Annotated in this window: 50 protein-coding genes and 1 pseudogene (1 of these 51 cut by a window edge); 36 read left to right on the top strand and 15 right to left on the bottom strand. The window is 71.1% G+C overall.

The genetic code is table 11. The features are described 5' to 3' along the window. Positions 1–188, bottom strand: partial view of a peptidylprolyl isomerase gene (locus tag MFF30_RS02620; protein ID WP_238276275.1) — the 5' portion only. It extends 727 nt beyond the left edge of the window; only the first 188 of its 915 coding nucleotides appear in the window; its start codon is at positions 186–188; its stop codon lies beyond the left edge, outside the window. Between the two features lie 276 nt (positions 189–464). On the opposite strand from MFF30_RS02620, the gene MFF30_RS02615 reads away from it, so the two are divergent. The 5 genes from MFF30_RS02615 (at position 465) to MFF30_RS02595 (ending at position 5,715) form a co-directional block, all read left to right on the top strand. Next, a complete protein-coding gene (locus MFF30_RS02615) occupies positions 465–779 on the top strand; it encodes a hypothetical protein (protein WP_238276188.1) in 315 nt (104 codons plus the stop codon). Positions 780–1,008: 229 nt separating this feature from the next. Then, complete coding sequence (gene secA, locus MFF30_RS02610; RefSeq protein ID WP_238276186.1) at positions 1,009–3,903, top strand: preprotein translocase subunit SecA; 2,895 nt, start codon at positions 1,009–1,011, stop codon at positions 3,901–3,903. A 2-nt stretch (positions 3,904–3,905) separates the two neighbouring features. Continuing rightward, positions 3,906–4,328, top strand: coding sequence for a GNAT family N-acetyltransferase (locus tag MFF30_RS02605; RefSeq protein WP_238276178.1), 423 nt, complete (start codon positions 3,906–3,908; stop codon positions 4,326–4,328). A 94-nt stretch (positions 4,329–4,422) separates the two neighbouring features. Then, a complete protein-coding gene (locus tag MFF30_RS02600) occupies positions 4,423–5,265 on the top strand; it encodes a cell wall hydrolase (RefSeq protein WP_238276176.1) in 843 nt (280 codons plus the stop codon). A 183-nt stretch (positions 5,266–5,448) separates the two neighbouring features. Beyond that, a complete protein-coding gene (locus MFF30_RS02595) occupies positions 5,449–5,715 on the top strand; it encodes a hypothetical protein (protein WP_238276167.1) in 267 nt (88 codons plus the stop codon). 79 nt (positions 5,716–5,794) lie between these two features. Here MFF30_RS02595 and MFF30_RS02590 read toward each other — a convergent pair whose 3' ends face one another. Together MFF30_RS02590 and ispG are read right to left on the bottom strand one after the other, a co-directional pair. After that, entirely contained in the window at positions 5,795–7,747 is a 1,953-nt protein-coding gene (locus MFF30_RS02590; protein ID WP_238276165.1) for a potassium transporter Kup, read from the bottom strand. 198 nt (positions 7,748–7,945) lie between these two features. Beyond that, positions 7,946–9,253, bottom strand: coding sequence for a flavodoxin-dependent (E)-4-hydroxy-3-methylbut-2-enyl-diphosphate synthase (ispG, locus tag MFF30_RS02585; RefSeq protein WP_238276156.1), 1,308 nt, complete (start codon positions 9,251–9,253; stop codon positions 7,946–7,948). A 353-nt stretch (positions 9,254–9,606) separates the two neighbouring features. On the opposite strand from ispG, the gene MFF30_RS02580 reads away from it, so the two are divergent. The 4 genes from MFF30_RS02580 to MFF30_RS02565 all read left to right on the top strand — a co-directional run bounded on the left by MFF30_RS02580 (position 9,607) and on the right by MFF30_RS02565 (position 13,387). Continuing rightward, positions 9,607–10,719: a patatin-like phospholipase family protein gene (locus MFF30_RS02580; protein WP_238276154.1), complete on the top strand. Its 1,113-nt coding sequence runs from the start codon at positions 9,607–9,609 to the stop codon at positions 10,717–10,719. Between the two features lie 125 nt (positions 10,720–10,844). Further along, positions 10,845–11,477, top strand: coding sequence for a sigma-70 family RNA polymerase sigma factor (locus MFF30_RS02575; RefSeq protein WP_238276152.1), 633 nt, complete (start codon positions 10,845–10,847; stop codon positions 11,475–11,477). Between the two features lie 112 nt (positions 11,478–11,589). Beyond that, complete coding sequence (locus MFF30_RS02570) at positions 11,590–12,381, top strand: anti-sigma factor family protein (RefSeq protein WP_238276150.1); 792 nt, start codon at positions 11,590–11,592, stop codon at positions 12,379–12,381. Between the two features lie 160 nt (positions 12,382–12,541). After that, positions 12,542–13,387 (top strand): acid phosphatase, encoded by an 846-nt coding sequence (locus tag MFF30_RS02565; RefSeq protein ID WP_238276148.1) that lies wholly within the window; start codon positions 12,542–12,544, stop codon positions 13,385–13,387. Positions 13,388–13,550: 163 nt separating this feature from the next. Here MFF30_RS02565 and MFF30_RS02560 read toward each other — a convergent pair whose 3' ends face one another. Both MFF30_RS02560 and MFF30_RS02555 read right to left on the bottom strand, forming a co-directional pair. After that, entirely contained in the window at positions 13,551–14,300 is a 750-nt protein-coding gene (locus MFF30_RS02560) for a TerC family protein (protein ID WP_238276146.1), read from the bottom strand. A gap of 120 nt (positions 14,301–14,420) precedes the next feature. Beyond that, positions 14,421–15,353, bottom strand: a complete 933-nt coding sequence (locus MFF30_RS02555; protein ID WP_238276144.1) for a lipid kinase — start codon at positions 15,351–15,353, stop codon at positions 14,421–14,423. 446 nt (positions 15,354–15,799) lie between these two features. On the opposite strand from MFF30_RS02555, the gene MFF30_RS02550 reads away from it, so the two are divergent. The 4 genes from MFF30_RS02550 (at position 15,800) to MFF30_RS02535 (ending at position 19,604) form a co-directional block, all read left to right on the top strand. Then, the gene (locus MFF30_RS02550) at positions 15,800–16,684 is read left to right on the top strand and encodes a hypothetical protein (protein WP_238276142.1); all 885 of its coding nucleotides are present in this window, start codon (positions 15,800–15,802) and stop codon (positions 16,682–16,684) included. A 116-nt stretch (positions 16,685–16,800) separates the two neighbouring features. Beyond that, a complete protein-coding gene (locus MFF30_RS02545; RefSeq protein ID WP_238276141.1) occupies positions 16,801–18,057 on the top strand; it encodes a thermonuclease family protein in 1,257 nt (418 codons plus the stop codon). A 135-nt stretch (positions 18,058–18,192) separates the two neighbouring features. Continuing rightward, positions 18,193–19,173, top strand: coding sequence for an SPFH domain-containing protein (locus MFF30_RS02540; protein WP_238276139.1), 981 nt, complete (start codon positions 18,193–18,195; stop codon positions 19,171–19,173). After that, complete coding sequence (locus MFF30_RS02535; protein ID WP_238276137.1) at positions 19,170–19,604, top strand: NfeD family protein; 435 nt, start codon at positions 19,170–19,172, stop codon at positions 19,602–19,604. Before MFF30_RS02540 ends, MFF30_RS02535 begins: the two co-directional genes overlap by 4 nt. Before the next feature lie 200 nt (positions 19,605–19,804). On the opposite strand, the gene MFF30_RS02530 is transcribed toward MFF30_RS02535, so the two are convergent. Beyond that, a complete protein-coding gene (locus tag MFF30_RS02530) occupies positions 19,805–20,032 on the bottom strand; it encodes a hypothetical protein (RefSeq protein WP_238276135.1) in 228 nt (75 codons plus the stop codon). Positions 20,033–20,200: 168 nt separating this feature from the next. Here MFF30_RS02530 and MFF30_RS02525 point away from each other — a divergent pair, with 168 nt between their 5' ends. After that, positions 20,201–21,646, top strand: coding sequence for a phosphohexomutase domain-containing protein (locus MFF30_RS02525; RefSeq protein WP_238276133.1), 1,446 nt, complete (start codon positions 20,201–20,203; stop codon positions 21,644–21,646). Positions 21,647–21,748: 102 nt separating this feature from the next. Here MFF30_RS02525 and MFF30_RS02520 read toward each other — a convergent pair whose 3' ends face one another. Beyond that, positions 21,749–24,649: a phosphoenolpyruvate carboxylase gene (locus tag MFF30_RS02520; RefSeq protein ID WP_238276273.1), complete on the bottom strand. Its 2,901-nt coding sequence runs from the start codon at positions 24,647–24,649 to the stop codon at positions 21,749–21,751. 292 nt (positions 24,650–24,941) lie between these two features. On the opposite strand from MFF30_RS02520, the gene MFF30_RS02515 reads away from it, so the two are divergent. The 3 genes from MFF30_RS02515 (at position 24,942) to MFF30_RS02505 (ending at position 26,570) form a co-directional block, all read left to right on the top strand. Beyond that, entirely contained in the window at positions 24,942–25,217 is a 276-nt protein-coding gene (locus tag MFF30_RS02515; RefSeq protein ID WP_238276131.1) for a hypothetical protein, read from the top strand. Next, entirely contained in the window at positions 25,217–26,035 is an 819-nt protein-coding gene (locus MFF30_RS02510; RefSeq protein ID WP_238276129.1) for a hypothetical protein, read from the top strand. The genes MFF30_RS02515 and MFF30_RS02510 overlap by 1 nt, the downstream gene beginning before the upstream one ends. Before the next feature lie 85 nt (positions 26,036–26,120). Continuing rightward, positions 26,121–26,570, top strand: coding sequence for a cupin domain-containing protein (locus MFF30_RS02505; protein ID WP_238276127.1), 450 nt, complete (start codon positions 26,121–26,123; stop codon positions 26,568–26,570). Positions 26,571–26,683: 113 nt separating this feature from the next. Here MFF30_RS02505 and yddG read toward each other — a convergent pair whose 3' ends face one another. Beyond that, positions 26,684–27,550 (bottom strand): aromatic amino acid exporter YddG, encoded by an 867-nt coding sequence (gene yddG, locus MFF30_RS02500; protein WP_238276125.1) that lies wholly within the window; start codon positions 27,548–27,550, stop codon positions 26,684–26,686. 153 nt (positions 27,551–27,703) lie between these two features. Between yddG and MFF30_RS02495 the strand changes: the two are divergent. Next, a pseudogene (locus MFF30_RS02495) lies at positions 27,704–28,959 on the top strand (glycerophosphodiester phosphodiesterase family protein). Positions 28,960–28,992: 33 nt separating this feature from the next. Here the strand turns inward: MFF30_RS02495 and phbB are convergent. Then, positions 28,993–29,724 (bottom strand): acetoacetyl-CoA reductase, encoded by a 732-nt coding sequence (gene phbB, locus MFF30_RS02490; RefSeq protein WP_238276123.1) that lies wholly within the window; start codon positions 29,722–29,724, stop codon positions 28,993–28,995. 133 nt (positions 29,725–29,857) lie between these two features. Then, positions 29,858–31,039, bottom strand: coding sequence for an acetyl-CoA C-acetyltransferase (locus tag MFF30_RS02485; RefSeq protein ID WP_238276121.1), 1,182 nt, complete (start codon positions 31,037–31,039; stop codon positions 29,858–29,860). 314 nt (positions 31,040–31,353) lie between these two features. Here MFF30_RS02485 and phaR point away from each other — a divergent pair, with 314 nt between their 5' ends. Together phaR and MFF30_RS02475 are read left to right on the top strand one after the other, a co-directional pair. Next, positions 31,354–31,977 carry a polyhydroxyalkanoate synthesis repressor PhaR gene (gene phaR / locus MFF30_RS02480; RefSeq protein WP_238276119.1) on the top strand — a complete coding sequence of 208 codons (624 nt, stop codon included), beginning with the start codon at positions 31,354–31,356 and terminating at the stop codon, positions 31,975–31,977. A 95-nt stretch (positions 31,978–32,072) separates the two neighbouring features. Beyond that, the gene (locus MFF30_RS02475; RefSeq protein ID WP_238276117.1) at positions 32,073–32,309 is read left to right on the top strand and encodes a hypothetical protein; all 237 of its coding nucleotides are present in this window, start codon (positions 32,073–32,075) and stop codon (positions 32,307–32,309) included. A 143-nt stretch (positions 32,310–32,452) separates the two neighbouring features. Here MFF30_RS02475 and rpmF read toward each other — a convergent pair whose 3' ends face one another. Continuing rightward, positions 32,453–32,641: a 50S ribosomal protein L32 gene (gene rpmF / locus MFF30_RS02470; RefSeq protein WP_056187853.1), complete on the bottom strand. Its 189-nt coding sequence runs from the start codon at positions 32,639–32,641 to the stop codon at positions 32,453–32,455. 381 nt (positions 32,642–33,022) lie between these two features. Between rpmF and MFF30_RS02465 the strand changes: the two genes are divergently transcribed. The 9 genes from MFF30_RS02465 to MFF30_RS02425 all read left to right on the top strand — a co-directional run bounded on the left by MFF30_RS02465 (position 33,023) and on the right by MFF30_RS02425 (position 40,400). Next, positions 33,023–33,394 (top strand): helix-hairpin-helix domain-containing protein, encoded by a 372-nt coding sequence (locus tag MFF30_RS02465; protein WP_238276115.1) that lies wholly within the window; start codon positions 33,023–33,025, stop codon positions 33,392–33,394. Between the two features lie 144 nt (positions 33,395–33,538). Further along, entirely contained in the window at positions 33,539–34,165 is a 627-nt protein-coding gene (locus MFF30_RS02460; RefSeq protein ID WP_238276105.1) for a ribonuclease D, read from the top strand. 239 nt (positions 34,166–34,404) lie between these two features. Beyond that, complete coding sequence (gene lptC / locus MFF30_RS02455; protein ID WP_238276103.1) at positions 34,405–35,172, top strand: LPS export ABC transporter periplasmic protein LptC; 768 nt, start codon at positions 34,405–34,407, stop codon at positions 35,170–35,172. Beyond that, positions 35,169–35,921: an LptA/OstA family protein gene (locus MFF30_RS02450; protein ID WP_238276101.1), complete on the top strand. Its 753-nt coding sequence runs from the start codon at positions 35,169–35,171 to the stop codon at positions 35,919–35,921. Before lptC ends, MFF30_RS02450 begins: the two co-directional genes overlap by 4 nt. A gap of 23 nt (positions 35,922–35,944) precedes the next feature. After that, entirely contained in the window at positions 35,945–36,790 is an 846-nt protein-coding gene (gene lptB, locus MFF30_RS02445) for an LPS export ABC transporter ATP-binding protein (protein WP_373320833.1), read from the top strand. Positions 36,791–37,159: 369 nt separating this feature from the next. Beyond that, the gene (gene rpoN / locus MFF30_RS02440) at positions 37,160–38,713 is read left to right on the top strand and encodes an RNA polymerase factor sigma-54 (RefSeq protein WP_238276099.1); all 1,554 of its coding nucleotides are present in this window, start codon (positions 37,160–37,162) and stop codon (positions 38,711–38,713) included. Between the two features lie 135 nt (positions 38,714–38,848). After that, positions 38,849–39,460, top strand: a complete 612-nt coding sequence (gene hpf / locus MFF30_RS02435; RefSeq protein ID WP_238276097.1) for a ribosome hibernation-promoting factor, HPF/YfiA family — start codon at positions 38,849–38,851, stop codon at positions 39,458–39,460. Between the two features lie 119 nt (positions 39,461–39,579). Next, on the top strand, positions 39,580–40,047 hold the full coding sequence (gene ptsN / locus MFF30_RS02430; RefSeq protein ID WP_238276095.1) for a PTS IIA-like nitrogen regulatory protein PtsN: 468 nt from the start codon (positions 39,580–39,582) through the stop codon (positions 40,045–40,047). 2 nt (positions 40,048–40,049) lie between these two features. Next, positions 40,050–40,400, top strand: coding sequence for a hypothetical protein (locus MFF30_RS02425; RefSeq protein ID WP_238276093.1), 351 nt, complete (start codon positions 40,050–40,052; stop codon positions 40,398–40,400). 82 nt (positions 40,401–40,482) lie between these two features. On the opposite strand, the gene MFF30_RS02420 is transcribed toward MFF30_RS02425, so the two are convergent. The 3 genes from MFF30_RS02420 to ftsE all read right to left on the bottom strand — a co-directional run bounded on the left by MFF30_RS02420 (position 40,483) and on the right by ftsE (position 43,227). Further along, positions 40,483–41,283, bottom strand: a complete 801-nt coding sequence (locus tag MFF30_RS02420; RefSeq protein ID WP_238276091.1) for a YdcF family protein — start codon at positions 41,281–41,283, stop codon at positions 40,483–40,485. A gap of 124 nt (positions 41,284–41,407) precedes the next feature. Continuing rightward, entirely contained in the window at positions 41,408–42,475 is a 1,068-nt protein-coding gene (locus tag MFF30_RS02415; RefSeq protein ID WP_373320832.1) for a cell division protein FtsX, read from the bottom strand. A 2-nt stretch (positions 42,476–42,477) separates the two neighbouring features. Next, positions 42,478–43,227: a cell division ATP-binding protein FtsE gene (gene ftsE, locus MFF30_RS02410; protein WP_373320831.1), complete on the bottom strand. Its 750-nt coding sequence runs from the start codon at positions 43,225–43,227 to the stop codon at positions 42,478–42,480. A gap of 167 nt (positions 43,228–43,394) precedes the next feature. Here ftsE and MFF30_RS02405 point away from each other — a divergent pair, with 167 nt between their 5' ends. From MFF30_RS02405 to MFF30_RS02385, 5 genes are all read left to right on the top strand, one after another. Continuing rightward, entirely contained in the window at positions 43,395–44,204 is an 810-nt protein-coding gene (locus MFF30_RS02405; protein WP_238276089.1) for a zinc-ribbon domain-containing protein, read from the top strand. A gap of 12 nt (positions 44,205–44,216) precedes the next feature. Next, positions 44,217–44,786 (top strand): hypoxanthine phosphoribosyltransferase, encoded by a 570-nt coding sequence (gene hpt, locus MFF30_RS02400; protein ID WP_238276087.1) that lies wholly within the window; start codon positions 44,217–44,219, stop codon positions 44,784–44,786. Positions 44,787–44,956: 170 nt separating this feature from the next. After that, a complete protein-coding gene (locus MFF30_RS02395; RefSeq protein WP_056476559.1) occupies positions 44,957–45,322 on the top strand; it encodes a response regulator in 366 nt (121 codons plus the stop codon). A 53-nt stretch (positions 45,323–45,375) separates the two neighbouring features. Then, on the top strand, positions 45,376–46,410 hold the full coding sequence (locus tag MFF30_RS02390; RefSeq protein ID WP_238276085.1) for a cysteine synthase A: 1,035 nt from the start codon (positions 45,376–45,378) through the stop codon (positions 46,408–46,410). A gap of 263 nt (positions 46,411–46,673) precedes the next feature. Beyond that, positions 46,674–46,829 carry a DUF3309 domain-containing protein gene (locus MFF30_RS02385; protein WP_238276083.1) on the top strand — a complete coding sequence of 52 codons (156 nt, stop codon included), beginning with the start codon at positions 46,674–46,676 and terminating at the stop codon, positions 46,827–46,829. 7 nt (positions 46,830–46,836) lie between these two features. Here the strand turns inward: MFF30_RS02385 and MFF30_RS02380 are convergent, their stop codons facing one another. After that, the gene (locus MFF30_RS02380) at positions 46,837–48,249 is read right to left on the bottom strand and encodes a serine protease (protein ID WP_238276081.1); all 1,413 of its coding nucleotides are present in this window, start codon (positions 48,247–48,249) and stop codon (positions 46,837–46,839) included. A 275-nt stretch (positions 48,250–48,524) separates the two neighbouring features. Here MFF30_RS02380 and MFF30_RS02375 point away from each other — a divergent pair, with 275 nt between their 5' ends. Both MFF30_RS02375 and pbpC read left to right on the top strand, forming a co-directional pair. Beyond that, complete coding sequence (locus tag MFF30_RS02375) at positions 48,525–53,858, top strand: alpha-2-macroglobulin family protein (protein WP_238276079.1); 5,334 nt, start codon at positions 48,525–48,527, stop codon at positions 53,856–53,858. A 4-nt stretch (positions 53,859–53,862) separates the two neighbouring features. Further along, positions 53,863–56,094 (top strand): penicillin-binding protein 1C, encoded by a 2,232-nt coding sequence (pbpC, locus tag MFF30_RS02370; RefSeq protein ID WP_373320830.1) that lies wholly within the window; start codon positions 53,863–53,865, stop codon positions 56,092–56,094. The last annotated feature ends 85 nt before the right edge of the window (positions 56,095–56,179 follow it).

Below are 56,179 nucleotides of genomic sequence, written 5' to 3'. Positions count from 1 at the left end.
ATGGCCGACCCGTTCACCTTCGCGACCACGGTCTCGGGTGCGACCGGTGCGGCGGCCGGCGCCGCCGGCGTCGCGGCCGGAGCCTGGGCTCGAGCGGAGGCCAGGGGCAGGCCCAGCGCCAGGGCCACGGCGCCCGTGCGCAGCAGACTGAAGCGCAGGCGACCCGAGCGTGTGGGGAAGTGGATCATCGTCATCGAGGCGTCCTTGGGAGCGCCGCCCGTCGGACCGGCCCTCGTCGGCCGGACTCTTGGCGGCCGGAGGTGTTCGCGTGGGGCGGTCGAGAGGGGAGCGCGGCCGGCAGCCGTCGCGATTCTGGCCGCGCTATCAGGTGGCGTGCGGGCACACCGAAGGCAAGCGCGGCCGTTGAACCGGATCTGCGATTTCGCGCAATTGCGATCAGTTCGCGGGAGGTGCCGTTAAGGTCCGCGCGCCTAAGCTCCGCCTTCTCTTCTCGGGAGATCACGATGCGGAGCGGTCAGGTCATCGGCGGCGCCCTGCTCGTCCTGGCGCTCGGCGCGGCGGACGATGCCGAGGCGCGGGGGCGGGGCGGACGCGTAGGATCGCGGGGCGGCCTCGTGCTGGCCTCCACGGGCAGTGCCGCCGCCGGCGTGGCGTCAGCCCGCGACGGTTCCGATCAGGCCACGCGCGAGCCCGGCCTGCGTCCCGTCCTGCCCGTGACGGCCCCCGCCCCGCTCCAGCGCGAGGTCCGGGCGGCCGAGCCCTGGTGTGCCAACCGGCGCGTGGTCGGCTCCGGCACCGGGTTCTGCGTCATCAACTGAGCGTGCGGGATCGAAACGCGGCGCTGCCGCGTTTGTCGAGTCGGATCAGGCTGCCGTCCCTTCGGGCGGCGGCCGTTTCGCCGTTCCGTGTCCGGATGGAGGCCCCGGTTCTCGCCCAGGGGCGAGGCGACGACAGGGGCCGGCTCTTTCGGATGCGCGGGGCCGTGTTTACCTCTATAAGCCCGGCCAACATTCGCCTTCAGACTTTTCGATCGACCGTAGGTTCACGATGCTCGGTGCCCTCGCCAAGAAAATTTTCGGCTCGTCCAACGACCGGCGCGTGAAGGGCTATCGTCCCCGTGTGGCCGAGATCAACGCCCTGGAGCCCGAGATCGCCGCGCTCTCGGACGACGACCTGCGCGCCCGCACCGACATGCTGAAGGCCGAGCTCGCTGCCGGCAAGAGCCTCGACGACATCCTCGTGCCGGCCTTCGCCACGGTCCGCGAGGCGGCCAAGCGCGTGCTCGGGCAGCGCCACTTCGACGTGCAGATGATCGGCGGCATGGTGCTCCACGAGAGCGGCATCGCCGAGATGCGCACCGGCGAGGGTAAGACCCTGGTGGCGACCCTGCCGGTCTACCTCAACGCGCTGTCGGGCCTCGGCGTCCACGTGGTCACGGTGAACGACTACCTCGCCGCCCGCGACGCCGAGTGGATGGGCCGGGTCTACCGTTTCCTCGGGCTCTCCGTCGGCACCATCGTGCACGGCCTCGACGATGGCCAGCGCAAGGAAGCCTACGCCTGCGACATCACCTACGGCACGAATAACGAGTTCGGGTTCGATTACCTGCGCGACAACATGAAGTACGAGCTGTCCCAGCTTTCGCAGCGGGGACACAACTACGCGATCGTCGACGAGGTCGACTCCATCCTGATCGACGAAGCGCGCACGCCGCTCATCATCTCGGGCCCGGTGGATGACCGCTCCGAGTTGTACGTCTCGGTCGACGCCCTGATGCCGCATCTGGAGCGCGAGCATTACGATCTCGACGAGAAGCAGCGCACGGTCTCGCTGACCGAGAGCGGCAACGAATTCGTGGAGGACCTCCTGCGCGGCGCGGACCTGCTGAAGGACGGCGACCTCTACGACGCGCACAACGTCTCCCTGGTCCACCACGTCAACCTGGCCTTGCGCGCCCACACCCTGTTCACCCTGGACAAGGACTACATCGTCAAGAACGACGAGGTGGTGATCATCGACGAGTTCACCGGCCGCATGATGCAGGGCCGGCGCTACTCGGAAGGGCTGCATCAGGCGCTGGAGGCCAAGGAGCGGGTCACGATCCAGCCCGAGAACCAGACGCTCGCCTCGATCACCTTCCAGAACTACTTCCGCCTCTATTCGAAGCTCGCCGGCATGACCGGCACCGCCTCGACGGAGGCCGACGAGTTCGCCGAGATCTACAAGCTCGAAGTGGTCGACATCCCGACCAACAAGGCGGTCGAGCGCGTCGACGAGGACGACGAAGTCTACCGGACGGTGGACGAGAAGTACGTCGGCATCATCGCCGAGATCGAGAAGGCGCATGCGCGTCACCAGCCGATCCTGGTCGGCACCGGCTCCATCGAGAAGTCGCAGCACTTGGCCGAGATGCTGCTGAAGTCCGGCTTCACCCAGCTCGACTACTCGGACCCGAACGCGCTGACGGACGTCTACGCCGCCGCCCGCGAGGGCCGGGTGACGAAGCGCTTCGCCGTGCTCAACGCACGCTTCCACGAGCAGGAGGCCTACATCGTCGCCGAGGCCGGCGTGCCCGGCGCCATTACCATCGCGACGAACATGGCCGGGCGCGGCACCGACATCAAACTCGGCGGCAACGTCGAGATGCGCGTCGAGAAGGAACTCGCGGGCGTGGCCGAGGGCCCTGAGCGCGCGGCCGCCATCGCGGCGATCAAGGCCGAGATCGACGAGAACCGCGCCAAGGTGCTGGCCTCGGGCGAGCCCGCCGACCCGGAGGCGGGTCGCAAGAAGGCGCTGCCGGGCGGCCTCTACATCATCGGCACCGAGCGCCACGAATCCCGCCGCATCGACAACCAGCTGCGCGGCCGCTCCGGCCGCCAGGGCGATCCCGGCCGCTCGAAGTTCTACCTGTCGCTCCAAGACGACCTGATGCGGATCTTCGGCTCCGACCGCATGGACGGCATGCTGACCCGCCTCGGCCTGGAGCAGGGCGAGGCGATCATCCATCCCTGGATCAACAAGGCGATCGAGAAAGCGCAGCAGAAGGTCGAGGCGCGCAACTTCGACATGCGCAAGAACGTGCTCAAGTACGACAACGTCATGAACGACCAGCGCAAGGTCGTGTTCGAGCAGCGGCGTGACTTCATGGGTCAGGAGAGCGTGCGCGAGACCGTGGACGAAATGCGCCACGGCGTGGTCGACGACCTCGTGGCCGTGCACGTGCCCGAGAACGCCTATGCCGAGCAGTGGGACATCGAGGGCCTGCGCGAGCGGGTCCAGACGGTGCTCAACCTCGACGTGCCGGTGGAGGACTGGGCCAAGGAGGAGGGCATCGCCGACGAGGAGATGCGCGACCGCCTGCGCCAGTCGGCGGACGAGGCCTACGGCGTGCGCGTCGAGAAGAACACGCCCGAGGTGATGACCTACGTCGAGAAGCAGGTGCTTCTGCAGACCCTCGACCACCTCTGGCGCGAGCACCTCGTCACCCTCGACCACCTGCGCCAGGTGGTGGGCTGGCGCGGCGTCGCCCAGCGCGACCCCCTCAACGAGTACAAGTCCGAGGCCTTCGACCTCTTCAACGGCCTCGTCTCCGCCCTGCGCGAGCAGGTGACGCAGCAGCTCTCGCGCATCGAGATCATGTACGACGAGGCGCCGGCCGACGGGACGGCCGATCCGTTCTCCCAGGCCACCCTGCCGCCGATGTTCGCCCAGCACCTCGACCCTGTCACCGGCGAGAACGAGATGAGCCGGATCGGCACGGGCAGCGACGGCGGGGCAGGCCCCGCCTACGGCTATGCCGCCCGCGAGATGGCGACCGACACCGCCGTTCTCGAGCGCGACCCGCAGGATGCCGGCACTTGGGGCCGGGTCGGCCGCAACGAGCCGTGCCCCTGCGGCTCCGGTAAGAAGTACAAGCACTGCCACGGCACCCTGACGGTCTGAGGATGGGCCAACCCGCCCAAATCCAGATCACCTACGGCATCGAGCCGGACCTCGACGTGGCGGAGTTCCGCCGCGTCCTCGTGGAATCGGGGCTCGCCGCCCGTCGCCCGGCCGACGATCTCGTGCGTCTCGGGCAGATGCTGGCACAGGCCGACCTCGTCGTCACCGCCCGCCGGGACGGCGTGCTGGTGGGCGTGGCGCGCACGCTCACGGATTTCAGCTTCTGCGCCTACCTCTCGGATCTGGCCGTGTGCCGCTCGGCGCAGGGGCTGAAGGTCGGCCAGGGCCTCATCGGTGCCACCCGCGCGGCAGTCGGGCGCGAGGCCTCGCTGCTGCTCACGGCCGCCCCCGACGCCGTCACCTTCTACGATCATATCGGCATGCCGCGCGTGGCCGACGCCTTCCGCTACGAGCGCGAGGCCTGAGCCCGGCGCCCGCAAAAAGCCGCGCTTGCCCGAAAACGAACCCATTTGGCCGGCAATCCATATGGATACGCTTGAGGGATTGAGGCGAGGCGGCATGCAGGACACCCGATCGGCGACGACGCTGCCTCTGCTGGGCCTTCTCCTGGTTGTTCCCGGTCTCGCCGGTTGCAACACCTATGCGGGGAATCCCAACGCCACGGGTTCGACGCTGGCCGCCAAGGCGATTGCTGCCACCGACGAGGAGCGGGACTGCCTCGGCCGGGCCATGTACTTCGAGTCGAACCGCAGCGACCCGGAAGGCCTCCTCGCCGTCGGAACGGTGGTGATGAACCGGCTCGAAGCGGCAGCCTTCCCGAATGGCGGGATCTGCGCCGTCGTGGGTCAGCCCCGGCAGTTCGCCCCCGGCGTGCTGACGCGGAAGATGGAAGGCAGGGAACTCCAGAAGGTCGCCGAGGTGGCGGACGCGGTGCTCGACGGCCAGCGCCATCCCAAGGTCGGCCGGGCCATGTACTTCCACACCGCCGGCCTGCGCTTCCCCTACAACAACATGCACTACGTCGCGGTGGCGGGCGGCAACGCCTTCTACGAGAAGCGCAAGCCCGGCGCGGTGGAGCAGGCCGCGCCCCCGGTTGCCCTGGCCTTCGCCTCCGCTGAACCCACCGCGATACCGATGATGCCCGTGGCGCCGGTGGTACCAGTGGCGGCTCCTGTCCCACCCAGAGTCGATCCCGCCCCGCCACAGGCCGCGCCCATCCAGGCGCCCCCGGCGGCTGTTCATCGTGCGGAGCCGGTTCGCACGGCGCGGGTCGCGGCCGAACCGAAGCCTGCCGCGGTGGCTCGGACGACGCCCCCGCGTAGCCGCGTTGCCATGACGCCCGCCGCCCTGGCGCCGCAGCCGATCATTCCGCCGACGGTTCTCAATCTGCCGAGGCCGTGAGCCGCCTTGCGGGTTCCGCGTCCGATCGCGGACGCCCCTGAGCCTCGGACCCGGTCGAACCGGCGCGGAGCGGATCGTTTCGCGAGGGTGGTTCCCCAGCACCGCGTGCCGCTTTCGGTCGCGGAGGCCGTGGCGGACGCTGCGCTATGTCAGGTCCTGCCCCTTCGAACACAGCAGGTCGCCATGAATGTCCTTCGCCCGGTCGCCCACCTGTCCGCAGCCGGCCTGCGCGCGGTCGTCCACGCGCTCACCGCCGGCTTCGACGCGCTGACGGGTCCGGTGGGACGCTTGAGCGATCGCCTCGAAGCCCATCTGCGCGAGCGCACCACGCTGCTCCGGGCCTATTACGCGCGCCCCTCGCATCGGCTGTCCGCACCGTTGCCGGTCCTCGACGCGCCCGTCGATCTGGCGCTGCGCGGTGGTCTCGAGACCCCGCGTCGCGTCGCCTGACGGCAAAGCCCCGGACGCTCAGGCGCGCCGATGGACCCGGGGCCGATCCGCGTGGCGGGTGTCGTCCCGGATCGGGTTCCTACACCGTCACCTGGGTTCCCACCTCCACCACGCGGCCGGTGGGGATCTGGAAGAAGTCCGTGGCGTCGTTGGCGTTCTTGGCGAGCGTGATGAAGATCCGGTCCTGCCACAGCGGCATGCCCGAATGGGCGGCCGGGCGGATCGAGCGGCGGGACAGGAAGAACGATGTCGCCATGATGTCGAACTTGAAGCCCTGCTTGCGCAGCAGCGTCAGGGTCCGGGGGATGTTCGGCGTCTCCATGTAGCCGAACTTCATCACGACCTTGTGGAAGTGCGGGCCGATCGGCTCGATGTGGATGCGGTCGGCCTCGGCGGCCCGGGGGGTGTCCACGGTCTCGACGGTGAGCACCACGTTCTTCTCGTGCAGCACCTTGTTGTGCTTGAGATTGTGCAGCAGGGCGGCCGGCGCGATGTAGGGGTCGCTCGTCAGGAACACGGCGGTGCCGCGCACGTGGTGCGGCGGGCTCTTCTCCAGCATGCCGACGAGTTCGATCAGCGGCACGTCAGTCTTGCGTGTCTTGTTGATGAGGATGCCGACGCCGCGCACCCAGGTCCACATCATGACGATCAGGGCGCCCGCGAAGAGCAGGGGCACGTAGCCGCCCTCGAACACCTTCAGCATGTTCGACAGCAGGAACAGGAACTCCACCGCCGCGAAGGGCAGGATCGCGAGGCCGGCGGCCCAGGGCGACCATTTCCAGGTCTTCCACAGCACCAGGAAGGCGAGGCTCGCGGTGATCAGCATCGTGCCCGTCACGGCGATGCCGTAGGCCGAGGCCAGGGCCGCCGAGGAGCGGAACAGCACGGCCAGGATCACGACGCCGATCATGAGCAGGGCGTTGATCTGCGGCAGGTAGATCTGGCCCGAATGCGATTCGGAGGTGTGGCGGATCTCCAGGCGCGGCAGCAGGCCGAGCTGGATCGCCTGGCGCGACAGCGAGAAGGCGCCGGTGATGACGGCCTGGCTCGCCGTGACGGTGGCGGCGGTGGCGAGCAGCACCATCGGCAGCAGGCCCCATTCGGGTACGAGCTGGAAGAACGGATCGGTGGTGTCGGGCTTCGAAAGAACGAGGGCCGCCTGGCCGAAATAATTCAGGACGAGGCAGGGGCCGACGAGGCCGAGCCAGGCGATCTGGATCGGCCGGCGCCCGAAATGCCCGAGATCGGCGAACAGCGCCTCGGCCCCCGTTACCGCCAGGAACACCGCCCCGAGCGCCACCAGGGCGCCGGTGCCGTGCCCGAGCAGGTAATGCACCGCGTAGTAGGGGTTCAGCGCCCAGAACACGTCGGTGTTGGTGATGATGTGGGGCAGGGCGGCCAGGGCCATGGCGGCGAACCACACCGCCATGACGGGCCCGAAGAACGACGCCACCTTGCTGGTGCCCCGCACCTGGATGAGGAACAGCGGCACGATGATCGCGATGGTGATCGGCAGCACGTAGGCTTCGAAGGCCGGGGTGACGAGCTTCAGGCCCTCCACCGCCGAGAGCACCGAGATCGCCGGCGTGATGATGGCGTCGCCGTAGAACAGCGAGGCCCCGAGCAGGCCGAACATGAACACCACCCGGGAGCCGCCGAGCGCCGTACGGGCGAGCGCCATCAGCGAGAGGATGCCGCCCTCGCCGTTGTTGTCCATCCGCATCAGGATGACGACGTACTTGATGGTGACGATGAGGACGAGCGCCCACAGGATCAGCGAGGCGACCCCGAGGACCTCCTCGCGCAGCAGGATGCCGTCGGCGCGGGCCGAGACCAGGGCTTCGCGGAAGGCGTAGAGCGGGCTCGTCCCGATATCGCCGTAGACGACGCCGATGGAGCCGAGGACGAGGGTCCAGAGGCTCGCCGGCGCGTGGGCGCGCGCGGTTTCGGCGGCCCCGTCGGCGATGGGGGGTGGGCTCCCGGCTCCCTCGGATTTGGCGGCGGGCGCGCTCGAAGGGGCGGTCTGCGTCATTCGGCTCGATCGAGGCTCGTTGCGAGCCCAACGTCTCGCGGCACGGCTTCAGGCCGCGCGCGGGAACGCCGGGGCCGGACCCGACGAAGTCGGCCGGCGGGGGACGGTTGCATTCACGCTATCATGCGGCGCAGCATGAGAGAACGGCAACCTGGATCGAGGCGGCCGTTCTGGCATGGCTGACGCTGCGCCCGAGGGCTACTCGGCCGCGGTACGGGTGCCGGAGCCGAAGCGGCGCTCGATGTAGTCGGTCACCACGGTCTCGAAGTCCTTGGCGAGGGTCGGCCCGCGCAGGGTCATGGCCTTCTTGCCGTCGATGAAGACCGGGGCGGTGGGGGTCTCGCCGGTGCCCGGCAGGGAGATGCCGATGTCGGCGTGCTTCGATTCGCCGGGGCCGTTCACGATGCAGCCCATCACAGCCACGTTGAGGCCCTCGACGCCCGGATAGGCCTTCTTCCATTCCGGCATCGAGGTGACGATCCAGTTCTGGATGTCGCGGGCGAGTTCCTGGAACGTCGTCGAGGTTGTCCGGCCGCAGCCGGGGCAGGCCGCCACGAGCGGCACGAACGTCCGGAAACCCATGGTCTGCAGGAGTTCCTGCGCGGCCTTGACCTCCACGGTCCGGTCGCCGCCCGGCTCCGGGGTGAGCGAGTAGCGGATCGTGTCGCCGATGCCTTCCTGCAGCAGCACACCGATGGCGGCCGATGCCGCGACGAGGCCCTTCGAGCCCATGCCGGCCTCGGTCAGTCCGAGATGGATTGCGAAGTCCGAGCGGCGCGCCACCTCGCGGTAGACCGCGATGAGGTCCTGCACCGCCGAGACCTTGGCCGAGAGGATGATCTTGTCCTGGGACAGGCCGAGTTCGACGGCGCGCTCGGCCGACGAGAGGGCCGACTGCACCATGGCCTCGCGCATCACCGCGCGGGCGTCGATCGGACGGGCCGAACGGGCGTTCTCGTCCATCAGGTGGGTGAGGAGCGCCTCGTCCAGGGAGCCCCAGTTCGCGCCGATGCGCACGGTCTTCCCGTAGCGGATCGCCTGCTCGATGATCGTCGAGAACTGCGTGTCCTTCTTCTCCTTGAAGCCGACATTGCCCGGGTTGATCCGGTACTTGGCCAGCGCCTCGGCGCAGGCCGGATGGTCGGAGAGGAGCTTGTGGCCGATGTAGTGGAAGTCTCCGATCAGCGGCACGTGCACGCCGATGCGGTCGAGACGCTCGCGGATCTTGGGCACGGCGGCGGCGGCCTCGTCGCGGTCGACGGTGATGCGCACGAGCTCCGAGCCGGCCCGTGCCAGCTGGGCCACCTGCGCCACGGTGCCGTCGATGTCGGCGGTATCGGTGTTGGTCATGGACTGGACGACGATCGGCGCGCCGCCACCCACCGTGACCGCACCCTCGCCGGACCCGATGGTGACGCCGACCGTGCGGTGCCGGGGGCTCGGGCCTGCGATCTCGGGGCCGGTGCCGCTGATCGGGTTGACGGGGGTCGCGTCCATGATGTCCATCGTTGACTGTGCGCTCCGAGGAACGTCCGTCGGCGACGGTGAGCCGCCGACCGGGCCGGTTCGGGCCGGGTGACGGCGTTCCGATGCCGCAAACAATACGCCCTCGATCGTTTAGCTGAGATGACGGCGGGCGGGCGTCAAGCCCGCTGCGTCACCGGACGGGCCGGAGGGCGCGAGCGAGCGCTGGATCGTACTCGGCTCTTCCCATGTCCCATCTGCGCGGCGATGTCGAGTTTTCGGGGCCGTCCGGGGGGCAGGGCTGCGCACGGGACAGGGAACCGCTGCATCTTCCGGTCTGTTTGTGGCCTTGCGGCATCATATATTGCGATGCAGCATAAACTTTGGAGATCAGCATGCTCGATCCGCAACAGGAACCGCCGGTCGATTCGCTCATCGACGTTCCGGTCGAACACGACCTGCCGATGCAGCCCTCCCCGGGCACACGCGTCATGGCGGGGCCGCGGGCGGAGAAGACGGTGGCGCTGGCGCTCCAGGGCGGCGGCGCGCACGGCGCCTTCACCTGGGGCGTCCTCGACGCGCTGATCGAGGACGGACGCCTGGGCTTCGAGGCGATCACGGGGGCGAGCGCGGGCGCCATGAACGCGGTCGTGATGGTCGACGGCTGGCTCGAGGACGGGCCCGAGGGCGCCCGCCGGGCCCTGGCGCGGTTCTGGCGCGAGGTCAGTCTCGACGGTGATCTCTGGCCGGCGCAGCGCAAGGCCTTCAGCGGCGTGTTCGAGTTCTGGTCGAACAACCCCGTGGTGGAGTTCTGGAGCCGGGCGTTCCGGACCAGCCCCTACACGTCGAATCCGCTGAACTACAATCCCCTGCGCAAGGTCCTGGCCGCGCAGGTAGATTTCGAGCGCCTGCGCGGGGCCGAGACGGCCGGCGTGTTCGTCTCGGCCACTAATGTCTGGACCGGCAAGCTCGCGGTGTTCGAGCGCGAGTCCCTCAACGTCGACCACCTCATGGCCTCCGCCTGCCTGCCCACCGTGTTCCAGGCGGTCGAGATCGACGGCGTGCCGTACTGGGATGGCGGTTACCTCGGCAACCCGCCGCTCTATCCCCTCTATCGCGGCGCCGAGACCCGCGACATCGTCCTGGTGCAGATCAACCCGGTGGAGCGTCGCGAGACCCCACGCACGCCCCAGGAGATCCAGGATCGGCTCAACGAGATCACCTTCAATGCCAACCTGATGCGCGAACTGCGCGCCATCGATTTCGTCGACCACCTGATCAAGGAGGGCGTGCTGGGCCGGGGCGAGTACAAGTCCCAGTACGTCCACCGGATCGACGGCACCGGCGCCCTCGACGAGTACCAGGCTTCCTCGCGCCTCGACGCCCGTTGGCGGGTGTTCGAGCGCCTGCGCGACAAGGGCCGCGGCGCAGCGCAGGCCTGGATCGCGGAGAACTACGAGCAGATCGGCCGTACCTGCACGCTCGACCTTGAGGCGACCTATCGCTGAACCGGAATCCGCGTCAAACTTCCGAGTCTCCTGCGCTCGAGATCTCGCGCGCCCAAGGTCTCGTGCGCGCGAGATCTCCCGCGCGCGAGGGGATTAAAGGACGGGGGCCGGACGTTGACCCAACTATGACGACCGAACCGAACCGGCCCGGTGCCGCCTCCATCGTCGACCTGCTCGTTCCGCTGCGGCGCTACGCGCGCGCCCTGACGCGGGACACCCTGCGGGCCGATGACCTCGTTCACGATGCCCTGGTGCGTGCCCTCGAATCGGGCCAGGCCTCGCGACCGAACACCAATCTGCGGACCTGGATGATGACGGTCCTGCACAACGTCTTCATCGACGAGCAGCGCCGCAAGCGCGTCGAGGCCCGCCACGCCGATGCCCTCGTGCAGATGAGCGAGGAGGTGACGCCGCCCTCCCAGGAGGCGCAGGTCCGCCTCGCACAGATCCGCCGCGCCTTCCTCACCCTGCCGGAGGAGCAGCGCGCCGCACTCCATCTCGTGACCCTCGAAGGCATGGCCTACGCGGATGCCGCCGCCGTGCTGGGGATTCCGATCGGAACCCTGATGTCCCGCCTCGGCCGGGGCCGCGCCGCGCTGAGGGCCTTCGAAGAGGGCGAGCGCAATCCGGATCGGCCGGCTGGCGGCGACGTCGCCGAGCGGCGCCTGCGCCTGTCCTCCGAGCGACCGCGCCTTCGCCTCGTATCGCCGGACGAGCCGGACGGTCCGTTGCTGCGCCGGGCCATCGGCGACATCTGAATCGCATGAATTCCGGGGCGGACCAGGACCTCCAGGGTCGGATCATCCCCGAAGCGCGGCCGGGACGTCTTGTCCAGGGACGCGCCCCCTGTATCTGACCGGAGCCGACGCCATGGAACCGACAGCGATGATCGATCCGATCACCGAGAACGACCTCACCGCCTATGTCGACGGGCAGCTCGAAGGCCTTCGCCGCCTCGACGTGGAAGCGCATCTCGCGCGCCACCCCGAGACCGCCGCGCTGATCATGGCTGAGCTCCACGACCGGGACGCCCTGCGCCAGGCCTTCGCCGCGCTGCCCGGTCCCGGCCCGGAGCGCAACCGCGTCGCGGCGCGGCGCCTCGACCGCAATCTCGCCTGGCGCCGGTTCGGTGACCGCTTGCGCCGGGCCGCCGTCATCGCGGTCCTGGTGGGAACCGGCTGGCTCGCCCATTCGGACGGACCGTTCCTCGGTGTGCCCGACACCTTCGCGGCGTCCGTCGACCCGGCCCTCGTCGCCGATGCCCGCCATGCCCGCGAGGCCGCGCAGGTCCGTGCCCGCATCGCGTCCCAGCGCGGACTGGTAGGCTCCTACGACCGCGACGGCATCAGTGCCGCGACCGGCATCAGCCTGCCGGACCTGCCTGCGGACTGGATCGTGCGCGACGTGCAGATCGTCCCGGCCCGGAACGGGGCCGGCGTCGAGGTCGTGATCGATGCCGGCGCCCTCGGGGAGGTCTCGCTCTTCGCCACTCGCGGGTCGGCCACGGCCGGTTCGCACAGCGAGGTCACCAGCCCGGGCGACGGCGAGACCGCCTACTGGACCGCCGCCCACACCGCCTATGCCCTGAGCGGAGGCCGCGATCATGCGGGTCTGGGCGACGCCGCGCGCCGGCTCGCCGGACACGGCGCCCAGAGGCTCTGAGGACACATCGCCCGACCTGCGTCGATAAAGTCGGACGTTTTAGACGGGAGCGAGATCGGGTCGGGCCGCGTTCAGATCAGGAATGCCATATGCCTGTTGCAAGAGGGTGTTACGCTCTCGAGGCACATGCTCTTTGCTCAACTCTGATCCCGAGACGCCGATGGCCCGCCTGACCCTCGTCCTGACGTTCCTCGCCGCCTCGCCCCTGGCGGCCGTGGCACAGGATGCCGCGCAGAAGCCGGCCTCCGCGCCAGCCGTCGGCGTGACGCCCCTGACGCCGGGCAAGCCGGCCCGCGCACCCTATCTCACGGATGCCCAGGCTCCCGACACCGTCGCCATCCTGAGTGCGCCGCCCCGGGGCCAATCGGCGGCGGAGGCCGCCGACAAAGCGGCCTTCAACGCCACCCGCTCCCTCAAGGGCGGCCCACGCTGGGCCTTGGCCACCACCGATGTGGCGGACGGCGCCTCGGCCATCCTCGACGACTTCGCCTGCGTCATCGGCCAACGCATCGACCAGTCGCGGGCGCCGGCCCTGATGACCCTCTTGGAGCGCACCCGCCTCGATATCGCGCGCGCGACCCGGGCACCCAAGATGCACTACCGCCGCCTGCGCCCCTTCGTCGGCAACGACGCGGAGATCTGCGTCGTGCGGACCTCCGAACTGGACAACGCCTTCAGCTTCCCGTCGAGCCACGCGACCCAGGCCTGGACCTATGCGGCGATCATGGCCGCGCTCATGCCCGAGAAGGCCACGCAGTTCTTCGTGCGGGCCCGGTCCTACGGTGAGAGCCGCATTGTCTGCGGCCTGCACTGGGTCAGCGACATCGAAGCCGGCCGCACCGCCGCCAGTGCCGTCTACGCCGCCCTGCAGGGCGATCCGGGTTTCCGCGCCGATCTCGAGAAGGCCCGGGTGGAACTAGGCAAGCTGGTCACGAGTGGGGGCACGGCGCCGGATCAGGCCGTCTGCGCCCGCGAGGAGGCCGCCGCCCGCGAGCCCGTCCTGTAGGCTTCGGCCAGGCCGCAGGGGGATCACTGCGCCGGACATGGAAATCCCGGCCTCGAACCGAGAGCGTTCGGGGCATTAAGAAAAGGGCTCGGCCGGTTTCCCGGTCGAGCCCTTTGTTTTCCCGTGAAAACGTTAACCACGTCCGGTCTGGACGCAGCCTCCCTCAGGATCGGGGCGCGCCGCCGGCTTGTCCGCGCTTGCGCCGGCGCGCCAGGATGTTCAGGCCCTCGACGCCCGCCGAGAAGGCCATGGCGGTGTAGATGTAGCCCTTCGGCACGTGGGCCCCGAAGCCCTCCGCGATCAGCGTCATGCCGATCATGATGAGGAAGCCCAGCGCCAGCATCACCACGGTCGGGTTCGCGGCGATGAAGCGGGCGAGCGGGTCGGCGGCGAGCAGCATCACGGTCACGGCCGAGACCACGGCGATCACCATGATCGGCACGTGCTCCGTCATACCCACCGCCGTGATGATGCTGTCGATGGAGAAGACGAGGTCGAGGACCAGGATCTGGCCGATCGCCGCCGCGAAGCCGAGCTGCATCCCGCCGACATCGCTCTCCTTGGAGTCCGGATCGACGCTGTGATGGATCTCCTTGGTGGCCTTCCAGAGCAGGAACAGGCCGCCCGCGATGAGGATCAGGTCCCGCCAGGAGAAGCCCTTGCCGAACACCTCGATGATCGGCTGCGTCAACGCGACGATGTAGGCGATGGTGGCGAGCAGCCCGAGGCGTAGGACGAGGGCGAGGCCGATGCCGATGCGCCGGGCGCTCTGCTGCTTCTCCGGCGGCAGCTTGTTGGTGATGATCGAGATGAAGATGAGGTTGTCGATGCCGAGCACGACCTCCATCACCACGAGGGTGGCGAGGGCCGCCCAGGCGGTGGGGTCGTTGGCGAGTTGAAGCAGGCTGTCCACGTGGACCTCGTTCCGGGAGACGGGACCGGCCTTCGGAACACATCGGAAGGCCGGTCGAGCGAAAAGGGAGATGACGGAGCGAAAAGGGGGCCGGCGCCGCGCGGGGCAGGCGCCCGCCGGTCAGCGCCCCGGGGTTGGCCCCGCGGCCACGCCGGGCCGCTCGGCCGGGGCCGGGCTGATGATCCGCACGGCCTTCGGCAGAACCTTGAAGTGCGCCGGGGTGTAGGTCGAGAGTTCGCCGTCGGTGTTGACCGGGCGCGGCTTCTTGGTCTTGACGACGATCTCCGTGGTGCTGAAGGCGCGCACGTCCGCGGCCTTGCCCTGGGTGCCCTTGCGCAGGGCGGGCAGCAGCATCAACAGGCGCCACCAATGGGCGACCTCCAGGCTGTAGAAATCGAGCTTGCCGTCGTCGACGGTCGCGGTCTCCTCGACGGTCATGCCGCCGCCGTAGTGGCGTCCATTCCCCACCGAGACCTGAATGGTGCGCACGGTCTCGGTCTGACCGTCATGCTCGATATACACCGTGAACGGCCGCATCCGCCGCAGCACCCGGATTGCGGCGATGCCGTAGCCGAGGGTGCCCCAGGTCTTCTTCGATTCCGCCGTGAGGTCGCCGGCGAGATCGGCCGAGAAGCCGATGCTGGCCACGTTGAAGTAGTAGTGTCCGTTGACGCAGCCGAGATCGGCCGGCCGGGCCTCCTCGGTGGTGATGAGGCGGGCCGCATCCACGGGGTCCACCGGCAGGCCGAGGGAGCGGGCGAGGTCGTTGGCGGTGCCGAGCGGCAGGATGCCCAGAGGCAGGCCGGTCTCGACCAGGGCGGGGGCTGCCGCGTTCAGGGTACCGTCGCCGCCCCCCAGGATGACGAGGTCGCAGCCCTCCGCGTGGCGCTTGATCACGGCGGTGCAGTCGGCATCGCCCTCCGGCTCGAACGGGGTGATGCCCCCCTCGCGCAGGACGTTGCGCACCTCCTCCAGGGAGAAGCCGCCGTTTCGGGCCTTCGGGTTGACGAGGAGGAGGGCCTTGCGCGGCGCAGCCTGGGACGCGGCGCTCATCGCGGCACTCCAGGGGCGGACGGGGACGGCAGGAAGCAACGATGAAGCATGGGGTCTCAACCCTCCGGTGCACTCGCGCCGCGTCAGCGCAAAGGCATGGAAGGGTCCGACATCACGGTCAACGCCTCGACCGCCAGAGGGGCCCGGACCCGAAGCACCACAAGTTGGGCGCAGGCTTGGCAATGACAAGGGTCGCGTCGAAGACAATGCCGGCGTCGAAGACAATGCCGGCGTCGACGACGATGCGGGCGCGGGCGACATTCTCGGCGCGGATGACAATGCCCGGGCGGACACACAGCCCCGCTATTCCCGCATTCCCTCCGATGGCCGCGGAACCCGTTACGATTCAGGGAAACTTAGCGAGGCCGGACGACGTTTCCCCTCGGTCGATCGGTCCGACCCATACGTTCCATCCCGAAACCTGGCCGCGACCCCGGTGATGTGCCATGCGCCACGGCTCCCGCTTCGACGGCTTCCGACTGCCCTGCTCGACCGCCCTGGTGGGGCTCGCCCTGTCGGCGGGGTTCGCGCAGGCGCAGACGCGTCCGGGCTGGGTCGATCCTCCGGCCCGTCAGCCGACCGAGACCCCGGCGCCCGAGAAGGCACTGGCCGGCCGGCCGGCCGCCGAGGCACCCGAGACGAAACCCGCCGCTCCGCGATCCCTCGCCGAGACGCCGCCGGTCAAGGAGACGAACGAGGCCGCCCAGGAGGCGAGCCGCCCCGAGCGGCTGCCCATGGCCGCACAGCGCCGTCGCCTCGCGACCCCGGCCCCTGAGACCCGGCGCGGCGTGGGCGCCCGCGAGGAGGCATCCGACTATCTGCGCGTCCGCCCCCGCATCGCGCGGACGCCCGCGATGGCACCCGCCACTGCGTCCGAGGCGAACTTCCCTGCCTGGGCCATCGCCGCGACCCGCCTGACCGACACGTATCTCGACAGCGTCTCCGGTTCCGGCGACGGCATGGTTGCGGCTGCGCCCCGCTTCTACGCCGAGCGCGTCCAGTTCCACGGCCGCAGCCTGTCCCTCGCCGCCCTGATGGCGGAGAAGCGCCGCTTCGTCCGGCGCTGGCCCGAGCGGCGCTACGAAGCCCAGGGCGGCGCCACCCACACGGCCTGCAACGCCGCCACCGCGACCTGCATCGTACGGACCACGTTCGACTTCCGAGCCGACAATCCGGCCCGCGGCGCCCGCTCGCAGGGCGTTTCCGAGCTGACCCTGACCATCAGCTTCGCCGGACCGCGCCCGGTCATCGTGGCCGAATCGAGCCGTGTCCTGCGCCGCTATGGTGCTGGCGCGCTCAGCGCTATAGCGGGTCGTCAACGTGGTGCGTGACATCGTCGTGCGTGACCTCGGCCCGGCGCGGTCGTCACGCCGGGGCCGGAGTGGCGTAAGTCTTGGAAGTGCCGCGCATCTTGGAAGTGCCTCGCAGCTTGGAAGTGCCTCCCGTCTTGGATGAACGGACTTCACCCCCGCCCGCCGCCCGCGAGGTGGGACAGGCCGCGCCGGCGGCCAGCCGCGATGCCCTGCGAGCGCGGATCGCGGAGGAGATCGCCCGGCAGAACGTCTATCCCGTGGCCGAGCGCACGCTCAGCCTCCTGGCGGAAGCGTCCCTCGCGCCCCTGACGGAAGCGCCCTTCTACCGCGTGGTCGACCGCGCGGGCGCTCCGCGCCTTCTCACCGAGGCCGATGGCCGAACGGTGCCGATGCCGATCGAAGCGCTCTTCGCCGAGCTGCGGGATCGGCACCCCGCCCTGTTCCTGCCGCCGCCGCCCGAGCCGGAGCCTGTTCCCGAGCCGCCGGCCGAGCCCGCAGTGCCGGTGGAGGATTTCAGGGTGGCGACCGCGCGCTTCGTCGGGGCGCAGTCGCTCCTGGCCCGTTCCCTCATGGCGCGCTCGCTCACGCGTGGCCGGGCGGCGGCCCAGGCGATGTCCACCGCGATCTCCGACCGGGCGGCCGCCCTGAGGCCGCAGCGTGCCCCCGCCGCCGATCCTTCGGCCGCGCCGGTCGAGGGCGGTGCACCGGCCGAGCCGGGCCGGTCCGCACGCGCCTCGCTTCGCCTGCGGGAGGGCACGCGCAGCCTTACCGGCTACGCGCGCGGCCGGATCGCCGACACCACCTCGCGGCTGCGCGACGTCGCCCGCGACCGCAACACCCTGCGCGACGCCCTCTCGCGCCGCGCGCTCCCCCTCGGCCTTATCGTCGGCGGCGTCGCCCTCGTCGCCCTGGTGACGGCCATCGGCGGCCGGAACAGCACCGAGGAGGAGGCGTCCACGCCCGAGACCCGGAGCCAGGCGCAGGTCCAGCCGCCCGCCGCTACCGGGAATCCGCCGAGCGCGCCCGACATGAGCCCGGCCCTGCCCGAGGAGAACCAGCCCAAGCCCGCGCGCGCCAACGAACTGACCGGTCCTGTCGAAGTCATCGACACCGCGACCCTGCGCGTCGCCGGCAAGCTGGTGCGCCTGTTCGGTGTCGAATGGGTGCGCGGGGGCCAAGCCGACGAACTCACCCGCTACCTGGCCGGGCGCACCGTGACCTGCCAGCCCGTGGCGGGCAGCGAGGCCCGGCTCTGCGCGGTGGACGGGCGCGACCTCTCCGAGGTGGTGCTGTTCAACGGCGGTGGCCGTGCCTCGCCGGAGGCCACGCCCGACCTCGTGGCGGCCGAAGACCATGCCCGCGCCGAGCGCCTCGGCGTCTGGGCGCGCTGAGGGCGGCTCCGCGCACGATCCGAGACGAACCGGCGGCGCCGTTCCGCGTGGGCGCCGCCCGCCGCTTGCATCCGCCCCGCCCGCCGGTGTCAATGCCCGGGGACATCGGGATTTGGGGCAGCGGGGGCTCGGAGCATGGACCTGTCCGTGGGGGTGAGCGTGGCGGCCGTGGTGCTGGTGGCACTCGTGGTGGTGACGCTTGCCATCGGCATCAACATCGTGCCGCAGGGCCACGTCTACACGGTGGAGCGCTTCGGCAAGTACCATCGCAGCCTGGAATCCGGCCTCGGCCTCATCGCGCCCTACGTCGAGCGCATCGGCCGGCGGGTGAACGTGATGGAGCAGGTCATCGACGTGCCGAGCCAGGAGGCCTTCACCCGCGACAATGCCGGGGTCCGGATCGACGCGGTTGTGTTCTACCAGGTGCTCGACGCGGCGCGGGCCTCCTACGAGGTCTCGAAGCTCGAGGTGGCGGTGATGACCCTGACGATGACGAACATCCGCACGGTCGTCGGCTCGATGGACCTCGACCAGCTGCTCTCGCACCGCGACGAGATCAACGAGCGCCTGCTGCGGGTGATGGATGCAGCGGCCTCGCCCTGGGGCGTGAAGATGACCCGTATCGAGATCAAGGACATCGTGCCCCCCGCCGACCTCGCCGGCGCCATGGCTCGCCAGATGAAGGCCGAGCGGGAGAAGCGCGCCTCCGTGCTGGAGGCGGAGGGGCACCGGCAGGCGGAGATCCTGCGCGCGGAGGGCCGCAAGCAATCCGCGATCCTGGAGGCGGAGGGCCGAAAGGAGGCGGCGTTCCGCGATGCGGAGGCCCGCGAGCGCGGGGCCGAGGCCGAGGCGCGCGCGACCCAGCTCGTGAGCGAGGCCATCGCCAAGGGCGACATCGCGGCGGCGAACTTCCTCGTGGCCGAGAAGTACGTGGAGGCGGTCAAGGCCATCGCCACGGCCCCGAACCAGCGCGTGGTGGTGGTGCCGATCGAGGCGGCCGCACTCGCCGGCACGCTCGGCGGCATCGCCGAGATCACCCGCAGCGTCTTCGGCGAGGGCGCGCCGGCCCGCAAGAGCAGCGGATTGCCGCCGAATGTCGGGGGCGGCGCCCGATGATCGCGTCGTTCGTCGAGGCGATCGGACCCGCCTGGACCTGGATCCTGATCGGCCTCGTGCTGATGGGGACGGAGCTCGTCGCCTCCGGCGTGTTCCTGCTCTGGCTCGGCCTCGCCGCCCTGGTCACGGGGCTGCAGATCCTCCTCGTGCCGATGCCCTGGCAGGGCCAGATTCTGCTCTTTGGCATCCTCTCCGTGCTGTTCGCCGTGGTGGCGAGCCGGCGGAGCCGGGCGGCGAACACCCTGAACCAGGGCGCCCAGGGGCTGGTGGGGCGCGACTACCCGCTCGCGGCCCCGATCGTGGCCGGCGAGGGGCATATCCGCGTCAACGACACCCTCTGGCGCGTTACCGGCCCGGACGCGCCGCTGGGCACGCGGGTGCGGGTGACGGGGGTGGAGGGCACGCTGCTGACGGTGGTGGCGGCGTCTTGAGGCACGACCGGCACCGGACTGGTCGCGGCCGGATCGGATGGCCGCAGGCTCGACGGCGGCGTACCGGAATGCTGGATGGCCTCTCGTCCCGCGCCCGCGACAGACACGCTCGTGTCAGTGTCACCTACGATCGGAACACCCGCATCGCGTGAGACATCGCCGCCTCGCTCAGGGGCTCGTCAACATCCCGTGACCGGGTCTCACACCTCGACACCCGGCCCGTTGTCCTGATGTTCGACCGGCGCGGGGGTCGCAGTCGTCACCGCATCGGCGTACCAACGCCAGCGCGCCTTCCGACACCAGTGCCGCCGGCCGGCGGCATCGACGATGACGCCGGCCACCAACTCGTCCGGCTCCCGCCCGCTCAGGAAACAGGCTTCACGCGCCCTGTCCCGCGTGGTCAGCCGATCCCACAGCGATTGTCGCATGGCACCTCCGGGCGATGGTCTCGAACTGCCTCGGTGGAGGCCGGTTCGGTGTCGACCCGAGACTTCATACGACGAACGAGCAAACATTTGGAGAATCCGGCAGCCCTTTATAGAAGCGCTGCCGACGCTTCCCCGGCACCGCGTCGCGCCCCTCAGACAGGACACCTCATGAGCAGCTTGAAATTCGGGACGAGCGGTCTGCGTGGGCTGGTGACCGACCTCGTGGGGTGGCCGAGCTATGCTTATGCGAGCGCCTTCTTCCGCTCCATCGCGGCGACGACCGGCACCGGCCGCACCGTCGTGATCGGGCGGGACCTGCGCGACAGCAGCCCCGGCATCGCGGCGACGGTGGCCGCCGCCGCGGCGGGCGCCGGCTTCACGGCCGTGGATTGCGGCGCGCTGCCGACGCCGGCCCTGGCCCTGGAAGCGCTCCGGCGCGGCGCTTGCGCGGTGATGGTCACCGGCAGCCACATCCCGGAGGACCGGAACGGCCTGAAATTCTATCGGCCCGACGGCGAGATCACCAAGACTGACGAGACCGCCATCCTGGCCGCCCTCGGCGACGTCGCCACGCCGGGCGCGATGGCGGCGGCCGATCCCGCCACGCCGGAGACCGGGGCGACGGACCGTTACCGCCAGCGCTACCGCGAGGCCTTCGGCGCCGACATGCTGGCCGGCCTCAAGATCGCCGTCTACCAGCAGAGTTCCGTGGCGCGGGACCTGCTCGTCGAGCTCCTGACGGCGCTGGGGGCGGCCGTGACCGCGATCGGGCGCGCGGACCACTTCGTTCCGATCGACACGGAGGCCCATCGTCCGGAGGACATCGCCTTCATTCGCCAGGCCATGGCGTCCGGCGATTTCGACGCCCTCGTGACGACCGACGGCGACGCCGACCGGCCCCTGGTCGCGGATGCGGCCGGCCGCATCCTGCGGGGCGACGTGCTCGGGCTGATCACCGCGCGGTACCTCGACGTCGACACCGTCGTCGTGCCCGTCACCGCCGGTTCGGCCATCGAGCAGGCGGGCGGGTTCCGGCAGGTGCTGCGCACGCGGGTCGGCTCGCCCTACGTCATCGCCGGCATGGCGCGGGCGGAGCAGGAGGGCGCGCGCGCCGTCGTCGGCTTCGAGGCGAATGGCGGCTTCCTGCTCGGTTCGGACGTCGCGATCGACGGCCGGACCCTGCCCGCGCTGCCGACGCGCGATGCGATGCTCCCCATCCTGGCGACCCTGGCCGCGGCGCGTCGCGCCGGGCTGTCCCTCGCCGATCTCGTCACGTCCCTCTCCGTGGGCGAGACGGCGAGCGACCGCCTGCCCGAGACGCCGGCCGAGCGGAGCGGGCCGTTCCTGCGCCAGCTCGGCCAGGAGGCGTTCCGGCAGGATTTCGTTCGGCCGATCGGCGCCGTGCGGGCCGTCGACGAGCAGGACGGCGTGAGGATGGAACTCGATGGCGGCCGCACGATCCACTTCCGTGCATCCGGCAACGCGCCCGAGTTGCGCTGCTACGCCGAGGCCGGAACGGCCGACCAGGCCGAAGACCTGGTCCGCTGGGGATTGTCGGCCGCGGCGGCCGCGATGAGGAAGGACGCCGCCCGGACGGGCGCCGATCCGCACTGATCGAGATCCCGATATTCCGTCAGGGTGATCCGGCGACCCCGACGGGCCGGGGCTGACCCTCGATCGCCCCGAACGCGGGCGATCCGCCCCGTGCGCCCGGCCTCAGCCGAACGCGCCCACCTCGTGCTGGATCATGCCCGAGATCTCGCGCACGCGGAGGAAGCTGCGCCGGATCGGCTCGAACAGCGTCCGGTGCTCGGCCTCGTAGGTGCCCACATCGCGCGGGCCCGCCGGCTCGCCGAAGTTCAGGCCGAGGGTGGGATCGGGCGTGACCGGAAAGATGTCCTCCAGCAGGGTGAGGCAGCCGTCGATGTCGAGGCGCAGGAAGCGCTCGATCAGCGCCTCGCGGCTCACCCCCGATTGCGGCCGGAAGCCCGGGATGTGCACGGCCAGGAACCAGATCCGGTGGATCAGGGCGAGCCGGATCGCGTGCAGCAGGGTCAGGCGGACCGACATCCGGCCGAGGTCGGGGGCGGCCGCCCGCAGGCTCAGCCAGTCGCAGGTCAGGCGGCCGAACAGGTGTCGCAGATCCGGGGCGAGGCGCAGGCGATCGAGGGCGTTGGCGATGACCACGAGTTCCTCGCGCCGGCTGTCCCGCTGGGTGCGCCGGGCGCGCTCCAGCCACACGGCCGGGTCGAGGGTGTCGATATAGGCCCGCAGCACGTCGAGGTCGGAGACGTTCGAGGCGTGCTGCGCGAGGCGGAAGGCGCGGGAGAAGCGCACCGAATCGCGCCGCATGTCGCGGAACAGGTCCGGCGTCCGGCCTGCGGCGCGGCCGACGCCGTGCAGGGAATTGGCGAGGAAGCCAAGCTGCTGCAGGATCGCATTGTTGGGGATCGCCCGCATCTGGCGCGGGTGGGTGATCATGGTCGGGCCGCCGCCATCGGTCTGGCGCGCCACCGGCCGCGAGCCGGTGCGGTCGAGTAGGCTCGGGCCGAAGGTGCCCAGCAGCGCGGCGTAGCCGGGATCGTCCACCAGCGCTTCCATGTCCTGGCGCACCACGGTGAAGAACTCGGCGGCGAAGTCCGGCTCGGCGTAGATCGGGTCGTCCGTCTCGTCGGCCCCGCTCGCCGGATCGGACAGCACGTAGTCGGCGAACGAATCGTCGTCGGCCACATCGAGGGCGAAGACGTGCTCGGCGATGCGCTCCACCGTCGCCTGCGCCAGCGGCAGGGTGCCGAACATCAGGTAGCCGTCCGAGCCCTGGAAGCTCGATTCGAGGCGCACCCGGATGCCCGCCGCGCGGTTCCGGCGCCGGGCGTCCTCGGGGGCGAGATAGGCGAGGCGGTCGCGTAAGCTGGTCGGGTGCGCGCCCCGGCCGATGGATTCGCCGTGCGTGTCGAAGATCGCGAGCTCGACCCCCGTGAGGTCGTTCTGCACCATCAGCTCGGTGATGCGCAGGCGCAGGCGCTCGATCCAGAAGCTCGCCGCGAGCTGGCCGACATAGCGCCCGGAATCCGAGTAGCCGAACTGCACGGTGAGCCGGCCGATGCGCTTGAGGTAGGCCCGCCAGTGCGGGTTGCGGAGCGCATCGTCGAGGACGCGCACGCCCTGTTCGAGGGCGCTCGCGGTCTCGAACAGCGGCGTGATTTCGACCTTGTCGGCGATCCCGTAATGCCGTGCCAGCCACAGGGCGGCGAGCAGGGTGTAGCCTGTCTCGGTCTCGGCGATGAGGAAGCGCACGGGGTGCGTGCCGTCCACGTGCTTGAGGATCTGGGTGATCGTCATCATCAGCCGGGCGGCCGAGGCGCGCTCGGCGGCCAGCGCCCCGAAGTCGACGTCCACCGCCTGCACGTCGTTGAGAAGCGCGTGGATGGTGGCCAGATGCGAGCGGCGCTGGGCGGCGTCGGTGGGCTCGCCTTCGAGGTCGGTGACCCGCCGTACCGCGTTGTGGATCTGGCTGGCGTTGAGCCGGAAATGCGGCAGGGCGTTCGAGAGGCCGTGGGTGGCGATGCCCGAGCGCAGGAGCGCGATGCTGCGCTTGTCCGCCTCGGATTCCACGCCCCCGACGGCGCCCGCGAGCCCGGCCAGGATCGCGCTGGAATCGGTCTGGGCCCGCTCGCGCTCGATGATCAGGGCCAGGGCGAAGCGATGCACCGCCTCGAGGGAAGGCTTGGTGCCGAGGCGGGGGGCCACGGCGAGCTGGCGGTTCACGGCCGCGAGCGCGTTCCCCGTCAGGTCACGCACCACCTTCGTGGCCGGCAGCTGGGGTAGATGGCGCATGACCCGGTCGAGCTGCATCCGCTTCGATTCCAGGCGGTAGCGCAGGGTGTCCCACCAGCCGATATCCGTGCGTCCGTCCGTGTCGCAGCCGACCCAGCTCGCGATGGCGAAGGGCTTGGGCACGAGTTCGGTCCAGCGGTCGGGCCAGCGCGCGCGGGCGGCGTCCAGCAGGGCGGCGTTGAAGGCGTCGAGCGCGGTGCGGCCGTGATTGGCCGCGACGCAGGCCTGATCGAACTCATCGTCGAGGCTGATCTTCGGGTCGGGCCGGGTGGAGAGGCCGGCCGCGCGCGCCACAAGCGGCGTCCGGGCCGCAGCGTCGGCCTCGCTCGCGGCCTCGGCGATCAGCGCGGCGATGGCCCGCGGCATTCCGAAGGTCGGGTGCGCGGTAAATACCACGGCGAAGCCCGTGCGGCTCACGAGATCGCGGAAGGTCTCGAAAGCCCCCTGGCGCTCCGGCACCGCCGCCACGAGGCGGGCTGCCATCCGGGTGTCCGGCGCGGCGCCTGCATCGCGGTCGAGGCCCACATAGGCGCGCAGGCGCTCGGCGCGGGCGCCCAGGGATTGGGCACGGAGCCGGGGGAACAGGGCGTCGAGGTCATCCTCGCCGATCTCGCCCCGGTCGAAGCGCCGGGTGATGGCCAGGGTGACCGCCAGGACGGGATTGCGGAACGGGTCCTCGGCGGCCTGTTCGCGGGATTCCTCGATCAGCCGCAGAAGCTCCTGCTCCAGGCCCTCCGCATTGCCGGGACGGCGCTCCGCGTCCGGGGCTGCATCGGCCATCTTGAGGTCATGCATGCGCATCGATCGACCTTGGTTCTTGGGCGTGGATTGTTTCGCGCGTGAGGTCTTGGCGTGAGGTCTTGGCGTGAGGTCTCGGACTGGGGTCTTGGACTGGAGGTTCCCGAGACGCCGGGTCTCGGGCCACGCGGCCCGCGCGGACCACCCGCTTCTGACATCCGTGGGCGAAGACGCAAGGACCGTTCCGGCCCGGGGATGTGGGCAAGGTCCGGATCTGTTGCTTCGCCAGGAAAGGATGCAACGGGGCGCATCCTGGGCTAACGCTGGACCCGGCATGGAAACGACCCTGATCCTGGGCGCCCTGGGGGCCCTCCTGTTCTGCGGCCTCGTCGTGGTCTCGCTGCTGATGCGCGGACGGCGGCCCGAGCTGCGCATGGGGCGCGAAGTCGACCTGATCGACGAGGCCGAGGACGAGGAGACGCTGATGCGCAGTCTGGAACCGCCGCGTCCCAGTCCCATCGACCGGACGGCGACGATCCTCGAGATCGAGCCGACGGACGATCCGAAGGCCCGGCCGCTGCCACCGGACACGCAGCGGGAGACCCGCTGATGGTGCCGTTCCGCACATGCCGGTGGGGCGCCCTGCTGCCGGTGTTCCTGCTCCTGCTCCTGGGCGCCGGCCCGGCCCTGTCGCAGGCACCCGAGGTGGAGGGGCCGCCCGAGACCGAGGCGCCCGCCGCGCCGGCGCCGAAGCCGCGTCCGCCCAAGCCGAAACCCAAACCGAAACCCGCGCCCAAGCCGAAACCAAGCACCGAGGCGCCACCCGCCGAGGTGCCACCCGCTGAAGTGCCGGTCCGGGCCGCCGCTACGCCACCGGAGCCCGTCCCGGAGCCAAAGCCGGCGCCCGCGCCGATGCCGGCGGCGAATCTGCCGGGGCTGACGGTGCAGTGCGAGGCCAAGGCCGCACTCTACGAAGGCCCGAAGGATTTCGCGGTCTGGGTCACCCGCACGGGGGCCCTCGTGGTCGAGAACCCGCTGCGCCCGCTCACCCCGGAGACGACGCGGGTGCTCCAGGTCGTCATCGGGGGCAAGGCCGCCACCGCCTACGGGCCGGACCTGTTCGCCCTGCGCCGCGGCGGCAGCCCGGGCTCGCTGGAGGCGCTACTGGGCGGCCCGATCCGCTGGGATGCCGTCCCGACGGCCCTGCCCGACACGCTCAACATCGTCTCCGAGGCCGGTCAGTCCCTGGCCCAGCTCGCCTTCCAGTCCTGCGGCGAGGCGCCGGCCGTCAAGGCCGCCCCGGTCGCCGCCAAGGACAAGCCCGCGAAGGCGAAATCGCAGCAGGGCGCGCCGGGCGCCAAGGCCGCCGGCCCGGGCGGCGCCAAGGCGCCCCCCGGCCTCAGCCTCCCGCAGGGGGCCATCGAATGACGCGGGTCCGCAGGGATGCTTCGATGCAAGATTCTTCGAGGAGGCAAGATTCTTCGAGGCAAAATCTGTCGATGAGAGGTCGCCGATGAGTGCCGGATCACAGGGACCGACCGCCGCCGAGGTGATCGCCCGCCTCGGCCTCGCGCCCCACCCGGAGGGCGGGCATTACCGCGAGACGTTTCGCGATCCCCGGACCGTGGACGGGCGCTCGGTGGGCAGCGCGATCTACTACCTGCTCGATCTCGGCGAGGTCTCCGAGTGGCACCGGGTGGACGCGGCCGAGATCTGGCACTGGCACGCCGGCGCACCCCTCGTCCTGACGGTCAGCCCGAACGGGCACGATGCGCATGCGGCCTATCTCGGACCCGACCTGACGCGCGGGCAGCAGCCGCAGATCGTGGTTCCCGCCGGCCATTGGCAGACCGCCACCAGCCTCGGCGCCTGGACGCTGGTGGGCTGCACGGTCTCGCCCGCATTCGAGTTCGCCGGCTTCGAGATGGCGCCCCCGGACTGGCGGCCGATGCCCAGAGCCTGAGGCTCGGGATCGAAGCAGGTTTCGCAAAAGTGGCCGCCGGTTTTGCGGCTAAAACCTGTGACATACCAAGGAGCGAAGCAGGGTGAAGCGTTGGCTTGCCGAGGCGAACCTGCTTAGCGCCCGGCGCGGGAGGCCCGCACCGCCACCCCGGCGCCGAGGACGATGAGGAGGCAGGCCAGCGCCAGGGCCGGGCTCGGTTCGGCGTAGCCGGCGAGCACGAGGGTCAGGGTCGAGAGGATCGGCGCGGCGTAGGCCGCGACCCCGAGGAGGCGCAGGTCGCCCCGCTTCACGCCGATGTCCCAGAGGTAGAAGGCGGCGCCCACCGGCCCCAGGCCGAGGGCGACGACGGCAGCCCATTGCACCGCATCCGCCGGCCACAGGGTCGTCTCGAAGGCGCGGTGGCAGGCGAGGCTGAGGGCGGCGGTGGCGAGGCAGAAGCCCGCCACCGCGTCGGTCGGCACCGCCCCGACCCGGGACGACAGCACGGAATAGCCCGACCACACGAAGGCGGCCGCCAGCGCCGCGAGATAGCCCGGCACGGCCCCGGCGGAAAAGTCGATCCCGCCTCGCCCGGCGAACAGCACCACGACGCCGGCGAGCCCGAGGGCGGCTCCGCCGAGATGGCCGGCGCGCAGGCCCGCCGCGCCGGGAAGCCGGGCCGACAGCAGCACGATGAGAAGCGGCCAGAGGTAGTTGAGCAGGCCCGCCTCCGCCGGCGGGGCGAGGCGCAGGGCGGTGAAGTACAGGGCGTGGTACCCGAACAGGCCGCCGACGCCGAGGAGCCAGACCGGCCAGGGCTGGCGCAGGGCGCGGATGCCCTGGGGGCGCACGAGCCAGCTGGCGCAGCCGACGAGGCCACCGAGCGCGAAGGTCATCGCCGCGAGCTGGAACGGCGGCACCGCCCCCGACAGGGCGGTGAACAGGGCGAGCAGCGACCAGAGCAGGATCGCGCCGAAGCCGAGCAGGGTCGCGGAGGGCATGGGAGACCGGATGTCCGAAGGCGGGAGGCCGCGCCGCTCTCCCATGCGGGGCCGCGCCGGGCAAGGCGAAGCGGGCTCGGACCGGGCACCTTCATCGACCGGTCACGGGCCGGCCCTACCTCCCGGGGGCAGGCAACCGGCATGGAGGCGGATATGGGCGCGGCATCTCCCGGACGTGGACGCCTCCGGAGAGCGGCGGCGCTGGGCGCGGCCCTGTTCCTGGCCGCCGACGCGGCGGTGGCTGGCGAGCCGGCCCAGCTCGGGCCGCGGCCGTTCTACCTCGTGGACAGCATGAAGCCCGGCCCCCTCAAGGACCGCCTGCAGGCCTGCGGCGCGGACCGGCTCTACACCGCGCGGCCCTTCTCGATCGCGCATCGGGGCGCACCGCTGCAGTTTCCCGAGCATACGCGGGAGGGCATCCTGGCGGCCGCCCGCATGGGGGCCGGGGTGATCGAATGCGATGTCGCCTTCACGCGTGACCGGAAACTGGTCTGCCGGCACGCCCAGTGCGACCTCCACACCACCACCGACATCCTCGCCCGACCGGACCTAGCGGCCAAGTGCAGCCAGGATTTCCAGCCCGCCGACCCGGCCGCCGGGCGCAAGGCTTCCGCCCGCTGCTGCACCAGCGACCTGACCCTGGCCGAGTTCAAGAGCCTCAACGGCAAGATGGACGCCAGCGACCCCCAGGCCACCACCCGGGAGGCCTACATGAATGCGACCCCGCGCTGGCGCACCGACCTCTACGCCACCACCGGCACGCTGATGAGCCATGACGAATACATCGCACTGGTCCGATCCCTGGGGCGCCGGTTCACGCCGGAATTGAAGGCGCCCGAGGTGCCGATGCCGTTCGCGGGCTACGGCCAGGACCAGTACGCCCAGGCGATGATCGACGCCTACAAGCAGGCCGGCATCCCGGCCTCCGACGTGCGGCCGCAGAGCTTCCAGCTTCGGGACATCCTGTACTGGCTGAAGGCGGAGCCCGAATTCGGGCGGCAGGCGCTCTGGCTCGACAACCGCGACGAGATCGACCCCGGCTTCGACCCCGAGCGGCCGGAGAGCTGGAAGCCCGGCATGGCGGAACTGGCGGCGCTGGGCCTGCGCACCCTGGCGCCGCCCCTCTGGATGCTGGTCCGGCTCGGGCCGAACGGGAGCATCGAACCCTCGGCCTATGCCCGCGCGGCGCGGGCCGCCGGCCTCGACCTGATCACCTGGTCGCTCGAGCGCTCGGGACCGCTGAAGGATGGGGGGGCTATTACTACAAGTCGATCCGCCCGGTGATCGACCGGGACGGCGACGTCCTCACCCTTCTGGATGTGCTGTACGGGCAAGTGGGCGTGAAGGGCGTCTTCTCGGACTGGCCGGCGACGGCGACGTTCTACGCCAACTGCATGGGGATCGAGTGAGGGGCGCGGCGCCCGGAGGCGCCGCGCGAACCACTATCCGGCGATGTACTGGGCGCCGTTGATGGTCAGGGTCGAGCCGGTGATGAAGCCGGAATCGTCGGCCGCGAGGTATTCCACCGCGCGGGCGATCTCCTCGGCCTCGCCGAGGCGGCCCACGGGGATCGTCGAGATGATCTTGTTGCGCACGTCCTCCGGCACCGCCATGACCATGTCGGTGGCGATGTAGCCCGGCGCGATCACGTTGACGGTGATTCCCTTCGAGGCGCTCTCCTGGGCCAGCGCCTTGGCGAAGCCGATCACGCCGGCCTTGGCCGCCGAGTAGTTGGCCTGGCCGATCTGGCCCTTCTGGCCGTTGATCGACGAGATCAGGATGATGCGGCCGAAGCCCCGGTTGCGCATGCCCTCGATGACCGGCCGGGTGACGGTGAAGGCCGAGTCGAGGTTGGTCTTAATGACCGCCTGCCACTTCTCGAAGGTCATCTTGTGGAACAGGCCGTCGCGGGTGATGCCGGCATTGTTGACCAGCACGTCGACCGGGCCGACCTCGGCCTCGACGGCCTTGATGCCGGCCTCGCAGGCGGCGTAGTCGCCGACATCGAACTTGAAGACCGGGATGCCGGTCTCTTCCTTGAAGGCGTTGGCCGCCTCGTCGTTGCCGCCGTAATTGGCCGCGACCTTGTAGCCCTTGGCCTTGAGGCCCTTCGAGATGGCGGCGCCGATGCCGCGGGTGCCGCCGGTGACGAGTGCGACGCGTTCCTGAGCCATGCTTTCCTCCGAAATCCGGTTTCTTGTGATTTTGATTGGCCGGTCGCGCTTTAGCGGAGCGCCCGCGCGCTGCGCGACCGATTTAATTTTGCGGCACCGTCAAGAATTCGTGCGGTGCCGCGCGGGACGTGGCTCAGACGCGCTCGACGCAGAGGGCGACGCCCATGCCGCCGCCGATGCACAGCGTGGCCAGGCCCTTCTTGGCGTCGCGGCGCTTGAGTTCGTGCAGCAGGGTGACGAGGACGCGGGCGCCCGAGGCTCCGATCGGGTGACCGATGGCGATGGCGCCGCCGTTCACGTTCACCTTGTCGGTGTCCCAGCCCATGTCCTTGTTCACCGCGAGCGCCTGGGCGGCGAAGGCCTCGTTGGCCTCGATCAGATCGAGGTCGGAGGCCTTCCAGCCGGCCTTCGCCAGGGCCTTGCGCGAGGCCGGGATCGGACCCGTGCCCATCACCTTGGGGTCGACGCCGGCCGTGGCCCAGGAGACGATCCGGGCCAGCGGCTTGATGCCCCGGCGCTCGGCTTCCGAGGCCGACATCAGCACGATGGCGGCGGCGCCGTCGTTGAGGCCCGAGGCGTTGGCGGCCGTCACGGTGCCGTCCTTCGAGAAGGCGGGCTTGAGCTTGGCCATCGCCTCCACGGTGGCGCCGTCGCGGATGTACTCGTCGGTGTCGACGATCACGTCGCCCTTGCGGCCCGGCACGGTGACGGGGACGATCTCGTCCTTGAAGCGGCCTTCCCTGCGGGCGGCCTCGGCCTTGTTCTGCGACTTCGTCGCGAACTCGTCCTGCTGCTCGCGGGTGAGCTGGAAGGCCTGGGCCACGTTCTCGGCGGTGGTGCCCATGTGGTAGCCGTTGAAGGCGTCCCAGAGGCCGTCCTTGATCATGGTATCGACGAGCTTGACGTCGCCCATCTTCTGGCCGCCGCGCAGGTACTGTGCGTGGGGGGAGAGCGACATGGATTCCTGGCCGCCGGCCACGATGACGGTGGCGTCGCCGTTGGCGATCTGCTGCATGCCCAGCGCCACGGTACGGAGGCCCGAGCCGCAGACCTGGTTGACGCCCCAGGCGGTGGCCTTCTCGGGGATGCCGGCCTTGATGGCGGCCTGGCGGGCGGGGTTCTGGCCGGCGCCGGCGGTGAGCACCTGGCCGAAGATCACCTCGTCCACGTCGTCGGCCGGTACGCCGGCACGTTCGAGGGCCGCCTTGATCGCGACGGCGCCGAGTTCGTGCGCGGGCACGGTGTTGAACGCGCCGCCGAACGAGCCGACCGCGGTGCGCGCGGCGCCGACGATGACGATGTCTTCTGCTGCCATGGTGACGTTCTCCTCATCCCGGCCGGCGCTCCCTTGACGCTCCTTCAGGTTGAGCGTGGGCGCCTTTGTGCCGTTCCCTCGGATGAAAGCCGTCGACCTTGCGAAGTCAAGGCACCCGCGGGTCGTTTGAGGCTCCGGCCGTGACAGCCGGCAGTTGCTTGCGTGGTATTCTGCGGGACGGGCGTGAAATTGCTGTTTTCGTCGGCACGCGAACGCCTTAAGATGAACTTGTGCGCCGCGGGATCGGGCGAGGGTCCCGGCGTCTCCGAGAAGAGTGCGCATGGGGCGGAACGTGTCGGGAGAGGCCACCAGAGATGGCGGATAACGGTAAGTCCAATCACACCGTCATCAAGAAATACGCCAACCGGCGCCTCTACCACACCGGGACGTCGACCTACGTCACCCTCGAGGACCTGGCGACGATGGTGCAGAACGGCGAGGACTTTCTCGTCTACGATGCGCGTTCGGGCGACGACATCACCCGGTCGGTCCTGACGCAGATCATCTTCGAGCAGGAGAACAAGGCCGGCGACGATAACCTGCTGCCGGTAGCCTTCCTGCGCCAGCTCATCCGCTTCTACGGCGACAGCATGCGCACCATGGTGCCGAGCTTCCTGGAATTCTCGATGGCGAATTTCGCCCGGGACCAGGAGGGCCTGCGCGAAAAGATGACCCAGAGCTTCGCCCCCACCGCGTTCCAGAGCGCGATGGAGGAGCAGGTGCGGGCCAACATGAGCTTCTTCGGCGATGCGATGAAGATGTTCACCACCTTCGGCACCGGGCCCCTCTCGGGAATGGGCAACCATCCCTCGCCGGCCGGCAAGTCCGGTGGAGTCCCGGCGCCCGCGCCGCAAGGGGCGGGCGGCAGCGACCTCGACGACCTCAAGCGCCAGATGGCCGAGATGCAGTCGCGGCTCGAGGATCTCGCCAAAAAGTAACCCCGTTTTACGAGACGTCCTGACCAAAGGTTGACGTTCCGTTAACGGCCGCCAATTCTGTTTCGATGCGCCGCCACGGCGCCGGAACGGATGCGATGACGCGCCCCGAGGATCATGCGAGCGATGCGGGCCCACGGGGCGGCCACGACCTCGTGGTGATCGCGGGCGGAGCCTCCGGGACGAGTGCTGGTCTGCGGCCGGTCCCGAATCGCGCGCTCGCCGGTTTCCTCGCGCAGTTGATCGTCAGTGCCGAGCCGACGCTGCGCCCCTCCCGGGGCGAGCGCACGCGCGCCGCCGCGGCACGCTACGCAGAGGCGGCCCGGCGCGCCTGATATCGGGTACGCGCGCCTGTATCGGGCAGCGAAAGACATCCGGACACGAAAAAGCCGAGCTCGCGGCAACGAGCTCGGCTTTCTGCCCACGGTGGGGCTCGGCGGCGTGGTGCCGGGGCGCCCCCTCGAGCGCCCCGGAGACCTTACGCTTCGGCCGACTTAACCTTGAGGACCTGGCGACCCCGGTACATGCCGGTCTTCAGGTCGATGTGGTGGGGACGGCGCAGCTCGCCCGAATCCTTGTCGGTGACGTAGGTCGGGGCCTTGAGGGCGTCGGCGGAGCGGCGCATGCCGCGACGCGAGGGGGAGGTCTTTCGCTTCGGAACGGCCATGGGAGCATCCTGTCGATGGCAAAAAGGGCGCCTGGGCGGCTCCCCCTCTCGGATGGATCGCCTCGGCACCGTGTTCAAACGGAGATTCGAGGCCGGCCTTATAACCGCGCTGGGACGCTCTGGCTAGGGGTTCCCCGGCGAATGCCCGGGCGGGCATGTCTGCGCGTCCCAGGTGCTTGCCCTTCGAAGGCGGCAGGCCGTTCACTTGCGGTATCCCCCCGTGCGCCGCCAGCATTCGGTGGCCTTCGTGGAGCGGCCGCGGCCGCCCCCGCCGATGATCGCCCGCACAACACGATGTTAAGCGGCGGTTCAACCGCACCGCCGTAGGTATCGAGGGCTGGCGCGTCACTATGAGCGCGTCATCGACCCCGGGAGTTTCCCATGATGTCTTCCCTTCTGCGCACGATGGCCGTGCTGTCCTGCCTCGCCGCCGTCCCCGCCCTGGCGCAGGCCCCGAGCCCCGTGACGCCGACCACCAAGCCGGCTCCGGCGACGCCCGCCCCGACCAACCCGACGCCGCCGAAGGCTCCTACCGTCGAGAGCCCGGCCGCCGCGCACAAGGGCGCCCTGATCGATATCAACAGCGCCTCCGCGGCCGAACTCGACGCCCTGCCGGGCATCGGCGCGGCCCGTGCCGCCGCCATCATCAAGGGCCGCCCCTACCGGGGCAAGGACGAGCTGATCGCCAAGAAGATCATCCCGCAAAACGCCTATGACGGCATCAAGGACAAGGTCATCGCCAAGCAGAAGTGAGGTTCGGCGCGGCGGGCGGCTCCCATGCCGCGCGCCGCGTGGACGACCGGGACCTGTGTGCGGGCGCCGCTTGTCGGGGGAGGGGCCGGGTGATAGGCGCCGGACCTCGAGATGCGAAAACAAGAGCGCAGAACCTTCCCCGCCATGCCGTCTCCCCCCGCTATCCGCCTGCATCGCGGTGACCTGCCGGCCGATTACGTCGCCGGCCCGGCCATCGCCATCGACACCGAGACGCTGGGGCTGAACCCGCATCGCGACCGCCTCTGCGTGGTGCAGATCTCGCGCGGCGACGGCAGCGCCGACGTGGTGCAGATCGTGCCCAGCGGCCCCGCCCCCGAGACGCTCCGGCGCGTCCTGGCCGATCCCGCTACCTTGAAGATCTTCCACTTCGCGCGCTTCGACCTCGCGGTGCTGTTCCATGGCCTCGGCGTCATGCCGTCGCCGGTCTACTGCACCAAGGTCGCCTCGAAGCTGGCCCGCACCTACACCGACCGGCACGGGCTGAAGGACGTGGTGCGCGAACTCGTCGGCGTCGACCTCTCCAAGCAGCAGCAATCCTCCGACTGGGGCGCCGAGGCCCTGAGCCAGGCCCAGGTCGATTACGCGGCCTCCGACGTCCTCTACCTGCATGCGGCCCGCGCGCGCCTCGACGCCATGCTGGCGCGCGAGAGCCGCACCGAGATGGCCCAGGCCTGCTTCGACTTTCTGCCGACCCGCGCCCGCCTCGACCTCGCCGGTTGGCCCGAGACCGACATCTTCGCGCACGCCTGAGCCCGAAGGGCGGGGTCCGCCGCGCGGGCCCGCCGGGGCACGACATGCCCGATCGTGCGCCGGCGCACATCGCCCGGCGTCCCCGCGGGATCATTCCTCCGGCGGACGCACCGGCGGGCTTGATGCTTTGGCAACCTTGCCGTCATAACTTCGCCATTGCCCCCGGGCATCCGGCGGTCGACCCTGCCTGAGGCGCGCCTCGCGTGCCCTCATCGGCGGGTCGCGATGTTGGGAATGTCATGCACGTGGGCGCGGCCATCGGTACGGAGCAGCTGAGCGGGGCCGATGCGCGCCGGACACGGGCCCATGCGCGCGCCCGCAGCCACAGCTCCCGCGTCCGGACCCTGCGCCGGGTCATCCCGCTCGCCGCCGGCTCGGCCGTGATGGCGCTCCTCGCCGTCACCCTGTTCAACCCCTTCGGGGCCAGCCTGCCGGACGTGTCCGTGGGGCAGGTGAGCCTGTCGGGCAGCAAGGTGAAGATGGAGAGTCCGCGCCTGTCCGGCTTCCGCAAGGGCGACCGAGGCTACGAGGTCACCGCGAACGCCGCGTTCCAGGACGTGCGCAAGCCGAGCGTGATCGAGCTTCAGGCGATGCGGGGCCACCTCAACACCGACGACAAGGGCGGCCTGCTTCACCTGGAGGCGGCCTCCGGCGTGTTCGATTCCACCCGGGAATCCCTGACCCTCGAGCGCGACATCCGCCTCTGGACCGACAAGAACGAGGAAGTCCGCCTCTCGACGGCGGCGGTCGATTTCAAGGCCGGTAGCGTCCGCTCGAACGAGGCCGTGACCGTCACGGTCCCGAGCGGCACCGTCGTGGCCGATACCCTCGAGGTCCTCGAGAGCGGGCGCGTGATCTCCTTCGTGGGCAACGTCCACACGGTCCTTCACGCGCAGACCAAGGCGGAGGCGGCCAGCGAGGCCGCGCCAGTGGCGGCCGCGAGCGACAGGCCCGCCCGCATCCGCACCACGGCGGCGGAGCCGGATGACGGGGAGCGCCGCCGGTGAAGCGCTCCGTTCGCCGGCCCGGCGGGCCGTGCGCGGGGCTGGGCCTCGCCGGGCTCGCGCTCGCCCTCCTGCTGCCGGCCGGTTCCCTCCAGGCACAGACCGCCCCGGCCGCGCCCCGCAAGGAGAAGGCGGCTTCGTCGCTGGGCAACCTTGGCGGCGGCGGCAAGGAACCGATCAAGATCGACGCCGACCGGCTCGACGTGTTCGACCGTGAGAACAAGGCGATCTTCGCCGGCAACGTCGTGGCCGTGCAGGGCGACAGCACCATCCGCTGCTCGAGCATGACGGTGCGCTACAAGCGCGGCAAGGACAAGAAGGAGTCGGGCGAGGCGGCGGGCGAGTCCGCCAGCCAGGCCGAGCGCGCCGCCGGCCTGAGCGAGAACGGCATCCAGCGCGTCGAGTGCGCCGGGCCCGTCACGGTGGTGCAGAAGGATCAGGTCGCCACCGGCGACAACGCGGTGTTCGACCAGGAGGCCAAGCGCATCGTGGTCACCGGCAACGTCGTGCTGAGCCAGTGCCAGAACGTGACGCGGGGCTCGCGCCTCGTCTACGACATGAACACCGGCCGGGCGAACATGGATCCGGTGGCGGGCGGACGCGTCTCGGCGCTGCTCGTGCCGCAGAAGGAGGACGGCGCGAAGGGCAAGGGCTGCGCGCAGCCGGCCGGCGCGACGCGCCCGGCGGCTCGGCCGGCCCCCGACAAGCCCGTGGAGGCCGCGGCCGGCAAGACCGGGGTCCCGGCGCGTTGAGCACCGCCCCCCTGGCGCCCGTCCTGGCGGAGCGCTCGTCCGACACCGCGCAGGCCCGCGCGCCCTCTTTCCTGGGCCGCTTCTTCGGCCGCGCCGAGCGGCGGCATGCGGCCGAGGCCGCCGCCATCGCCGAGGAGGGCGGCGGGCCCGGCATCCTCTGCGTGCGGGGTCTGCGCAAGAGCTACGGCGCCCGCACCGTGGTGCACGAGGCCGGGCTGACCGTGCGCAACGGCGAGGCGGTGGGCCTCCTCGGCCCCAACGGCGCCGGCAAGACCACGATCTTCTACATGATCACCGGCCTCGTCACGGCCGATCGCGGCACCATCACCCTCGACGGTCTGCCGATCACCCGGCTGCCGATGTATCAGCGCGCGCGCCTCGGCATCGGCTACCTGCCGCAGGAGGCCTCGATCTTCCGGGGCCTGACGGTGGAGGACAACATCCGCGCGGTCCTCGAAGTGGCCGAGCCGGACCGCAGGGAGCGCGCCCGCAAGCTCGAATCGCTGCTCGAGGAATTCGACATCGCCCGCCTGCGCAAGTCGCCCTCCATCGCCCTGTCGGGCGGCGAGCGCCGGCGCTGCGAGATCGCCCGGGCGCTGGCCTCCTCGCCGAGCTTCATGCTCCTCGACGAGCCCTTCGCGGGCATCGACCCCATCGCGGTGGGCGATATCCAGGACCTGGTGAAGCACCTCAAGCAGCGCGGCATCGGCGTGCTCATCACCGATCACAACGTGCGCGAGACCCTCGGGCTGATCGACCGCGCCTACATCGCGCATTCGGGCCGCATCCTCACGGAGGGCACGCCCGAGGAGATCGTGGCCAATCCAGAGGCCCGCCGGCTGTATCTCGGCGAGGATTTTCGCCTCTAGGCCGCGCCTGTCCGCCCCGTCCACGGGGCGCGAGCCCTGCATCCACCTCGTACCCCGCAGATTTTTTTTCACGGCATCCACGGCCGCGCTTCGTGCTGCGTGTTGGTGCGGTGCGGGAATTTCCCTTGATTGCAGAAGCTTTTGTTAGTGCGCAGGGTGCGACGCTCGGGCGGGATCGAGGCTGTTTCCCCCGTCCTGCCGGCATGGCCTGCCTCATTTGCGTGCAAATGAGGCCCGTCACACTTTGACGTGTGGCTGGGTTGGCGCTAGACCTGGGAGCAGACAAGAGGAAGCAAGATTTGTGCCGGTAATCGGCTCACGGAAACGTGCGCCGCTGACCTAAGGTGCGACTCATCCGGGGCGACAACCATGAGCCTGCTGCAACGGCTTGAAATGCGCCAGGGCCAAGCCCTGGTGATGACGCCTCAGCTTCTCCAGGCGATCAAGCTCCTCCAACTCTCCCAGCTCGACCTCGCGGCCTACGTGGATGCCGAACTCGAACGCAATCCGCTGCTGGAGCGGGCCGAGGGCGAGGCGGAGATCGAGCGGACGCCCGCCGAGACCCCTTCGGAATCGTCCGTGGACCGCGACGGCGAGGGCGGCGACTACGACGGCGAGGAGCCCTGGATCGCCACGACGCTCACCGCGAGCGGCGCCGACATGGAGAGCGCCCTCGACACCCGCCTCGACAACGTCTTCGCGGACGAGAACCCGACCCATGCCCGAGAGGCAGCCTCGGGCGACATGCTCACGCTGACGCCCTCGCCCTACGGCAACACCGGCGGCAGCTTCGACGGCGAGGCCCCGGATTTCGAGGCGAGCCTGACGGCCGAGATCTCCCTGCGTGAGCATCTCGGGAGCCAGCTCGAGCTTGCCACCCGCGACCCCACGGACCGCCTGATCGGCGGCTTCCTCATCGATGCCGTCGACGATGCCGGCTACCTGCGCGAATCCATCGACGACGTGGCCGAGCGCCTCGGCGCCTCCCTCGACCGGGTCGCCCGGGTACTGAAGCTGGTGCAGAGCTTCGAGCCGGCCGGCATCGCCGCCCGCGATCTCGCCGAATGCCTCGCCCTCCAGCTGCGCGACCGCGACCGCTTCGACCCGGCCATGCAGGCCCTGGTCTCGCGCCTCGACCTCGTGGCCAAGCGCGACTTCGCGGCGCTGCGCCGGCTCTGCGGCGTCGACGACGAGGACCTCGTCGACATGCTCGCCGAGCTGCGCCGGCTCGATCCCAAGCCCGGCCGTGCCTTCGGGGCGCGGGCCGTCGAGGTGCTGATCCCCGACGTGTTCGTGCGCGCCGCTTCCGACGGCTCCTGGCTCGTGGAACTCAACGCCGAGGCCCTGCCGCGGGTGCTGGTCAACCAGAGCTACTATGCCCGCGTCTCGCGCGGCGCGGCCGCCGAGGGCGACAAGGCCTTCCTGTCGGAATGCCTGCAGACCGCCAACTGGCTCACCCGCAGCCTGGAGCAGCGGGCCCGCACCATCCTCAAGGTCGCCTCCGAGATCGTGCGCCAGCAGGATGCCTTCTTCCTGCACGGCGTCGCGCACCTGCGACCCCTCAACCTGAAGACGGTCGCCGAGGCTATCGGCATGCACGAATCCACCGTCTCGCGGGTGACCTCCAACAAGTCGATCGGCACCAGCCGCGGCACCCTGGAGATGAAGTACTTCTTCACCGCCGCGATCCCCGGGGCCGCCGGCACCGCCTCGCATTCCTCGGAGGCCGTGCGCCACCGCATCAAGCAACTCGTCGACGGCGAGGCCCCGAGCGACGTGCTCTCCGACGACGCCCTGGTGCAGCGCCTGCGCGACGAGGGGATCGACATCGCCCGCCGCACGGTCGCCAAGTACCGCGAATCCCTGCGCATCCCCTCCTCGATCGAGCGCCGGCGCGAGCACTTCGCTTATGCGGGGCGCTGAGTCCGTCCGCCGGGTCTGGTCGGGAGGCGGCGACAGATCGCCGAATGCGCCAAGCCCCGTTCCGGACCTCGCGTTGACTTATCCGGACGAGGCTCCTTAACTCGTGTCCCGAAGGCAACGAAAATCGGAGGGATCATGGGGTCATTGCGCGTGACGGGCCACGGCCTGGATCTTGGCGAAGCCCTGCGGGGTCGCGTCGAGGAGCGAATGGCGGCCACCCTCTCGAAATACCTCGACAGCCACATGAGCGGGACCTGCTCGGGCCACGTCACCCTGCGGCGGGACGGGGCGGCCTACCGCACCGATTGCGTGCTCCACCTCGTCTCCGGCCTGACGCTCGAGGCCTCCGGCGCCGCCCACGACGCCCATGCGAGCTTCGAGCAGACCGCCGATCGCCTGGAGAAGCGCCTGCGTCGCTACAAGCACAAGCTCAAGGACCACGGCGCGGCGGGGCATGACGGCGCGACCGTGCAGGCGGCTTACGCGGTGTTCGCCGCCCCGAGCGACGAATCGGACGATTTCGACGACGAGGAGGCCGACGACGGCGAGGCCGCCCACCCGCCGGTCGTGGCCGAGAGCACCAAAACCCTGACGCGCCGCTCCGTGAGCGAGGCGGTCACCGCCCTCGATCTCACGGGCGCCCCCGTTCTCGTGTTCGTTCACGCTGGCACCGGGCGCATCAACGTCGTATACCGCCGCACTGACGGGGCGATCGGCTGGGTCGATCCGGCCGAGGCGGCTCCCTAGTGCCGGGCGGGAACAGAGCCTGAACCTGGCCGATTGAGTCCGAAGGGTCGCGCGGGTGACCCGACCTTTCATGGCGCGGCGGCCGGGCTGGCCGCTGCTGACGGGGCGACGGTCGTTCTATGCCTGTGCTGGAATTCCTTTCTCCGGATTCCGTGGTGTCGTCCCTGCGCGCCCGTACCAAGAAGGCGATGCTGCAGGAGATCAGCGCCCACGCGGTGCGCCAACTCCCGGCGCTCGACGAACGCGAGGTCTTCGAGACCCTGCTGCAGCGCGAGCGCCTCGGCTCCACCGGCATCGGCGACGGGGTCGCGATCCCGCACGGCAAGCTGCCGGGCCTCGACCGTCTGTTCGGCCTCGTCACCCGCCTGGAGAAGCCGGTGGATTTCGATGCCCTGGACGGCCAGCCCGTGGACATCGCCTTCCTGCTCCTCGCCCCCGAAGGGGCCGGGGCGGACCACCTGAAGGCCTTGGCCCAGGTCGCCCGCCTCCTGCGCGAGCCGGGCATCCTGGAGCGCATCCGCGCCGCCCGCGACGCCAGCGCGCTCTACGCGCTCCTGACCCACACCTCGGCCTCGCAGGCCGCCTGACCATGCGCCGCTCGCAACGTCTCGGGGCCTTCGCGGCCGCCTGCCTCACCGCCGGCTTCCTGGCCGATCCGGCCCTCGCGCAGCAGCGCGGCGCCGGTGACACCGCCTGCGCCCGCGACGTGCTCGTGGCGAGCTCGATGCAGCGCCAGGCCATCGACCAACTCGAACAGGCGGGAAGCGAGGCGGCCGACCAATGCCGCGTCTGGCGCCGCCACGTGGAGACGATGCGCCGGGTCGCCAGCGTCTATGGCCGCTGCCTCTCGGGGGCCGAGCGCACGGAGCGCCTCGCCCAGGTGCAGACCTCCGAGAAGGAGTTCTCCGGGCTGATCCGGAGCCAGTGCAAGGGCCTGTAGTGTAGGCCCCGTCCACGTCGTCCCATTCTCCGGGGCGTTCTATTCCTGACTGCCTTACTCTTGGCCGCCTATTCCCGGCCGCCTATTCCTGGCCGCGCAGCAGCAGGGGCTCGGCCACCATCTTGATCGGCTTGCCGCGTCCGATCAGGATCGCGGCGCGGGAGCGCTCCGGATCGCTCTCGAAGCGCGTGCGGACCCAGGCCACGAGGAACTTGAGGTACTCGGAGGCCAGGAGCCGCGCCGAGGCCGGGTGCCGCCACCAGCCGTCCGGGTCGAAGCCCTCCGCGATCACCGGATGGGGCACGACCCGGTCGTCCCCCATCAGGGCGTGGTCGAGTTCCACCAGGGTGCGGGGCATGTGGTAGTTCGAGGTCACCACCGTGACCGTGCTGAAGCGGTGCAGGCGCATCCAGCGCCGGGTCTCGATGGCGTTGCCGATGGTGTTGCGCGCCCGGTAGTCGAGGTCGACGCAGCAATCGATCCAGTGGCGCTGGTTCGGATTGAGACGGGCGATTTCGTCGCGGCTGGTGCGCTCGTTGACCCCCGTGATGAGCAGCCGCCGGCCATAGCCGTTGGCCAGGAGATCGATGGCATCGCCGATGCGCTGCGCGCCCCCGGTGAGCGCTACGATCCCGTCCGCACGGCCGATCGGCACGCGCTCGTCCCGCTCCAGGCAGGCGACGAAGGTGAGGAATCCGCAGAACAGGGCCGCCGCACCCGCGCCGGCGAGGCCGAGGGTCGCCCGCGCGCCCGAGCCGAATCTGCGGCCGCCCTTGGCGCCCTTGGGCCCGCGATGCTCCCGCGGCGCGGCCACCCGAGCGGTGGTGTCGGTCCAGGCCCATCCGAAAGCCTCGGAGGGCCTCATGGTGCCGCTGGCTGACATCCGCCTCGTCATTCCCCCGTAGGATAGCCCCGATTGGGGCGTTCACGAGGCAAGCATTTCCGCCCCGAAAGGTTCACGAAGGGTTAACGGGATCGCCTGACACGTCAGCGTGCGTCCGGCTTTGTCAGGACAGGAAGCGCCGGACGGTGAGGCGCGAGACGATGCCGGTGACCACCGAGGCGATGGCGCCGATGAGGAGCACGGCGGCGTAGCCGCGCCAGCCGATGTGGAAGCTGCCGAACAGCGCCTCGATCTCCTCGCCGGCCGGTCCCGAGCGCCAGTTGCGCGCCACCAGCCCGGCCAGCGCGAAGGCCGCGATGGCCGCCCCCGAGCCGATGATGCCCCCGCGCAGGCCGAGGCCGAAGAAGCGGCGCTGGAAGGCGCGGGCGATGAAATCGTCGTTGGCGCCCACGAAGTGGAGCACCTCCACCACCTCGCGGTTGCCCGCCATGGCGCCGCGCGTGGCGAAGACCACCGCGAGGCCCGTCGCCACCAGCACCAGCACGACGATGCCGATCCCGACGCCCACGAAGGTGTTGGCCGCCGTGGAGAGCCGGCGCAGCCAAAGGGCATGGTCGTCGAGGCTCGCGACGCCGGGCAATGCCTCCGTGAGAGAGGCGCGCAGGGGTTTCAGGTCCGGCGCCGTCTCGGCGAGTTTCAGGGTGACGAGGCGCGGCACCGGCAGATCCGACAGGTCGAGGCCGCTGCCGAGCCAGGGTTCGAGCAGGCGCTCGGCCTCCGCCTTCGAGAACACCCGCACGCCGGCGATGCCGGGCGTGGCCTTGGCCAGCCCCTCGGCGCGGGCGACGTCGGCGTCGATGTCCCGCCCGGGGCTCGGGCGCACCTGGATCGTCACCTCCTGGGCCACGGTGCCCTGCCACTGGACGGCACTGGAAGCCACGATCTCGGCCGCGCCCGCGCACAGGGCGGCCAGGAAGGTCAGGATGGCGATGACGGCGGCGAGCGCCCGGCTCGCCGCCGAATCGGTGGGCACCAGGGGGGCGTTGCGGCGCAGTGTCGGGGGCAGGGGAGCACCGCGCGAATCCGGCGCGGCCGGCGGCCGCACCGGCGGCCGGTCACCGGGCGGCGTCCTGCCGGCCGGGCCTCGATGCGCCGGGCCTTGGCCCGCCGGTCCCTGGCCCGCCTGAGCCTTCGCCTGCGGGGCGGAGGGGGTTCCGGTCTCTCCCATCATGCCTACCGTGTCTCGACCGTCAGGCGGCCGTCGCCGAGCACGAAGCGCGGGGCCTCGACGAGGTCCATCAGGGCGAAGTCGTGAGTGGCGATGAGCACGGAAGTGCCCAGCCGGTTGAGTTCGATGAACAGGCGCAGCAGGCGCCGGCCGAGGCCCGGATCGACGTTGCCGGTGGGCTCGTCGGCCAGCAGCAATTCGGGGCGGGCGATGAGCGCGCGGGCGATGGCGGCGCGCTGCTTCTCGCCACCCGAGAGCAGGGGCGGCAGCACGTGCATGCGCTCGCCCAGACCCACCCAGCGCAGCAGCTCGACGACCTCGGCCCGGTAGCTCGTCTCCGAGCGGCCCTGGACGCGCAAGGGGAGCGCCACGTTCTCGTAGGTGGTGAGGTGGTCGAGCAGCCGGAAATCCTGGAACACCACGCCCATGCGTCGGCGCAGGTTGGTCAGCGCCTCGCTGGAGATGCCGCTCACCTCCTCGCCGAAGACCGAGACGAGACCCCGCGTCGGGCGCACCGAGAGCAGGATCAGGCGCAGCAGGGTGGTCTTGCCCGCTCCCGACGGCCCGGTGAGGAAGTGGAACGAGCGCGGCGCGATCTGGAAGCTGACATCGCTCAGCACCTCCGGTCCGAGGCCGTAGCGCATGCCGACGCTCTCGAACTGGACCACCGGCTCCTCGGCCCCGGTCAGGAGCGACTGCGTGTTCACCCGATCCGCCACGGTCCCTCCCTCATGCCCGCCCGGTCGCCGGGCCATCCGCGTCCGGGCGAACCCTCAGCATAACCCGCCGGGACACGATTACGGACCGCACGCTTCACGGATGGTTAACCGCGTTGCCCGAGAACCGTGTGAGTCTTTTTGCCCGAACCGGCAACTGCCGATCGCCACCCGAGGCGCCGATTGCCCATGTTGATCGCCTGGACATGCTGATCGTCTGCCCCGCCTGCGCCAGCGAATACCAGATCGACCTCGATCGCGTCGGCGCCGAAGGGCGCTCGGTCCGCTGCGCCGCTTGCCGCGAGACCTGGTTCATTTCCCCCGACGAGGTCTCGGCCGCCTTGGAGGCCGAGATGAGCGCGGCCATGATGGCAGCCTCCGGAACGGATCCCGACGCGGCGGAGAGCCGCGCCTCGGCCCAGGCCGACCTCGACGCCTGGGAGGCGGCCCTGAGCGCCGAGCCGGAGCCGGCTCCCTCCGTCGAGGAGCCGCGTTCCCGGCCCCGCACGAAGCCAAAACCCGCGAAGGCGAAGGGACGCGGCTTCCCCCTGGCCTCCCCCGGCGCCGCCCTCGGCCTCGCCCTGGTGGCCGGGCTCGGCCTCGCCGTCCTGGGACGCACCGGGGTGGTGCGGGCGATGCCCCAGAGCGCCGGGCTCTATGCCCGCGCCGGCCTGCCCGTGAATCTGCGCGGCCTCGATCTGCGCGATGTGGTGGCTTTCCAGGTTCCGGGCGAGGGGGCGCAGGGCCAGCTCGTCGTCGAGGGCGATCTGGTGGGCGTCGCCGCTGCCGGGGCCGAGGTTCCGCCGATCGAGGTCGAGGTGCGCGACGGCCGTGACCAGCCCCTGTACCGCTGGCAGATCGCCCCCCCGCGCCCCGTCCTGGACAAGGGCGAGACGGCGCGCTTCCGCGCGAGCCTGTCGGCCCCGCCGGCCCAGGGGCGCTCGGTGCGGGTGCATTTTGCGAATGCGGCGGACGAGACGCCCGCGAAGGGCGATGCCAGCGCGAAACACCCGTGATATGGAACGCGGATGACCAGCACTTCACGACGCGTGCGCGTCCTCTTCGACGAAACCGCCATCGCCCGGCGCACCGAGGAACTCGCGGCCGCCATCGCCGCCGCCAATCCTGAGAACCTCCTCGTGGTGGCGGTGCTCAAGGGCAGCTTCATGTTCGCCGCCGACCTCCTGCGCGCCCTGCACCGGGTCGGGCTGGAGCCGCAGGCCGAGTTCGTCCACCTCTCGAGCTACCGGACCGCCACGGTCTCTTCGGGACAAGTCGAGATCCTGCGCGACGTGGAGAGCGAGGTGCGCGGACGCGACGTCCTCCTCATCGACGACATCCTCGAATCCGGCCGCACCATCGTGTTCGCCAAGGACCTGCTGATGGCGCGAGGCGCCAAGCGGGTGCTCACCGCCGTGTTGCTGGAGAAGCCCGGCAAGCGCGCCGTGACGATCGACGCGGATTTCGTCGGCTTCACCTGCCCGGACGTGTTCGTGGTGGGCTACGGCATGGACGTGGCCCATGCCTACCGGCAACTGCCCTTCGTCGGCCTGGTGGACTACGACAGCCGCGAGCCCGACCTGTTCGGCGGCACCTGAGCCCGGCGCGCTCCGTCGCGCGGGCGGGGGAGACGCATTTCCGCCGCGGCTACGAACAATTCGCCGCAAAACCGGTGCTGTCGGGCCGGCTGTGCCCGCCGGTCCCTTGACACGGCGCGCCGGCCCTTGCGTGACTGAACGCCCGGATCCGAGAGAGACACAGACGCGCGATGGCCCGCATCCTCCTGGTGGATGACGAAGAGACGGTGCGGGGCTTCCTCAAGCGGGGCCTCGAGATCGACGGGCATGCCGTGGTCACGGCCAGCGACGGCAGCGACGGGCTCGACCGGCTGACCGAGGCGGACGGCGCGTTCGACCTGATGCTCACCGACATCCGCATGCCGCTGATGGACGGCATCGCCCTGGCGCTGGCGGCCAAGCGCGACTTCCCCAACCTCACCATCCTGCTGATGACGGGCTTCGCCGACCAGCGCGAGCGGGCCCGCGGCCTCGACGCCATCGTCACCGACGTGCTGACGAAACCCTTCTCCCTGGCCGACCTGCGCTCCACGGTGAACCGGGCGCTGGCGGCCTGAGGCGCGCGGCAGCCGCCGACTCCCGGAACCCTCAACGCGTCGGAGGCCCGCGCATGCCCCTTCATCCCGACATCCTCTCGACCGTCGGCGACACGCCGCTGATCCGGCTCGCGCGCGCGTCCGAAGAGACCGGCTGCACGATCCTGGGCAAGGCTGAGTTCCTGAATCCGGGCCTGTCGGTGAAGGACCGGGCGGCCCTCTTCATGGTGCGCGAGGCCGAGGCGCGGGGCGCCATCCGCCCCGGCGGCACCATCGTGGAGGGCACGGCCGGCAACACCGGCATCGGGCTGGCGCTCGTGGCCGCAGTGCGGGGCTACCGCACGGTGATCGTCATCCCCGAGACCCAGTCCGCCGAGAAGAAGGAGACCCTGCGCCTCGCCGGGGCCCGTCTCGTCGAGGTGCCGGCGGTGCCGTTCGCCAACCCGAACAACTACGTCCACGCCGCCCGCAGGCTGGCCGGGCGCCTGGCCGAGAGCGAGCCGGGCGGCGCCTTCTTCGCCGACCAGTTTGACAACGTCGCCAACCGGCAGGCGCATGTGGAGACCACCGGGCCGGAGATCCTCGCCGCCACGGAGGGCCGGGTCGACGGCTTCATCTGCGCGGCGGGCACCGGGGGCACGCTCGCGGGCACCGCGCAGGCGCTGCGCGCCGCCAAGCCCGATGTGCGGATCGGGCTCGCGGACCCGGAGGGGTCGGCCCTCTACGCCCACTACACCACCGGCACCCTCAAGGCGGAGGGCTCCTCGATCACCGAAGGGATCGGCCAGGGCCGGATCACCGGGAACCTCGCGGGCTTCACGCCGGATCACGCCTACCGCATCCCGGACGCCGAAGCCCTCGCCATCGTCTTCCGCCTGATGCGCGAGGAGGGACTGAGTCTGGGCGGCTCCTCGGGGATCAACGTCGCCGGCGCGATCCGGCTGGCCCGGGAGCTCGGACCCGGCCACACCATCGTGACGATCCTGTGCGACGGCGCCGCGCGTTACGCCTCGAAGCTGTTCAATCCCGCTTTCCTGGCCGAGCGCGGCCTGCCGGTGCCGGATTGGCTCGGCCCCGCCACCGACCCGCTGCCGGATTGGCGGGCCTGATCCGACGAACGCCGATCGATCCCGCCCGGCCATCCCTGCGGGAGGACGGAACTCGGCTTCGCGTGGAGCCTGCGCAAGCTGACTGATCCGGGCCCGCTTCGCGCTGGCGAACGGCCGTATCGGGCCTGAGAAAAACCGGCGTCCCAAGAAAGATGAAACGGCAGGGATTATGCCGCACGGACCGTTGAACGGAATCGCCGCGACGACGTTTGTACGGTCAAGCTCAAGCAATTCCGGTTGGGCGCATGACGGAGTTCCCATCCATGACCCTGACCACCATCCTTCTGATCGTGCTGATCCTGATCGTCCTCGGCGGTGGAAACTTCCTCGGCGGCGGGGCTTACCGTGGTCCGAGCTTTGGCCTCGGCGGTCTGCTCGTGATCATCCTGATCGTGCTGCTCCTCACCGGACGAATCTGAGCGCGTCTCAGGGCTGGCACGTGACGGCGACGACCGCGCCCGAGAGGGACGCGGCAGCCGCGCCGAGCGTGCCGGCGCCGGTCGCCGGCCCAGCCGCCGGCGGTGCCAGTCCCGCCTGCCCCAGGAAGGCCGCGACCGTGCCGGCCGGGACGAGCGCGTAGCTCGCCGGCGGCACCACCCCCGCGACGAGGCGCGGCGCCGTCGGAAAGGCCGCGACGAGGCCCGCCAGGGCACTCGACCGGTCGAGGACCGGGGCGCCCCCGGATCCGGGTTGCAGCGGCGCCGTGATCCGCGCGCCCGCCGCGCCGGCCTCCGCCGGGGCCACCGCGACGCCCTCCGCCTCCGCGCCCAGAACCACCAGCCCTTCGCCCGCCGCGAGCGCGCCTGCGCGCAGGGCCGGCAGCACCGGCGTACGGCCGGCGAGCGGTGCGCTCTCCAGCAGCACCAGATCCGTCCCCGAACCGGGGACCACGCGTGCCGGCAACCCTGCGACGGCCGGCGAGCGGCAGCCGGCGAGGGCCGCCGCACCTGTGAGCACCCGCCCCGGCGCCACGACGAGCCCGGTGGCGATGGGGGCCGCCTTTCGCACGGGGGCCGGCAGCGGAGCCGGTGCGGACAGCGCTCCGGGCGCCGGAGCCGCCGCGACCGGACCCGAAGCTGCTGCGGGCACGGCGTCGGGAAAGGGCGCGAAGCTATTGGCGATGGCGATGGCGAGCCGGTCGACCTCGCCCGCGAGGGCTTTGTCGTAGCCCAGGGTGATGCCGCGCAGGCCGGCCGCCCCGGCGGCGTAGCGGATGTAGGATTTGCCCGTGGGGGTTTCGGCCGTGACGACGAGGAATTCGGGCCGCAGCAGCTTGTAGGTCACCCGCCGCTCCGGGCTCGGCCCGGTGACGCGGGCGAACACCGCCTCGAGCCCGGTCTCGCCGGGGGAGAAGGACTTGGTTTCGAGGGTGATGCGCCCGTCCGCGCTCTGCCAGCGGGTGCCGCCGGGCTGCGCCGTCCGCTTGGGCAGGATTCGCTCGGGCACGCCCAGAACCGCGCCGCTGGCCGCGTCCGGCTTCACCGTGAAGCCCGCGGCCTTGCGCGCCGCGGCGCCCTCCTGAAGCAGGGCGGCGCGGGCCGCCGCGTCGGGCATTCCGCTTCCGCCCCTGCGCGCGGCGTAGGCCTGCAGCGCCTCGTAGCTGCGCCGCCCGAACGCCCCGCTGACCACGCTGTTGTATTCTCCGGTCCAGACCAGGGCATCCTGGAGGCCCTTGCGCTCGACCTCCGGCAGGGCCTCGAACGCGACCCGGGCCGCCTCGAAGGCCGGATCGGGCGCCGCCGGCTTCGGCTTGACGGGCGCCGCTTTGGCGGGGGCCGGTGCGGGCGGCGTCTGCGCGGCGGCGGACCCTGAAAGAGCCCCGATCACGAGTCCGGCCATGCACCGGATGGTCCGCCCGCGTCGTATCATGGTCGAATCGCGCCCCCTGCGAGATTCCGTCCGGTGTGGCAGAGCCCGGGCCCGAATTCTAGAGTTCATTCCGACGAAGCGGAAACCGGTTCGCCGCCAAAAGGCACGGCAAAACAAATGCCTAGCGCCGCCAGCCTGATTCAGTCGGGTCGGCGGCTCTAGGGCGTTGCGGGCCAAGCCCGAAGTGGTACGTTTCCGTCCGCTGCCGGCACGACGCGTCGGCATCCGGGCGGTGGGGTGGAAACATGTCGGGATCGACCAGAGGCGGCTTCTGGGCCGCGCCCCTCCTGTGCGCGCTGGCCTTCTCCGGGGTGACGGCGCTGCCCGCCAAAGCCCAGTCACAGACCCAGGCCCCCAATCCGGCCCTTGCCGCACGCGCGCTGGCCAAGGTCATGCCGAAGCTGGCTCCCAAGACGTTTCTGCGCGAGGATCTCGCCAGCGACGGCGTGCGCCTCGAAGCCAGCCTGAAGAGCGAGGCGGGGACGGGGGCCGCCAAGCCGGCCAGCAAGGCCCGGGCCGAGGGCGAAGCCCTGCTGGAGGCCGAGAAGCCGGCCGAGGCCCTGAAGCCGCTCGGTCTCGCGGTGGCGGCCGAGCCCGGCGACCCCGCGAACTGGCTCGCCTATGCGCGCGCGGCCAGCGCGGTCGGCAACGACAATCAGACGGGCGATTACGCCAGCCGGCTTCGCCTGCGCCGCAACGCGCGGGCCGCTGCCTACCAGGGCTACCTGCGCGCCAGCAACGCGTCGGCGGAGGCCGAGGCGCTGGCCGGCCTCGGCGCGGTCCAGGCCGCCGAATCCGAGTGGCGTCCGGCGCTGGAGGCCTATCGTGCCAGCCTCGCCCTCTCCGACGACGCGGAGGTGCGCGAGACCTACGAATCCTTACGGGCCGAGCACGGCTTCCGCATCCTCAACTACACCGTCGATTCGGATGCCGCGGCGCCCCGCATCTGCTTCCAATTCTCCGAAGGGGTGGCGGCCAAGACCGATTTCACGCCCTACATCGCGGTCTCGGGCGCGGCCAACGCCGCCGTCACCGCCACGGGCCAGCAGGTCTGCGTCGACGGCCTCAAGCACGGCGAGCGCTACGCCTTCGTGGTGCGCTCCGGCCTGCCCTCGGCGGCGGGCGAAGGGCTGCTCAAAGCGGCGGATTACGAGGTCTATGTCCGGGACCGCTCGCCCCAGGTTCGCTTCACCGGGCGCAACTACGTTCTGCCCCGCACCGGACAGGCCGGCGTGCCCCTGGTCTCGGTGAACGCGGCCAAGATCGACGTGGAGGTCCTGCGGGTCGGCGATCGGGGCCTGCTGCCCTCGCTGCGGGCCGAGGACTTCCTGTCCCAGCTCAACGGCGCCACGGCGCGCACCATCGCCGACCAGAAGGGCCAGCGCGTCTGGAAGGGTGTGCTCGACACCGCCAAGGCCGAGCTGAACCAGGAGGCGGTCACCGCCTTCCCGGTGCTCCAGGCCGTCGGCAAGCTGGAGCCCGGCATCTACATCATGTTGGCGCAGGCCAGCGGAGCCACCTCGTCCACCGACGAGGAAGGCGGCTACGAGCAGCAGGCCACGCAGTGGTTCGTGGTCTCGGATCTCGGGCTCACCGCCTTCAAGGGCCGCGACGGCGTCCACGTCTTCGCCCGCTCGCTCGCCTCCGCCGAGACCGTGTCCGGCGCCGAGATCCGGCTGGTGGCGCGCAACAACGAGGTCCTGGCCACCGCCAAGACCGACGGCCAGGGCCACGTCGCCTTCGCGCCGGGCCTTGCGCGCGGGGAGGGGGGCATCGCGCCCGGCCTCGTGGTGGCGCAGATCGGCGACGATTACGGCTTCCTCGACCTCGGCCAGTCGGCCTTCGACCTCACCGATCGCGGCGTGAAGGGCCGGCCGCAGCCGGGGGCCGTGGAGGCCTACGTGTTTCCCGAGCGCGGCGTCTACCGCTCGGGCGAGACCGTGCACCTGACCGGGCTCCTGCGCGACGCGCAAGGGGTCGCGGTGCCCGAAATCCCGCTGACCCTGGTGGTCAAGCGCCCGGACGGCGTCGAGTACCGCCGCGCCCAGGTGGCGGATGCGGGCCTCGGCGGGCGCGCCCTCGCGCTGCCGCTGATGCCGGGCGCGCCGCACGGCACCTGGCGGGTGGCGGCCTACACAGACCCCAAGGCGCCGGCCATCGGCGAGGCGAGCTTCCTCGTGGAGGATTACGTCCCCGAGCGCCTGGAGGTGACGCTGTCGAGTGCGGCGCCGACGCTGACGAAAGGCGCGCCCGCCACCATCGATGTGGCCGCACGCTACCTCTACGGCGCGCCGGGCGCCGGCCTTGAGGTCTCCGGCACCGTGCTGGTGCAGCAATCGGCCGGCAACGGCATCAAGGGCCTGGAGGGATTCTCCGTCGGCCTCGACGACGAGCGGGTGGAGGCGTCCTCGACGGAGATCGACGCCCGCGCCACCACGGACGCCACCGGCAAGGCCCGGCTCGTGGTGCCGGTGCAGGCGCTCGCCGCCCCGCGCCCCGTCGAGGCGAAGATCACCCTGCAGGTGGGCGAGCCCGGCGGGCGTGCACTCAGCCGCAGTCTCACGCTGCCGATCCTGCCCGAAGGACCGGTCCTCGCCATCCGCAAGACTTTCGGCGGCGACATCCAGGAAGGCGGCGTCGCTGGCTTCGACGTGGTCATGGCCGCACCCGACGGGCAGCGCCTCGCGCAGGGCAACGTCGCCTGGACGCTCCAGCGCGTGGAGAAGACCTATCAATGGTACCGCGAGGGTGGGCGCTGGTCCTACGAGCCGGTCACGAGTACCCGGCGCATCGCCGACGGCCGCCTCGACCTGACGCCGGACGCGCCGGGCCGCGTCAGCGCCACGGTGAGCTACGGCACCTACCGGCTGGAGGCGAGCGTGCCGGGCCGCCCGGCGGCCACCGCGAGCGTGACCTTCACGGTGGGCTGGAGCGGCGGTGAGACGGCGGACGTGCCGGACCTCCTGGACCTGCGCCTCGACAAGGCGGCCTACGCCGCCGGTGAGACGCTTCACGCCCGCCTGCAGCCCAAGTTCAAGGGGCAGGCGACGCTCGCCGTGGTCAGCGACAAGCTGCACGCGCTCCTCACCGTCGACGTGCCGGCCGCCGGCACCACCGTTGATATCCCGGTGAAGGCCGAGTGGGGTTCGGGCGCCTACCTCGTCGCCACCGCCTACCGGCCCCTCGACCAGGCGGCCAAGCGCCTGCCGGGCCGGGCGCTGGGCGTGGCCTGGTTCGGGGTCGACCGGGACAGCCGCACCCTCGGCGTCACCCTGACGGCGCCGGCCAAGGTGCGCCCGCGCGAGACCCTCACCCTGCCGATCCAGCTCGCCGGCCTCAAATCCGGCGAGGAGGCCCGGGTCAGCGTGGCGCTGGTGGATGTCGGTATCCTGAATCTCACCCGCTACGAGGCGCCGAACCCGTTCGGCTACTTCTTCGGCCAGAAGGCCCTCGGCCCCGAGATCCGCGACCTCTACGGATACCTCATCGACGGGATGCAGGGGACGCTCGGCGCCATCCGCTCCGGCGGCGACGGCGGGGCGGCGGAACTCGCCGATTCGCCCCCGACCCAGGCGCCGCTGGCGCTCTATTCGGGGCCGATCACCGTCGGCCCCGACGGCCGGGCGAGCGTCAGCTTCCCCCTGCCGGCCTTCAATGGCACCGGCCGGGTGATGGTCACCGCCTGGAGCCGCGCGAAGGTGGGCGCGGCCCAGGCCGACGTGATCATCCGCGATCCCGTGGTGCTCACCGGCACCCTTCCGCGCTTCCTCAACGTCGGCGACCGCTCGCGCTTCCACGTCGCCATCGACAACGTGGAGGGGCAGGCCGGCGACTACACGGTGGACCTCGACCTCGCCGGCTCCGTCCTGGTCGGCGCCGAGGCGGTGCACAAGACCCTGCGCCTGGAGGCGGGCGCCAAGGGCGCGCTGGTGATCCCCATCACCGCCGCCGGGCCGGGCCTGTCGCGGATCGACCTGACCCTGCGGGGCCCCGGCCTGCCCGAGGGCGTCGGCCAGAGCTTTGCCCTGAACATCGGCCCCGGCACGGGGGCGCTCGCCCGCCGCTCCGTGCAGACCCTCGAACCCGGCGCCAGCCTGAAGCTCTCGGACGAGCTCCTGGCCGACATCCTGCCCGGCACCGGCACGGTCTCGCTCTCGGCCTCGAATCTGGCCGGCATCGACGTGCCGGCCCTGCTCCAATCCCTCGACCGCTATCCCTACGGCTGCTCCGAGCAGACCGTCAGCCGGGCGATGCCGCTCCTCTACGTCAACCGCCTCGCGGCTCTCGACAGGCTCGGGATCGACCCACAAGCCGACGAGCGCGTGCGCCAGGCGATCGAGCGCGTGCTCGGCCGCCAGAACGGGGCGGGCGATTTCGGTCTCTGGTCCACGGACGGGGCCAGCGACACCTGGCTCAACGCCTACGTCACCGACTTCCTGACCCGGGCCCGCGAGCGCGGCTTTTCCGTGCCCCAGACCGCCTTCGCCAACGCCCTCGACCGCCTGCGCAACGCGGTGGCCAACACCACCGAGGTCGGCGAGGGTGGCATGGACATCGCCTACGCGGCCTACGTGCTCGCCCGCAACGGCCGGCCGGTGATGGGCGACCTGCGCTACCTCGCCGACACCAAGCTCGCGGCTTTCTCCACGCCCTTGGCGCGGGGACAGATCGCCGCCGCCCTGGCGCTGCTGGGGGATCGCGGCCGGGCCGCCAAGGCGTTCACCGCCGCGATGGCCGGCTTCCGGGAGACGCCCGCGAGCCCGGTCTACCGGCCGGATTACGGCTCGCGCCTGCGTGACGGCGCCGGCCTCCTGGCGCTGGCCGCCGAGACGGGGCTCGCCCGCGACAGCATCCAGCCCCTGGGCGCGCTCATCGCGGCGGAGCGCGCCAGCGGCCGGCCGACCAGCACCCAGGAGGAGGCCTGGATGGTGCTGGCCGCCGAGGGCCTGAGCGCGGAATCCGACGCTCTGCGCTTCACCCTGGACGGCCGCCCCGAGAGCGGCGCCGTGGCGCGCAGCTACCGGGCCGCCGCCCTGGACGGCAAACCCGTCACCCTGGTGAACGCGGGCAACCAGCCCGTGCAGGCCGTGGTCAGCGTCTCCGGTAACCCGATCGCGCCGGAGCCGGCGGAGGCGCGCGGCTACACGATCGAGCGGCGCTATTACCGCCTCGACGGCAGCCCGGTCGACCTCGCGCAGGGCGTGCGCCAGAACGACCGCCTCGTGGTTGTGCTCACCGTCACCGAGGCCAAGGCCAGCGCCGGGCGCCTCCTCCTCGTCGACCGCCTGCCCGCCGGCCTGGAGATCGACAATCCGAAGCTCCTCGACGCCGACGCGCTGACCGGGCTCGCCTTCGCCAAATCGGACGTGGCCCCCGTCCACACCGAGTTCCGCGACGACCGCTTCGTGGCGGCCTACGAGCGGACCCCCGCGCAATCGGCCTTCTTCCGGGTCGCCTACACCGTGCGGGCGGTCTCGCCCGGCACCTACGTCCACCCGGCCGCCACCATCGAGGACATGTATCGGCCGGAGCGCTTCGGGCGCACGGGATTCGGCGCGATGACCGTGAGCGCGAAGTAGGGCCGTGGAGACGGGTCGCCTGAACCCTCCCCCTTCTGCTGGGGAGGGTGCCTGCGGGGCAGGCGGGCCGGGACAACGTCCCGCAAGAGGGGGCGACCCCTCCGGAAACGTCGCTGCCCCTCTCCCGGTCGCTCCGCGACCACCCTCCCCCGCAGAGGGGGGAGGGCGTCTCGCAATCGTCGCAGGCTTCCTCCTCCTCCTGCTCCCGCCCCTGGCCCTCTGGCGCTTCGTCGACGCCCTTCCACCCCTCGACCTCACCCAGGCCGAACTCCGCTCCACCGTGGTGCTCGACCGAGAGGGACGCCTGCTGCGCCCGTTCGCCACCGCCGACGGGCGCTGGCGCCTGCCGGTGACGGGATCCCAGGTCGATCCGCGCTACCTCGCCATGCTCACCGCCTACGAGGACCGGCGCTTCGCCACGCATCCCGGCATCGATCCGGCCGCGACGCTGCGGGCCGCATGGCAGTGGTTCACGGCGGGGCGCATCGTCTCGGGGGGCTCGACCCTGTCGATGCAGGTGGCCCGCCTCGTCGAGCCCCGCGCCGAGCGCTCGCTGGCCGCCAAGCTCCGCCAGATGGTGCGGGCGGTGCAGTTGGAGCGGCGCCTCGGCAAGGACGGGGTGCGCGACCTCTACCTCGCACTCGCCCCCTATGGCGGCCCGGTCGAGGGCCTGCGGGCGGCGAGTCTGGCCTATTTCGGGCGGGAACCCGCGCGGCTGTCCTTCGCCGAGAGCGCGCTCCTCGTCGCCTTGCCGCAGGCGCCCGAGGCCCGGCGGCCGGACCGCTTCCCTCACGCGGCCCGACGCGCCCGCGACCGGGTCCTCGCCATCGCGGCCCGGCAGGGCGTGATCACGCCCACCGAGGCGGAGGCCGCCCGCGCCGAGTCGGTGCCGACGCTGCGAAAATCCTTCCCGATGCTCGCCGCCCACGCGGCGGAGGCGGCGCGTGCCGCCGACCCGGCCGCGCAGATGGTCCGCCTCACCCTCGACGGCCGCCTGCAGGCGAGCCTCGAGACCCTCGCCGCCGAACGCGCGGCTTCCCTCGGGCCCGGAATCTCGGCGGCGATCCTCGCTATCGACAACCGCACCGGCGCGGTGCTGGCCCAGGTCGGCAGCCCCGGCTACCTCGACGCGAGCCGTGCGGGTGCCATCGACATGACGGGCGCGATCCGCTCGCCGGGCTCCGCCCTCAAGCCCTTCATCTACGCGCTGGCCTTCGAGACGGGGCTGGCCCATCCCGAGACGCAGCTCGACGACCGGCCCGTGCGCTTTGCCGGCGCCTACGCCCCGGAGAACTTCGACCTCGGCTACCAGGGCACGGTGACGGCGCGGCGCGCCCTCCAGCTCTCCCTGAACGTGCCGGCGGTGGACCTGCTGGAGGCAGTCGGCCCCGCCCGGTTCATCGCGCGCCTGCGGGCAGGCGGCGCCCGCGTCGATCTCCCCCGCGACACCGGGCCGGGCCTGCCGGTGGCCCTCGGCGGCCTCGGCATCACCCTCACCGACCTCGCCCGGCTGTTTTCGGGGTTGGCCCGACAGGGATTGGTGCCGAACGTGGTGCGCCGCCTCGACGGGCCGCCCGCCGAGGCGGCCCCGGAGGCCCGCATCACGGAGGCCGTCGCCGCCTGGTACGTCGCCGACACCTTGCGCGGCGCGCCCCCGCCGGAGAACGCCCTGGCGGGCCGGATCGCCTACAAGACCGGTACCTCCTACGGCTACCGGGACGCCCTGGCGGTGGGGTTCGACCGGCGCGTCACGATCGCGGTCTGGGTCGGGCGGCCGGACGGCAACGCCGTGCCGGGCCTCGTCGGCCGGGTGGTCGCGGCGCCGATCCTGTTCGACGCCTTCGCCCGCTTCGGCGGCGAGCCCGACCCCGTGCCGATGCCGCGCGACGCCCTGGTGACGACCACGGCCGGCCTGCCGCCCCCCTTGCGCCACATCCGGCGGGACATCCCCAAGACCCTGTCGGCGGCCTTAGGGGGGGCCCTCAAGATCGCCTACCCGCCGGACGGCGCCCGCATCGACCTCGGCCTCTCGGAGCCCGAGCCGGCGCCCCCGGCGAGCCTCGCCCTGAAGGCCCTCGGCGGCGTGCCCCCGCTCACCTGGATGGTCGACGGCCTGCCGGTGGCGGGCGGCGCCCGGCGCCAATCGGCCTGGGCGCCGGAGGGGGCCGGGTTCGCCCGCATCTCGGTGATGGACGCCACGGGGGCCAGCGACAGCGTCGTGGTGCGCCTCGAATGATACGTCATCCACTTGATCAGAGCGGATGACGTATCAGCAAGCCCGCGCGGCGCTTGAGCGAAGCCCAAATCCGCCATCCCGAACG

Source organism: Methylobacterium goesingense, from assembly GCF_022179225.1.
Taxonomy (GTDB): Bacteria; Pseudomonadota; Alphaproteobacteria; order Rhizobiales; family Beijerinckiaceae; genus Methylobacterium; species Methylobacterium goesingense.
This window is presented reverse-complemented; position numbering and strand designations above follow the sequence as displayed.

Excerpts from the sequence above, each read along its gene's own strand:
- MFF30_RS02415 (WP_373320832.1), bottom strand. The coding sequence starts at position 42,475 with ATGATGGGAGAGACCGGAACCCCCTCCGCCCCGCAGGCGAAGGCTCAG.
- MFF30_RS02580 (WP_238276154.1), top strand. The coding sequence starts at position 9,607 with ATGCTCGATCCGCAACAGGAACCGCCGGTCGATTCGCTCATCGACGTT.
- MFF30_RS02465 (WP_238276115.1), top strand. The coding sequence starts at position 33,023 with ATGATGTCTTCCCTTCTGCGCACGATGGCCGTGCTGTCCTGCCTCGCC.
- MFF30_RS02555 (WP_238276144.1), bottom strand. The coding sequence starts at position 15,353 with ATGAGCGCCGCGTCCCAGGCTGCGCCGCGCAAGGCCCTCCTCCTCGTC.
- MFF30_RS02605 (WP_238276178.1), top strand. The coding sequence starts at position 3,906 with ATGGGCCAACCCGCCCAAATCCAGATCACCTACGGCATCGAGCCGGAC.
- MFF30_RS02375 (WP_238276079.1), top strand. The coding sequence starts at position 48,525 with ATGTCGGGATCGACCAGAGGCGGCTTCTGGGCCGCGCCCCTCCTGTGC.
- MFF30_RS02390 (WP_238276085.1), top strand. The coding sequence starts at position 45,376 with ATGCCCCTTCATCCCGACATCCTCTCGACCGTCGGCGACACGCCGCTG.
- MFF30_RS02385 (WP_238276083.1), top strand. The coding sequence starts at position 46,674 with ATGACCCTGACCACCATCCTTCTGATCGTGCTGATCCTGATCGTCCTC.
- MFF30_RS02575 (WP_238276152.1), top strand. The coding sequence starts at position 10,845 with ATGACGACCGAACCGAACCGGCCCGGTGCCGCCTCCATCGTCGACCTG.
- MFF30_RS02520 (WP_238276273.1), bottom strand. The coding sequence starts at position 24,649 with ATGGCCGATGCAGCCCCGGACGCGGAGCGCCGTCCCGGCAATGCGGAG.
- MFF30_RS02505 (WP_238276127.1), top strand. The coding sequence starts at position 26,121 with ATGAGTGCCGGATCACAGGGACCGACCGCCGCCGAGGTGATCGCCCGC.
- MFF30_RS02615 (WP_238276188.1), top strand. The coding sequence starts at position 465 with ATGCGGAGCGGTCAGGTCATCGGCGGCGCCCTGCTCGTCCTGGCGCTC.
- ispG (WP_238276156.1), bottom strand. The coding sequence starts at position 9,253 with ATGGACATCATGGACGCGACCCCCGTCAACCCGATCAGCGGCACCGGC.
- MFF30_RS02425 (WP_238276093.1), top strand. The coding sequence starts at position 40,050 with ATGCGCCGCTCGCAACGTCTCGGGGCCTTCGCGGCCGCCTGCCTCACC.
- phbB (WP_238276123.1), bottom strand. The coding sequence starts at position 29,724 with ATGGCTCAGGAACGCGTCGCACTCGTCACCGGCGGCACCCGCGGCATC.
- MFF30_RS02535 (WP_238276137.1), top strand. The coding sequence starts at position 19,170 with ATGATCGCGTCGTTCGTCGAGGCGATCGGACCCGCCTGGACCTGGATC.
- MFF30_RS02510 (WP_238276129.1), top strand. The coding sequence starts at position 25,217 with ATGGTGCCGTTCCGCACATGCCGGTGGGGCGCCCTGCTGCCGGTGTTC.
- MFF30_RS02595 (WP_238276167.1), top strand. The coding sequence starts at position 5,449 with ATGAATGTCCTTCGCCCGGTCGCCCACCTGTCCGCAGCCGGCCTGCGC.
- rpmF (WP_056187853.1), bottom strand. The coding sequence starts at position 32,641 with ATGGCCGTTCCGAAGCGAAAGACCTCCCCCTCGCGTCGCGGCATGCGC.
- MFF30_RS02590 (WP_238276165.1), bottom strand. The coding sequence starts at position 7,747 with ATGACGCAGACCGCCCCTTCGAGCGCGCCCGCCGCCAAATCCGAGGGA.
- yddG (WP_238276125.1), bottom strand. The coding sequence starts at position 27,550 with ATGCCCTCCGCGACCCTGCTCGGCTTCGGCGCGATCCTGCTCTGGTCG.
- MFF30_RS02515 (WP_238276131.1), top strand. The coding sequence starts at position 24,942 with ATGGAAACGACCCTGATCCTGGGCGCCCTGGGGGCCCTCCTGTTCTGC.
- MFF30_RS02540 (WP_238276139.1), top strand. The coding sequence starts at position 18,193 with ATGGACCTGTCCGTGGGGGTGAGCGTGGCGGCCGTGGTGCTGGTGGCA.
- lptC (WP_238276103.1), top strand. The coding sequence starts at position 34,405 with ATGCACGTGGGCGCGGCCATCGGTACGGAGCAGCTGAGCGGGGCCGAT.
- MFF30_RS02570 (WP_238276150.1), top strand. The coding sequence starts at position 11,590 with ATGGAACCGACAGCGATGATCGATCCGATCACCGAGAACGACCTCACC.
- MFF30_RS02530 (WP_238276135.1), bottom strand. The coding sequence starts at position 20,032 with ATGCGACAATCGCTGTGGGATCGGCTGACCACGCGGGACAGGGCGCGT.
- MFF30_RS02565 (WP_238276148.1), top strand. The coding sequence starts at position 12,542 with ATGGCCCGCCTGACCCTCGTCCTGACGTTCCTCGCCGCCTCGCCCCTG.
- hpf (WP_238276097.1), top strand. The coding sequence starts at position 38,849 with ATGGGGTCATTGCGCGTGACGGGCCACGGCCTGGATCTTGGCGAAGCC.
- hpt (WP_238276087.1), top strand. The coding sequence starts at position 44,217 with ATGACCAGCACTTCACGACGCGTGCGCGTCCTCTTCGACGAAACCGCC.
- MFF30_RS02405 (WP_238276089.1), top strand. The coding sequence starts at position 43,395 with ATGCTGATCGTCTGCCCCGCCTGCGCCAGCGAATACCAGATCGACCTC.
- phaR (WP_238276119.1), top strand. The coding sequence starts at position 31,354 with ATGGCGGATAACGGTAAGTCCAATCACACCGTCATCAAGAAATACGCC.
- ftsE (WP_373320831.1), bottom strand. The coding sequence starts at position 43,227 with ATGGCCCGGCGACCGGGCGGGCATGAGGGAGGGACCGTGGCGGATCGG.
- MFF30_RS02380 (WP_238276081.1), bottom strand. The coding sequence starts at position 48,249 with ATGGCCGGACTCGTGATCGGGGCTCTTTCAGGGTCCGCCGCCGCGCAG.
- MFF30_RS02420 (WP_238276091.1), bottom strand. The coding sequence starts at position 41,283 with ATGTCAGCCAGCGGCACCATGAGGCCCTCCGAGGCTTTCGGATGGGCC.
- secA (WP_238276186.1), top strand. The coding sequence starts at position 1,009 with ATGCTCGGTGCCCTCGCCAAGAAAATTTTCGGCTCGTCCAACGACCGG.
- MFF30_RS02550 (WP_238276142.1), top strand. The coding sequence starts at position 15,800 with ATGCGCCACGGCTCCCGCTTCGACGGCTTCCGACTGCCCTGCTCGACC.
- MFF30_RS02525 (WP_238276133.1), top strand. The coding sequence starts at position 20,201 with ATGAGCAGCTTGAAATTCGGGACGAGCGGTCTGCGTGGGCTGGTGACC.
- MFF30_RS02485 (WP_238276121.1), bottom strand. The coding sequence starts at position 31,039 with ATGGCAGCAGAAGACATCGTCATCGTCGGCGCCGCGCGCACCGCGGTC.
- MFF30_RS02475 (WP_238276117.1), top strand. The coding sequence starts at position 32,073 with ATGACGCGCCCCGAGGATCATGCGAGCGATGCGGGCCCACGGGGCGGC.
- ptsN (WP_238276095.1), top strand. The coding sequence starts at position 39,580 with ATGCCTGTGCTGGAATTCCTTTCTCCGGATTCCGTGGTGTCGTCCCTG.
- MFF30_RS02460 (WP_238276105.1), top strand. The coding sequence starts at position 33,539 with ATGCCGTCTCCCCCCGCTATCCGCCTGCATCGCGGTGACCTGCCGGCC.
- MFF30_RS02395 (WP_056476559.1), top strand. The coding sequence starts at position 44,957 with ATGGCCCGCATCCTCCTGGTGGATGACGAAGAGACGGTGCGGGGCTTC.
- rpoN (WP_238276099.1), top strand. The coding sequence starts at position 37,160 with ATGAGCCTGCTGCAACGGCTTGAAATGCGCCAGGGCCAAGCCCTGGTG.
- MFF30_RS02600 (WP_238276176.1), top strand. The coding sequence starts at position 4,423 with ATGCAGGACACCCGATCGGCGACGACGCTGCCTCTGCTGGGCCTTCTC.